The 57,671-nt window shown below is 52.4% G+C and carries 47 protein-coding genes and 1 pseudogene (2 of these 48 cut by a window edge); 31 read left to right on the top strand and 17 right to left on the bottom strand.

Translation table 11 applies throughout. The features are described 5' to 3' along the window. On the top strand, positions 1–222 hold the 3' end of the coding sequence (locus tag PEL01S_RS04405; RefSeq protein WP_163768033.1) for an Mbeg1-like protein. It extends 1,353 nt beyond the left edge of the window; 222 of the gene's 1,575 nt are visible here — the last part of the coding sequence; the start codon falls outside the window, past its left edge; it ends in the stop codon at positions 220–222. 444 nt (positions 223–666) lie between these two features. Here the strand turns inward: PEL01S_RS04405 and PEL01S_RS04395 are convergent, their stop codons facing one another. After that, positions 667–1,530 (bottom strand): TIGR02452 family protein, encoded by an 864-nt coding sequence (locus PEL01S_RS04395; protein ID WP_127459423.1) that lies wholly within the window; start codon positions 1,528–1,530, stop codon positions 667–669. Between the two features lie 24 nt (positions 1,531–1,554). Then, positions 1,555–2,046: a riboflavin biosynthesis intermediates N-glycosidase gene (ybiA, locus tag PEL01S_RS04390; RefSeq protein WP_127459584.1), complete on the bottom strand. Its 492-nt coding sequence runs from the start codon at positions 2,044–2,046 to the stop codon at positions 1,555–1,557. A gap of 461 nt (positions 2,047–2,507) precedes the next feature. Here ybiA and PEL01S_RS04385 point away from each other — a divergent pair, with 461 nt between their 5' ends. From PEL01S_RS04385 to PEL01S_RS04360, 6 genes and pseudogenes are all read left to right on the top strand, one after another. Beyond that, the gene (locus tag PEL01S_RS04385) at positions 2,508–3,773 is read left to right on the top strand and encodes a class I SAM-dependent methyltransferase (RefSeq protein ID WP_127459421.1); all 1,266 of its coding nucleotides are present in this window, start codon (positions 2,508–2,510) and stop codon (positions 3,771–3,773) included. A gap of 3 nt (positions 3,774–3,776) precedes the next feature. Further along, the gene (locus tag PEL01S_RS04380; RefSeq protein WP_127459419.1) at positions 3,777–6,362 is read left to right on the top strand and encodes a metallophosphoesterase; all 2,586 of its coding nucleotides are present in this window, start codon (positions 3,777–3,779) and stop codon (positions 6,360–6,362) included. Between the two features lie 154 nt (positions 6,363–6,516). After that, positions 6,517–7,229, top strand: a pseudogene (locus tag PEL01S_RS04375) (Rpn family recombination-promoting nuclease/putative transposase). Positions 7,230–7,405: 176 nt separating this feature from the next. Then, positions 7,406–7,861, top strand: a complete 456-nt coding sequence (locus tag PEL01S_RS04370; protein WP_063188076.1) for a DIP1984 family protein — start codon at positions 7,406–7,408, stop codon at positions 7,859–7,861. A gap of 479 nt (positions 7,862–8,340) precedes the next feature. Beyond that, complete coding sequence (locus tag PEL01S_RS04365) at positions 8,341–8,574, top strand: hypothetical protein (RefSeq protein ID WP_063188078.1); 234 nt, start codon at positions 8,341–8,343, stop codon at positions 8,572–8,574. A gap of 27 nt (positions 8,575–8,601) precedes the next feature. Further along, positions 8,602–9,717, top strand: a complete 1,116-nt coding sequence (locus PEL01S_RS04360) for a slipin family protein (protein ID WP_063188080.1) — start codon at positions 8,602–8,604, stop codon at positions 9,715–9,717. 112 nt (positions 9,718–9,829) lie between these two features. Here PEL01S_RS04360 and PEL01S_RS04355 read toward each other — a convergent pair whose 3' ends face one another. The 6 genes from PEL01S_RS04355 to PEL01S_RS04330 all read right to left on the bottom strand — a co-directional run bounded on the left by PEL01S_RS04355 (position 9,830) and on the right by PEL01S_RS04330 (position 15,957). Continuing rightward, complete coding sequence (locus tag PEL01S_RS04355) at positions 9,830–10,723, bottom strand: DMT family transporter (protein WP_063188082.1); 894 nt, start codon at positions 10,721–10,723, stop codon at positions 9,830–9,832. A gap of 122 nt (positions 10,724–10,845) precedes the next feature. Beyond that, positions 10,846–11,949, bottom strand: coding sequence for a Gfo/Idh/MocA family protein (locus tag PEL01S_RS04350; RefSeq protein WP_127459417.1), 1,104 nt, complete (start codon positions 11,947–11,949; stop codon positions 10,846–10,848). A 17-nt stretch (positions 11,950–11,966) separates the two neighbouring features. After that, on the bottom strand, positions 11,967–12,797 hold the full coding sequence (locus PEL01S_RS04345) for a sugar phosphate isomerase/epimerase family protein (protein ID WP_127459416.1): 831 nt from the start codon (positions 12,795–12,797) through the stop codon (positions 11,967–11,969). A 34-nt stretch (positions 12,798–12,831) separates the two neighbouring features. Continuing rightward, positions 12,832–14,124 carry an ABC transporter substrate-binding protein gene (locus PEL01S_RS04340; RefSeq protein WP_127459415.1) on the bottom strand — a complete coding sequence of 431 codons (1,293 nt, stop codon included), beginning with the start codon at positions 14,122–14,124 and terminating at the stop codon, positions 12,832–12,834. A gap of 118 nt (positions 14,125–14,242) precedes the next feature. Beyond that, entirely contained in the window at positions 14,243–15,076 is an 834-nt protein-coding gene (locus PEL01S_RS04335) for a carbohydrate ABC transporter permease (RefSeq protein WP_063188089.1), read from the bottom strand. Beyond that, entirely contained in the window at positions 15,076–15,957 is an 882-nt protein-coding gene (locus PEL01S_RS04330; RefSeq protein WP_063188090.1) for a carbohydrate ABC transporter permease, read from the bottom strand. Before PEL01S_RS04330 ends, PEL01S_RS04335 begins: the two co-directional genes overlap by 1 nt. Before the next feature lie 169 nt (positions 15,958–16,126). Here PEL01S_RS04330 and PEL01S_RS04325 point away from each other — a divergent pair, with 169 nt between their 5' ends. The 5 genes from PEL01S_RS04325 to PEL01S_RS04305 all read left to right on the top strand — a co-directional run bounded on the left by PEL01S_RS04325 (position 16,127) and on the right by PEL01S_RS04305 (position 22,139). Continuing rightward, complete coding sequence (locus tag PEL01S_RS04325) at positions 16,127–17,923, top strand: cache domain-containing sensor histidine kinase (protein WP_127459414.1); 1,797 nt, start codon at positions 16,127–16,129, stop codon at positions 17,921–17,923. Beyond that, complete coding sequence (locus PEL01S_RS04320) at positions 17,920–19,554, top strand: response regulator transcription factor (protein ID WP_127459413.1); 1,635 nt, start codon at positions 17,920–17,922, stop codon at positions 19,552–19,554. Before PEL01S_RS04325 ends, PEL01S_RS04320 begins: the two co-directional genes overlap by 4 nt. Before the next feature lie 269 nt (positions 19,555–19,823). Further along, complete coding sequence (locus tag PEL01S_RS04315; RefSeq protein ID WP_010496599.1) at positions 19,824–20,546, top strand: amino acid ABC transporter ATP-binding protein; 723 nt, start codon at positions 19,824–19,826, stop codon at positions 20,544–20,546. A gap of 44 nt (positions 20,547–20,590) precedes the next feature. Beyond that, positions 20,591–21,394, top strand: a complete 804-nt coding sequence (locus PEL01S_RS04310; protein WP_127459412.1) for an ABC transporter substrate-binding protein — start codon at positions 20,591–20,593, stop codon at positions 21,392–21,394. A 28-nt stretch (positions 21,395–21,422) separates the two neighbouring features. Next, positions 21,423–22,139: an amino acid ABC transporter permease gene (locus PEL01S_RS04305; RefSeq protein WP_063188100.1), complete on the top strand. Its 717-nt coding sequence runs from the start codon at positions 21,423–21,425 to the stop codon at positions 22,137–22,139. Here PEL01S_RS04305 and PEL01S_RS04300 read toward each other — a convergent pair. Then, positions 22,106–23,761 carry a PucR family transcriptional regulator gene (locus PEL01S_RS04300; protein WP_127459411.1) on the bottom strand — a complete coding sequence of 552 codons (1,656 nt, stop codon included), beginning with the start codon at positions 23,759–23,761 and terminating at the stop codon, positions 22,106–22,108. The two genes, PEL01S_RS04305 and PEL01S_RS04300, sit on opposite strands and share 34 nt — an antisense overlap. Before the next feature lie 197 nt (positions 23,762–23,958). Here PEL01S_RS04300 and PEL01S_RS04295 point away from each other — a divergent pair, with 197 nt between their 5' ends. The 8 genes from PEL01S_RS04295 to PEL01S_RS04260 all read left to right on the top strand — a co-directional run bounded on the left by PEL01S_RS04295 (position 23,959) and on the right by PEL01S_RS04260 (position 33,510). Beyond that, positions 23,959–25,224 carry a Glu/Leu/Phe/Val family dehydrogenase gene (locus PEL01S_RS04295; protein WP_127459410.1) on the top strand — a complete coding sequence of 422 codons (1,266 nt, stop codon included), beginning with the start codon at positions 23,959–23,961 and terminating at the stop codon, positions 25,222–25,224. A 25-nt stretch (positions 25,225–25,249) separates the two neighbouring features. Further along, a complete protein-coding gene (locus tag PEL01S_RS04290) occupies positions 25,250–26,614 on the top strand; it encodes an aspartate aminotransferase family protein (RefSeq protein WP_127459409.1) in 1,365 nt (454 codons plus the stop codon). 11 nt (positions 26,615–26,625) lie between these two features. Beyond that, positions 26,626–27,321: a CoA transferase subunit A gene (locus tag PEL01S_RS04285; RefSeq protein WP_127459408.1), complete on the top strand. Its 696-nt coding sequence runs from the start codon at positions 26,626–26,628 to the stop codon at positions 27,319–27,321. Continuing rightward, positions 27,306–27,971: a CoA transferase subunit B gene (locus tag PEL01S_RS04280; protein WP_010496592.1), complete on the top strand. Its 666-nt coding sequence runs from the start codon at positions 27,306–27,308 to the stop codon at positions 27,969–27,971. Before PEL01S_RS04285 ends, PEL01S_RS04280 begins: the two co-directional genes overlap by 16 nt. A gap of 15 nt (positions 27,972–27,986) precedes the next feature. After that, positions 27,987–29,171 carry a thiolase family protein gene (locus PEL01S_RS04275; RefSeq protein WP_127459407.1) on the top strand — a complete coding sequence of 395 codons (1,185 nt, stop codon included), beginning with the start codon at positions 27,987–27,989 and terminating at the stop codon, positions 29,169–29,171. A gap of 207 nt (positions 29,172–29,378) precedes the next feature. Further along, complete coding sequence (locus PEL01S_RS04270) at positions 29,379–30,656, top strand: peptidase (RefSeq protein WP_127459406.1); 1,278 nt, start codon at positions 29,379–29,381, stop codon at positions 30,654–30,656. A 28-nt stretch (positions 30,657–30,684) separates the two neighbouring features. After that, entirely contained in the window at positions 30,685–32,055 is a 1,371-nt protein-coding gene (gene gabT / locus PEL01S_RS04265; RefSeq protein WP_127459405.1) for a 4-aminobutyrate--2-oxoglutarate transaminase, read from the top strand. 30 nt (positions 32,056–32,085) lie between these two features. Then, positions 32,086–33,510 carry an aldehyde dehydrogenase family protein gene (locus PEL01S_RS04260; RefSeq protein WP_127459404.1) on the top strand — a complete coding sequence of 475 codons (1,425 nt, stop codon included), beginning with the start codon at positions 32,086–32,088 and terminating at the stop codon, positions 33,508–33,510. A gap of 791 nt (positions 33,511–34,301) precedes the next feature. On the opposite strand, the gene PEL01S_RS04255 is transcribed toward PEL01S_RS04260, so the two are convergent. Beyond that, positions 34,302–34,496 carry a hypothetical protein gene (locus PEL01S_RS04255; RefSeq protein WP_127459403.1) on the bottom strand — a complete coding sequence of 65 codons (195 nt, stop codon included), beginning with the start codon at positions 34,494–34,496 and terminating at the stop codon, positions 34,302–34,304. A 331-nt stretch (positions 34,497–34,827) separates the two neighbouring features. Then, complete coding sequence (locus PEL01S_RS04250) at positions 34,828–35,181, bottom strand: helix-turn-helix domain-containing protein (protein WP_127459402.1); 354 nt, start codon at positions 35,179–35,181, stop codon at positions 34,828–34,830. Positions 35,182–35,759: 578 nt separating this feature from the next. On the opposite strand from PEL01S_RS04250, the gene PEL01S_RS04245 reads away from it, so the two are divergent. Further along, positions 35,760–36,155 (top strand): hypothetical protein, encoded by a 396-nt coding sequence (locus tag PEL01S_RS04245; RefSeq protein ID WP_127459401.1) that lies wholly within the window; start codon positions 35,760–35,762, stop codon positions 36,153–36,155. A gap of 55 nt (positions 36,156–36,210) precedes the next feature. Here the strand turns inward: PEL01S_RS04245 and PEL01S_RS04240 are convergent, their stop codons facing one another. Continuing rightward, complete coding sequence (locus tag PEL01S_RS04240) at positions 36,211–36,786, bottom strand: hypothetical protein (protein WP_127459400.1); 576 nt, start codon at positions 36,784–36,786, stop codon at positions 36,211–36,213. Positions 36,787–36,988: 202 nt separating this feature from the next. Between PEL01S_RS04240 and PEL01S_RS04235 the strand changes: the two genes are divergently transcribed. The 6 genes from PEL01S_RS04235 (at position 36,989) to PEL01S_RS04210 (ending at position 45,588) form a co-directional block, all read left to right on the top strand. Continuing rightward, positions 36,989–39,202, top strand: a complete 2,214-nt coding sequence (locus PEL01S_RS04235; RefSeq protein ID WP_127459399.1) for an MrcB family domain-containing protein — start codon at positions 36,989–36,991, stop codon at positions 39,200–39,202. Continuing rightward, positions 39,174–41,588 carry a restriction endonuclease-like protein gene (locus PEL01S_RS04230; RefSeq protein ID WP_127459398.1) on the top strand — a complete coding sequence of 805 codons (2,415 nt, stop codon included), beginning with the start codon at positions 39,174–39,176 and terminating at the stop codon, positions 41,586–41,588. The genes PEL01S_RS04235 and PEL01S_RS04230 overlap by 29 nt, the downstream gene beginning before the upstream one ends. Positions 41,589–41,822: 234 nt before the next feature. After that, complete coding sequence (locus tag PEL01S_RS04225) at positions 41,823–42,080, top strand: hypothetical protein (protein WP_127459397.1); 258 nt, start codon at positions 41,823–41,825, stop codon at positions 42,078–42,080. A 71-nt stretch (positions 42,081–42,151) separates the two neighbouring features. Continuing rightward, positions 42,152–42,466, top strand: a complete 315-nt coding sequence (locus PEL01S_RS04220; RefSeq protein ID WP_239551311.1) for an aspartyl protease family protein — start codon at positions 42,152–42,154, stop codon at positions 42,464–42,466. 121 nt (positions 42,467–42,587) lie between these two features. Then, a complete protein-coding gene (locus PEL01S_RS04215) occupies positions 42,588–45,044 on the top strand; it encodes a TOTE conflict system archaeo-eukaryotic primase domain-containing protein (protein ID WP_127459396.1) in 2,457 nt (818 codons plus the stop codon). A gap of 136 nt (positions 45,045–45,180) precedes the next feature. Beyond that, positions 45,181–45,588: a PH domain-containing protein gene (locus tag PEL01S_RS04210; RefSeq protein ID WP_127459395.1), complete on the top strand. Its 408-nt coding sequence runs from the start codon at positions 45,181–45,183 to the stop codon at positions 45,586–45,588. An 86-nt stretch (positions 45,589–45,674) separates the two neighbouring features. On the opposite strand, the gene ablB is transcribed toward PEL01S_RS04210, so the two are convergent. Then, positions 45,675–46,652, bottom strand: a complete 978-nt coding sequence (gene ablB / locus PEL01S_RS04205; protein WP_255320072.1) for a putative beta-lysine N-acetyltransferase — start codon at positions 46,650–46,652, stop codon at positions 45,675–45,677. A 247-nt stretch (positions 46,653–46,899) separates the two neighbouring features. Between ablB and PEL01S_RS04200 the strand changes: the two genes are divergently transcribed. Next, entirely contained in the window at positions 46,900–47,166 is a 267-nt protein-coding gene (locus PEL01S_RS04200; RefSeq protein ID WP_127459394.1) for a YokU family protein, read from the top strand. Positions 47,167–47,463: 297 nt separating this feature from the next. On the opposite strand, the gene kamA is transcribed toward PEL01S_RS04200, so the two are convergent. Then, on the bottom strand, positions 47,464–48,885 hold the full coding sequence (kamA, locus tag PEL01S_RS04195) for a lysine 2,3-aminomutase (RefSeq protein WP_127459581.1): 1,422 nt from the start codon (positions 48,883–48,885) through the stop codon (positions 47,464–47,466). Positions 48,886–48,995: 110 nt separating this feature from the next. Continuing rightward, positions 48,996–50,432 (bottom strand): sigma-54 interaction domain-containing protein, encoded by a 1,437-nt coding sequence (locus tag PEL01S_RS04190; protein ID WP_127459393.1) that lies wholly within the window; start codon positions 50,430–50,432, stop codon positions 48,996–48,998. Positions 50,433–50,709: 277 nt separating this feature from the next. On the opposite strand from PEL01S_RS04190, the gene PEL01S_RS04185 reads away from it, so the two are divergent. After that, positions 50,710–50,916, top strand: coding sequence for a hypothetical protein (locus tag PEL01S_RS04185; protein WP_127459392.1), 207 nt, complete (start codon positions 50,710–50,712; stop codon positions 50,914–50,916). 40 nt (positions 50,917–50,956) lie between these two features. Beyond that, positions 50,957–51,121 (top strand): hypothetical protein, encoded by a 165-nt coding sequence (locus PEL01S_RS34345; protein ID WP_163767915.1) that lies wholly within the window; start codon positions 50,957–50,959, stop codon positions 51,119–51,121. A 54-nt stretch (positions 51,122–51,175) separates the two neighbouring features. Here the strand turns inward: PEL01S_RS34345 and PEL01S_RS04180 are convergent, their stop codons facing one another. After that, a complete protein-coding gene (locus PEL01S_RS04180; protein WP_127459391.1) occupies positions 51,176–51,469 on the bottom strand; it encodes a DUF5316 domain-containing protein in 294 nt (97 codons plus the stop codon). A 48-nt stretch (positions 51,470–51,517) separates the two neighbouring features. Then, the gene (locus tag PEL01S_RS04175; protein ID WP_127459390.1) at positions 51,518–52,180 is read right to left on the bottom strand and encodes a DUF2625 family protein; all 663 of its coding nucleotides are present in this window, start codon (positions 52,178–52,180) and stop codon (positions 51,518–51,520) included. Positions 52,181–52,366: 186 nt separating this feature from the next. Between PEL01S_RS04175 and PEL01S_RS04170 the strand changes: the two genes are divergently transcribed. Then, positions 52,367–57,671: the 5' portion of an OmpL47-type beta-barrel domain-containing protein gene (locus PEL01S_RS04170; protein ID WP_255320071.1), read on the top strand. The gene runs 341 nt beyond the window's last position; 5,305 of the gene's 5,646 nt are visible here — the first part of the coding sequence; it begins with the start codon at positions 52,367–52,369; the stop codon falls past the right edge of the window.

The following is a 57,671-nucleotide window of genomic DNA, read 5'->3' as shown; positions in this document are numbered from 1 at the left end:
TCCCGCTTACAAGCGGTTCAGAGCCAGATCGTCCATGTAGACCGCAGACTCGATACGCTGGCAAGTCTTGTAGACTGGCAGCAGCGCATATCGGTAACTTGGATCGACTACAAGGTAGGCTATAACCAGGATTTGAGAAGATGCATCGATTATTTACACCGTGCGGCAGACGAGCTTGAACAATGCGAGCGCACGATCACGCAAAAAGTGTATGCGTTTTAAATCGTATGCAGCAAAGCGCCAACACTTCCCGAGCCGACGCTTTCGCTTACTTCCTTCTATAAGATTTGAACCAATCTAGAATGACTTCATTGTGAGACATTTGTCTGTCCCGGGGCCACGGAGAAGTTTCCCATTCATGGATGGCCTGCTGCCGTGTTTTGAAAAATCTGTAGTCGCAAATGATCCAAGAGCAAAATAGTTTTCGGTACCATTTTCCATTCTGCATGTCATAGGCATAACGGCGCACCGCTTTACTGGCTTGCTGCTTGGCCCAACGTGTACCAGGTGTGTAGTGATCGTTCCATACGGGGGACTTTTTTACACTTCGGCTCAATAACCTCTAACCTCCTTCAGGGAAGTTAGAGGCCGTCCAATGTTTTCATCCATTCACCCCATTTTATGGTATCTCACCTAAATAAACGATCATCATTGAAAAAAAAGTTGCTATGGCTCCAATGCCATTTTGAATTCATTCAACGTCCGCTTGTCTGCCGAGTTATCCAGGATGGCGAAGACGATGTGGTCAAACCAGGCGGCACGACCTTCGTCGATGAGCGCTTGCTTGAAAAGGCGGGCGATATCCTTCGGGTTATTCCGAAAGACGCCGCATCCGTAGGCGCCGAGAATCATGGCGCGCTGTCCGTGGGCAGCCGCAACCGCTAAAATGAAACGAATCCGCTCCAGCATGACTGTATCGATCTTTGCCGTATTTTCCGGTTCGCGCTCCCGTACAACCCCGGCATTTACCGCAGGAGCAGTGATCATGGAAACCAAGTAAGGCTCCGGCAGGAGGCTGCCGCGATCCTCCCGGAATACCGGCACTTTCGGAGAGTAGATCATATAGTCGGAATAAAAGCAGGTTTTGAGGCCCCGGTTATGGTCGTACATTTCGGACATCTGGGAAATGCACGGATACAAGGCGGAAGAGCGGGCCAGACTCTCTTCCTGCGCCTGACTTCCCCCGAGGAAGCCTCCTCCGGGATTTTTGGCGGAAGCGAAATTCAGACAAACGGTCTCCGTGACCCTTTCTAGCGCTACGAGTCGTTGTGCCGCAGCCAAGGTCGATTCGTTCGTCACCTCAATGTGAGGCGTGATCCCTATGCGATCGTTGACGGTACTTGCTTCCTTCAACATATTCGGCAGTTGATCGGGCGCATAAAGGACGGACTTCGCAACGGCTGTCTCCACTTCGTCCCGGATTGTTATTTGTGTCCCGGAGGGGCTGGTGTAGAAGCCTTGCTCCAAAATATCTAAGGTTTCTTTGGCGATCTTGGATCTAATTTCTCTGTTATGGGTAGATGCGTTCATATTTATTCACTCCGTTCCTTCTGTTCAGGTTGCTTCTTGATTTTCCTTCAGCAGGTTCTCGCGCAGCTGCGTCAAAATATGCCCCAGCGCATTTTTGCCCTGCCAGGTTTTTCGGTTTCGAATCCTCGGGTCGTCTTCGGATAGCCCTACTCCCCAGATCTGGTCCGTAGGACTTGCTTCAACCAAGGTTGTTCCTTTCGTCTGAAGCAGTCGCTCCAGCAGGTGCGGATTCTGCGTAAATTTCGCATAGTTGCCGTCGTAAACAAATTTCTTTCCGTAGTTGTCCCATTGATCTTTGTCAAAGTTCCGGACCAAGCGGCCCAGCTTCTTTTGCTCGCTAGGCGTCGTGGCCTTCAATATTTTATCTGCCGTCTCTTGATCCCCGAACAGCATCGCCTTTTGATACATCATGTACTGCTCTGCGCAGTTAAACTCCACTCCATTCACGATAAATCGTGAAGGATGCCATTGAGAAAAGGGGGACTCAGTACGGTAAAAAAACGTAAATTTCTCTATCATTATCAGCTCTCGCTTTCACTTTAAGATTTGACTGTTGCCGGCACTTCGATATTAGCTAATTGATAATATCATAATGACATTATATAACGACAGCGGCATCCTTTGTCAACATCAAGTCGAAAAAATGTTAAAACCTAGAGATTTTCTTGACAAAATATGGACCGCCGCGTATGATTTCACTAACTATTGTCGAAGGAGGTTGGATGAGGGTGCTTAAGAATCAAAAGTTTTATTTCAGTTCCAATAACACGACCAGTGCAACACATTTCATCAACAGCATATGCAGCAGTGTACCCTCATCGGCCTTACCGGTCTGTCTTTAAGTGAAGCTTTATGCCGACTTCAAGCAAGTTGACATCAGGCTCGTTTATCCAATCCGGCCATGGACCTCTGAGTCCGTGGTCTTTTTTGTGTTTAACTACGACCGGACACAATTTCATTCCAAGGGGAAGATGCAGATGGCGATCATTCAAGTGAGATCCACGAACCCGAAGCTTTCGTTTATTATCAAAAAAAATCCGGAGTCCGGCATGATTCTCCGCTCGATCCGCAAGGGGATAGCTTACGGCTGGTACACGGACGACTTTACCTACAACGTGTATTTTAAGGATGCCGACAATGAGATTTCCTATAAGCAGCACGAGCATGAGGATTTTGAATATTTGAACGTATCCCGCTATAATACGCCGTTATTTCCGCTGAATGCGCTGAACGAATTTTTTTCCGCGCCGCTGAAAACGCAGGACGAGCAGGACGTCGAAGGCTACGAGCATTCGTTCCATATCAACATGATTCATATCGAGCTGGTGCGCTACATCGAGTTTTTTGAGAAGCATTTGACCGATTTTACGTTTGAGATCAAGCATCACGCTCACAAAAGCTACTCGCTCACGATTACGACGCGCAAAAGCCTTCATCATCTGCTGCATGTCGTAAGCGTGCTGTGCTTGTTCCTGTCCATGTTCGGCAACGAAAACATCGATATTTCCGATAGCATCCTGGACAAATACATCAAGAGCATTCAAGCAATTGACGCGCCGTTCTACATCCGCAGCTTGTTTGTCCGGAATTTCTTGTCCTCCAGGGACCGGTTCAAAAAATACAAAGGCGAGCTTGAGAAAACAAGCCGGTACGCCATTCGATTCGATTACGGAGGTACTGCCCTTCAACGTCGAAACTATATCGCCGGCGCTCTGCCTTTTAATAAATCGATCTTGGACGTTGGCTGCGGGGAAGGCTTCTATGCGCTTCCTTTTGCCGCGAAGATCGAGGACAGCTACTACGCTATCGATATCGACGAGCAACTGCTGGAGTCGGTCAGCCGCAAGGCTCAGGCACGGGAGCTCGACAATCTGATCACGTTTCGTTCGATCGATCATTTCTTGGAGGAGTACAACGGCGAACAGGTCGATGTCATCCTGACGGAAGTGATCGAGCATATGAGTCAAGACGAGGCGAAGGCACTGATTCAACGGATCTGCAAGCAGGTGGATTTCGAGCATTTTATTATTACGACGCCGAACTCGGACTTCAATCCGTTCTACGAATTGAGCGGGTTCCGGCACGACGACCACAAGTGGGAGATGGGGCAGCAGGAATTCCAAGCGTGGTTTCTGGAGATCATCCGGGAAACGGGCCTGCACCATGAATTCGTCTCCGTCGGAGACGGGGTCAACAGCATCCAGACGACGCAAGGCGTCATTCTCAAGAAAAAGGGGGCCTAGCCAATGGAGATCCAAACGAAGGTTCATACCATTTTTATGATGATCGGATCGACGGAATGCGGGAAAACGACGTTCGCCAACGAAGTGCTGATTCCCGGGCTGCGGTTCGAGGACGAGTCGAAACCTTTTAAAGCCAACATCCAATATCTTTCTTCCGACAGCATCCGCCAAGAGGTGCTTGGCTTTGCCTACGATAAATACGACCAATTGATGCTGGAGGCGAGCGGGCAGGCGTTTCATCTGTTGTTCGAGAAGCTGAAGATGGTGACCTCGTATCCCGTCAATGCGGAATTCGTGATCGTGGATACGACCGGTTTGTCGGAGGACTTCCGGGCGAAGGTTCGCGAGATTGCCCATGAGAATAACTATAACCTGGAGGTCATCCTGTTCGATTACCGCAAGCGGGAGGATTACTACGCTTCCGAGCGGTCGAAGAAACTGATCACCAGTCACATTAACCGGCTGCGCAAAGACGTGCTCGGTTCGCTGGCCAAGGAAAAGTACGCCAGAATTCATAAGGTGCGCGCCAAAGATTTTTACTCCGTAACGGAGCAGCGGGCCAATCCGGATTACAGAGTCGTCATTGAAGATCAAGAGGAATACTTGTCGACCATTCTTCCGCAGGACCAGAAGGTTATTATCGTCGGCGACGTTCATGAGTGTGTCGATGCGCTGCAAGGTTTGCTGCTGAGCTACGGCTACCAGATCGAAGCGGGGAAGCTGACCGTAACGGATAAGGTGCGGAATACGAAGGTGCTGCTAGCCGGCGACTGGATCGACAAAGGGAAGCGTACCAAAGAGATCGTGGAGTTTTTGTACGATAATCAGGAGCATTTCTTATTCGTTCTCGGGAATCATGAGAATTTCGTCTATAAATATTTGCGAGGCGAAATTCAGGGGGCCGATTCGGAGCTGCTTCGCACGTATTTCGACTCGACGGAAGTGCTGCGCAGCGATGCGGAGCTGCTGGAGAAGTTCAATCATCTCGTTTCTATCTCGAAGCCGTTTTACCGGTCGGTTGGTACGAAGGGAGCGTCCTTCTACGTGACTCATGCGCCATGCCGGAACAAATATATCGGGAAGCTGGATGCGAATTCGATGCGTCATCAGCGCAGTTTCCGTATCAACCGGGAGGCACAGCTGGAGGAGCAACTGGCTTTTCTTAACGAAGAAGCGGCGAAAAATCATCCGTACCACGTGTTCGGGCACATTGCGGCGAAGCAGGCATTCCGGATCAAAAGCAAGCTTCACCTCGATACGGGATGCGTGCACGGGAACGTGCTGACCTCGGTCAGCATTTCGTTCAAGCCTTTCTTTAAAGCCTACAAGTCCGGGCAAGCGGTCATGACGGATGAGCTTCCGACCTTGTTCCGGGAAGAGAGAAAGGTTTCCGTACAGGAGCTGGGCGACGAGGAAATTCGTAGACTGCGTTATGTGTCGCGGAATAAGATCAACTTTATCTCGGGAACGATGTCCCCGGCCGATAAGGACGTGGCTGCAGGCGAGCTGGAATCTTTGCAGCGCGGATTGGATTATTTTGCCGATCGCGGAGTCCGTCAGGTGGTGCTGCAACCGAAATATATGGGCTCCCGGTGCAACATTTATTTGCATAAGGACCGGGAGCAGTGCTTTGCCGTCAGCCGTAACGGGTACAAGATCAATCAGGTGGATCTGACTGGCATTTACGATAGGCTGCTGCAAAAATTCGGCGGATACATAGAGCAGAACGGCGTCTCTATGCTGCTGTTGGACGGGGAGCTGATGCCGTGGAAGGCGCTCGGGGACGGACTCATCGAGCGGCAGTTTAAGCCGATCGAGAAGGCATTGGAGAGCGAGTTGGATTTTCTGAAGCGCAACGGTTTTGAACAAGCTTTCGGCAAGCTGACGGAGGAGTACCGCGCCAGCGGGTTTGAAAAAGACCAGTTCCATCTCTCCAAAGCCGCCCTAAGCGACAAATACGGGGCAAGCGTGTATCAAAACTATAAGTATGTTCACGACATTTTGGAGACGTACGTGCCGCTGGAGGAGCATGAGGCCGCCTATGGAACGTATAGGAAGCAGTTGGAGTTGTATGCGGAGGATGGGGAACTGGAGTACAAGCCTTTTGCGTTGTTGAAAGTGGTATACGATAGCGGCGAGGAGTGGCTGCCGGATTGGAGCACTTCCGAGATGTACCGTTTCCTGTCGGATGACGAGTTTATTATGCTGGACCTGTCCGAGCCGGAAAGCCGCAAGAAGGCGGAGCAGTACTTTGCGACGTTAACTATCGGGAAGCATATGGAAGGCGTCGTGATCAAGCCGGAGGTCGTGGAAGGCCGCTCGGTCCCATATATGAAGGTCCGCAATCCGGAGTATTTATCGATCATCTACGGATACGATTACCGCTTCCCGCACAAGTACGGCAAGCTGATGAGGCAGAAAAACATTCACTCGAAGCTTCGCACTTCGATAAACGAATATCGACTCGGTAGCCAAATGCTTTCCGTGCGGTTCGATGAAATCGCGCCGGACCATGAGGCGTATAACGAAATCGTCGCGAATCTGCTGTTTGAAGTGGCCCGGGAGAAAGAAATCGATCCCAGGCTGTAAGGGAGGGATTTCGGCTTCGGCAAGCTTGTGTGACGGCGGGTTATAAGGCATTCCTCGCGGTCCGTAGGCTGCTTATCTGTCTATATTGTGCCCCTTTTGTGGTATAATGGGAGTAGAAAACCGGGGCGTAGAGCAAGCCATTGGAGCTGAGAAAATGACTGAACTGTTGGAACCGTCCGTTGATTTCGTGTTCAAACAAATCTTCGGCAGCGAAGAAAACAAAGACGAAGTGCTGTTGAATTTTTTGAACGAAGCGCTGCGGGAAACCGAGCCGAAGCCGTTCGTCAGCCTGACCTTGCTCAATCCGCAGCTGGATAAAAATGCGCTGACCAGCAGTTGGGGGAAGGCCAGTTTTACAAAAGCTTGAAGAAGGTCATCTCGATCAATATCTTGACCTTCAATCAAATCCCGAACGATCGGTTTCACAACGTCTATCACCTGCGTGAAGATCACACGAGCGAGCTGCTGCTTGACGATATCGAAATTCATTTTATGGAGCTGCCGAAGCTTAGTTTGAAGCCGCATAAGATGGACGATCGGCTGGTGAATTGGCTGATGTTCATAGACGGCGCACCCAAAGAGCGATGGGAGGATCTTGCAATGGATACACCTGGGCTGAAAAAGGCGATGACGACGCTGGAATTTTTAAGTCAGAATAAAGAAGCGCGGGCATTGTATGAGATGCGGAAAAAGGCACTGCTCGACGAGCAATCCGCGCTGGACTATGCGGAATCGCGGGGAAGGGCGGAAAGAGACAAGGAGATTGCGACAAATATGCTGCAGAAAGGCTTGCCTTCCTCTCTGATTGCCGAAGTAACGGGCTTATCGGAGCCGGAGATCGAAGCGTTGAATAAAAAACTGCATTAGAATCGAGTATTTATTTTGCATAATGACAAGATCGGAGTAGCTGCTCCGGTCTTTTTTCTTTTTCATGCAAAACTTTCCACCCATCGTAATACTTTCGCCATGTTCGTTTCGCCGCAAATCAGCGAAGATAGGATACACAAAGGCGCTGCCATCCTAAAGATTAAAAAGGTGATAACATGAAATTAGCCGAAGCTTTAATGAATAGAGCCGATTGCCAAAAGCGCATCGAACAATTGAAAGTCCGCTTGAACCGCAGTGCGAAGGTGCAGGAAGGAGAGCATCCGCCGGAGGACCCGAAGGACTTGTTCCAAGAAATGAACGACACGCTGCAAGAGCTGGAATCCTTGATGACCGCGATCAACCGGACGAACGCCCAGACGGTGTTGCACGACGGGGTTACCCTTGCCGATGCTTTGACGAAGCGGGATATTCTGGGGATTCGCCGAACGATGATCCAAGAGGTCATTAATGCCGCTGCCATTAAGCAGGACCGGTACAGCAGATCGGAAGTGAAATTCATTCCGATGGTTCAGATTGCCGAGCTGCAGAAGCAGGTCGACCAGTACTCGAAAGCTTACCGGGAGCTGGATACCGGCATTCAGGAAATGAACTGGAAAACCGAGCTGCTGTAAGCAACGATCATCCGTGTTAGTTGGTAGCCTTTTGTCTGAAGGCGAGCACCACCCACCAACTGGGCAAGTTGGACTCCTTGGTGGATGTGAGGGGCCATGTCCGCAGGTTCGATTCCTGCACTGACGATTTAAGCCCAGAACTTCTTACAAGCGTACCAGTTCTTGTAACTGTAACGACCGGGTGCTGATTCAGACAAAGCGGCGAGGGCGGGAATGGGGAACTAACGATGATACGCGTCTGAGACGCTCTATCATACATTTAGGTTGATGTACGGAAGGCGTACCGAGGCAGGGATTTCCTACAATCCCGCAGTGCCCGCGCATCCTATGCGCCGGTATCCTGTACGGCCGATCCGGCATGAATCTGCCATTATTTTGGGTTCGAATCCCAAATCGTGTGGGACGATTAAGCTCCGTGGGGAGCACTCGACTTTCAATCGAGCGAAAATGACATGCTGTGACTTTCAGAGGAATTCTCAGTGGCTTCCACAGCACACTGCGTCCGGGCTTTGCAATCCGCGGATACCGGACGGAGCAACCGGAAAGGCAACCGCCAAGGGGACATCGAACGGGAGAACGGCTGCAATGGAGCCGATCCGAAGTTCGTCAGCTCCAAGGCCGGAAGCCCCGGCTCCTCCGTTCTTAAGCGGGATTCCGTCAGGGGCGCAGGAGGGTTCCTTTCGCAGGTCACCAACCAAGGAAAGGCAGCTTAGTGATGAGCTGATGAAGGAGGATTTACTATGTTTAAAAAAGTAACCATTCAAACCGACGAGCGTGGCTTGCTGTTCCGCAAAGGCAGCTACGATAAATATTTGCAGCCCGGCACGTATCGCCTTTCGTCTTTTTCAGATGAGACGGTCGTCGTTCTCAATATAACGAAGCCTTTTGCGGTGGAGGGGAAGGACTTGCAGTTGTTCCTCCACGATGACCAGCTCTTGCGGGAGCTGGATGTCATTGAGGTGCAGGACCACGAATATGTGCTGCATTACGAGGATGGCAAATTCGCCGGACTGCTGACGGCCGGAAGATATGTGTTCTGGAACATTTTGAAGAAGCACGCTTATGTCCGGGTGGACATTCGTCAGCCCGAGCTGCCTGCGGAGGTCGATCTGGCGGTCCGGCCCAGACTGATGGCGTATTGCCAGACGTTCGAGGTGGCGAGCTACGAATCGGGCGTGCTGTTCTATAACCACGTGATGCAAAAAGAACTCAAGCCCGGCAAATATTATTTTTGGAAAGGACCTACCGCCGTCACCGTGAAGACTGTTGACCTGCGCCAGCAGCAAATGGACATGACCGGCCAAGAGATGATGACCGAGGACAAAGTGACCTTGCGGCTCAATTTTGTCTGCCAGTACAAAATCGTGAACCCTCTGCGCGCGCTCGAGATCAAATCGTTCGAGGATCAGATGTATATCCAGTTGCAGCTCATTTTGCGGGAATATATCGGCACCTTGAAGCTGGACGATCTGCTGAAAATGAAGCAGGAAATCGCGGCGTTCGTGCTGTCCCGGTTGAACGAGAAGAGCGAGGATTACGGCGTCGCCTTCGTATCGGCCGGTGTGAAGGATATTATCCTGCCCGGCGATATCAAGGACATCTTGAACACAGTGCTCCTGGCCGAGAAAAAGGCTCAGGCCAACCTGATCACCCGCCGCGAGGAAACGGCATCGACGCGCAGCCTGCTCAATACCGCCAAGCTGATGGACGAGAACCAGACGCTGTACCGGTTGAAGGAGCTAGAGTTCCTCGAAAAAATTTGCGAGAAGATCGGCACGATCTCGCTCACTGGCGGCGGCAATCTGCTGGAGCAGTTGAACTCGCTGCTGGGGGACAAGAGCGCAGGGAAAGCATAATCGATAGGTTTATAAATCGGGTCGCTTCGGCGGCCTTCTTTTTAAATTGGATATATGAATCAATCCGGCAGGAAGTTAGCAGCCAATTTCTGCCGGATTTGTTTTGCTGCCGCTAAAAGTGTTCATGCACACCGCTTTCACGTTTCCATTGTGCAACGGCAATGCCCGCGAGGATGAACCCGACACCTATCGATTGCAATAGCGAGATCGGTTCGGCAAAGGCGAGCCAGGCCAGCAAAACCGACACCGGAAGCTGCACCGAACCAAGCAGCGTCGCAAGTCCGGTGCTGATCCTCGGCGCTCCGAACATAAAGCACAGCGTCGGGACGAACATACCCAACAGCCCGATGGCAAGAGCCAGCGGCCAAAATCCGTTCCACGTTACCTCGGTCACTACGAACACAGGAGGAAATAGGAGCAGCACGAGTAATAACGCGCCCGTTGCCATAAGTGGCCCCCGCAGCCATGGGTTTACTTCCGTGGCGACTTTGCCGCTGGCATACAGCGTACCGGCATGAGAGAAGGCCGAACCGATGCCGAGTACGATCCCCAGCGGCGATAATTGCGCCAATTGGCCGTCAAGCACGCCAGCGGCGCATATCGCGCCGATCATCGAGACAGAGACGGAGAGCAGCGACCTGCGATCCGGTATGACCCGTTGAAACAGCCACTCGTATAAGACTCCGATCCAAACGAATTGAAACAGCAAGACGACGGCGACCGAAACCGGAACGATTTGCATGCAAGCCGTGTATAACGACCCGGTCACGCCCATAAGCGTGCCGAGGGCCATTAATTTGAACATCGCCGCCAGCGACGGCTTTCGAATTTGCCGGCGTTTCCATATGGCGACGCCCCACAGCAAAATCGTGCCGACGACGAATTGCGCGCCGCTGATCGTCCTCGGATCAAGCCCGTAAGAGTACCCGATTTTGATAAAGGCCGCAAGTATCCCGTAACATACCGCTCCGGTCAGAACCAGAGCTACCGACCGCCGCTGCGACATTAAAATCATCCTCTCTATAAGATAGCAAGCAAAAAGGCAGACCTTCCGCCGGAGCAACCGGGGGAAAGCCTGCCCTACCGCACTCTTACCCGTGCAAACCGTATCCAGCCGGCTGCCGAAGCTTAGCCGTTCAACGCATTTTTCGGCAGATCGGTCGGTAATGCAGCCGGTTGTTTGCAACTGCTTGCGACATGGTAATGCTCGCCTCGTTCGGAGGACAGATGGAAGCCGTGCATCAATTCCAGCACATGATAAGCCAAATCTCCGTTGGCGCGGTGCTCTCTTCCGTTGATCAACGCATACGCCATATCCATGACGCCCAGCCCCCGGCTGTTTTCCGTGAACCCGTGCGTCAACGGGATTTCCATAAATTCGGTTTGATTATGCCGTTTGATATAGACCGGGCCGTCGAACGTATTGGGGTCCGGGACAATCAGCGTGCCGGTCGAGCCGTAAATCTCGATGTGCGGGAGCTTCGTCCCCCAGATGTCTACGCTCGTAATGATCGTGCCTACCGCGCCGTTCTCGAAATCGATCGTTCCTGCGATATGCGTCGGAACCTCGACCGGAATTTTTTTGCCGTAATCGATGTCGTTCGTGATCGTTCTTTCCGGATAGGTCATTTGCGCCGAACCGGATACGCGGCGGACCGGACCGATGAGATGAATGAGTGCCGTTAAATAATACGGTCCCATGTCGAACATTGGCCCTGCGCCGACTTGGTATAGAAATCCCGGATTCGGATGCCAGCTTTCGGGTCCGGAGCCCATCATAAAGGCCGTGGCCGCGATCGGCTTCCCGATCCAGCCGTCATCGATCAGCTTGCGGCAGGTTTGAATGCCCCCACCGAGGAACGTATCGGGCGCCGAACCGACCAGCAGGTTTTTCCGTTTAGCCACAGCCAGTATGGTTTGACCGTCTTCCAAGCGGATTGCGAGCGGCTTTTCCCCGTACGTATGTTTACCGGCTTCGAGCGCCCGAAGATGAATCTCCGCATGCGCGGCTGGAATCGTCAGGTTGATAACGATTTCAATCTCCGGGTCGGCCAGCAGCTCGTCGACCGTGCAGGCTTTCGGAACGCCGAATTCTTCCGCTCTTGCTCTCGCCCTGTCTAGGTCAAGGTCAGAGCATGCAACGATATCCAGGATGTCGAACTTTTTCCCCGCTTCAAAATAAATCGGGCTAATGTTGCCGCAGCCGATAATGCCCACTTTGACTTTTCTCACTCTGGATTCCTCCCGTTTTACGCCTTGAACAGCTTGGAGATGTTCCGGTAGCTGATGGCGACGCTCTCCAGCTGGTTGCGGGTCGTCAAATCCTGCTCGACGAAGACGTATTTCGCAGCGCCGATCTGTTTCACGGCGTTCAGGATTCCTTCGATGTTCAGTGTGCCTTCGCCGACTTCCGCGAATTGATCGGCTTGGTGCAGCGTAAGGAACCGTTCGAAGGTGATGTCCGAATCTTCGCCGAGGACTTTCAGCAAATTGACCGGGTTGGTACTGGCCGGCAAATCTTTCTGATGAACCAGATCGCAGCGGTCGCCAAGCTTTTGCAGGTAGGCAATCGGATCGACGCCGCCCCGGACGGCCCAGTACGTATCGAATTCGATTTTGACGAGATCCTTGTCCGTGTTTTCAACAATAATGTCGAGCACGTATTGTCCGTCGAATTGTTGAAATTCCTGAAAATGGTTATGATAATAGAAATCCAATCCGCCTTTTTTGTAGGCTTCGCCGTGCCGGTTCAGCAGTTGGCAGCATTCGAGAACTTCCTGTTTGTTTTTGAAGAAGGCGATGCCCAAGGCGATGGCGGTACTGCCGAGCTCTTGATTGTAGGCAATAATCTCTTCGTACCGGTCGAGCGGGCTGATGTGGCTGGAAACGACCTTCATACCCAGTGCGTCCAACCGTTTGCGCAGCTCCGTGGCGTTCGGCTCCAGACCGTCTTCCGCGTTGTGATTGGCGATTTCCAGGTTGCGATAGCCGATTTCCGCCAGCTTCTCCAGCGTTCCCCAATAATCCTTTTGCAGTTCGTCTCTGACGGAATAAAGCTGAAGTCCGAATTGTAAGCTCATGATTTTACACCCTCCTGAATGATGGTTAAAATAATTATTTCTTTTTCATCTTGTCCCAGGCAGCCTGGAACTCGCCTAGCATTTGATCGCCGTTGATTTTGCCAGCGATATATCTCTGCATCGAAGCTCCGAATTCTTGCGCGGCTCCGTCTGGATATTTCGCCCAGTGCCAGCCGAGAATTTTACCTTGCTCGATATATTGCAGCACTTCGGCGCCAATGCTTCCAAGATCGGCCGGGTTCGCCTTGATGTTGGAGAACGCCGGGATGAATTTGAACTCTTTTGTCAAATATTTCTGTCCGGTTTCGGAGGAGACGAGCCAGTTCAAAAACTCCTTTGCTTCCTTCTTGACCGGCGACTTGTTGTAGATGACCCAGTTGTTGGCCGGACCGACGAACAATTTATCGTTCATCGCTGCGTCATCGTTGATTGGCATCGGGATGATACCTACGTTCATGCCCGGATTGAGCTTGTCGAGGACGGGCTGGAGCCAGTTGCCGCCCTGATTGATCGCCGCTTTGCCGGTCGCGAATTGCGTGGAAGCGCTGTTATAATCGGTCGTCAGACTGTTTTTGTTGCCGTATTTGATCATGACATCGAGCAGATGCGTCCAATCTTTAAAGATGGCGTTCCCGGCAATTTTGGCCGAGCCGTCGTTTAAGCCCTTAATAAACGCATTCGGGTCCGGCTGCTTGGCAAACGCGTTATTCGCGCTGTGGAAGCCGAGCGGAAACCAGTTGTCGAATTGGTTGACGAACGGCTGATTGCCGGCCGCCTGCAGCTTTTTGGCCGCTTCTTCCAGTTGAGTCAATGTCTTCGGAGTCTCGGTAATGCCCGCTTTGGCGAACATGTCTTTGTTGATCAGCAACCCGAGCCCTTCCAGTCCGACGGGCATGCCGTACACTTTGCCGTCCCGGGTCGTCGGCTCTTTGGCAAGCGGGATTTCGTCTTTCACCCAAGGCTGGTCGGAGAGGTCTTCCAAATATTCGACCCACGCGTCCATCTGCTGGTAGCCCTCGTTGTTGAAAATATCCGGCATCTCGCCGGAAGCGAACCGCGCTTTCAACTGTGTCGCATAATCGTCGCCGCCCAGCAGCGTATCGATTTGCAGCTTGACGCCGGGGTGCGTTTTTTCGTATTCGTCTTTCAGCTTGTTGAATTGCTCGGCAATCTCCACCTTGAAATTCAAAATTTTCACCGTTACGACGCCTGCCGGTCTGTCTTGCCCTTTCGCCGCCTCGTTCCCCGCCTCATCTTTGCCGCCGCAGCCGCTCAATACAGAGCCCATCAAAGCCGCAGCACCTACAACCGATAGCCACTTTTTCATCCTGTCTGCCTCCCCCTTCATCGATGTTGTAGCGCTACATGAGCCCATTCTAGGGCAGATTCCACAGCTTCGACACTCATCGCATTGACTGTTTAGGTGGACAAATTTGCGTTCTTTGCTAGCCCTTGACCGCGCCCGCGGTAATGCCTTGAATAATATGCCGCTGCAAAATGAGGAAGAAGACGAGAATCGGGACGATGCCCATCACGAGCGCCGCCAGCGCCAAATCCCACTGCTTCATGAATTGGCCGAACAGCGAGTTGGTCGCCAATTGAATCGTCTGGAGCTCCGGCTTCTGCAAAATAAGCAGCGGCAGCAGGAAATCGTTCCACATCCATAAGCTCTGCAGGACGACGACGGTGATGGTCATCGGCTTCAGCAGCGGAAAGACGATCCGCCAAAAGATGCCATAAGGCGTGCAGCCGTCCATCACGGCCGCTTCTTCGATTTCGAGCGGGATCGATTTCATAAATCCGTGGTACAGGAAAATCGCGAACGAAACGCCGAGTCCTGTGTAGCATAAAACAATCCCAGGCAAACTATTCAAAAAATGCAGCCAGTTGCCGACCTTCACGAGCGGAATCATCACTGCTTGAAACGGCACGACCATCGCAGCGATGAACAGGAAGAATAAAATCCGGTTTGCCTTGGTCGGACGGCGCAGCAAACGGTAAGCGGCCATGGAAGAGACGACGATCATGCACAGGTCGCTGAACACCGTGATCAGCAGCGAATTGCGCAAGGCGCGGGGGAATTTCAGCACCTCCCAGGCGCGCTCGTAGTTGTGCCAGTTGAGGCTTTTCGGCAGCCCGGAGGTGTCCGTCAGCAGCTCGGCGAAGCTTTTGAACGAATTGGCAAGTACAAAATAAAACGGCGAGAGAAAGAGCAGCGCGGCGAGCAGGATGATCAATTCGGTCGTGAACCATTTCGGGCCGTACGATTCGGCTTTCATTACATTTCGACCTCCTTTTTCTTCGTAATCGTGACCTGAATCAGCGTAATGACGGTGACGACGACAAAGAAAACAAAGGCTTTAGCCGTCCCCAATCCGTAGCGGTTGTTTTTGAACGCTTCGAAATAAATGTTCATGGCGATCGATTCGGTGGATTTGTACGGTCCGCCCTGGGTCAACGAGAAGTTGAGGTCGAACGATTTGAACGCCCATGAGATGCTGAGGAACAAGCAGACGGTGACGGCCGGCATGATGAGCGGCAGCACGATATGGCGCAAGGCTTGCAGGCTAGTCGCCCCGTCGATCGCGGCAGCTTCCAGCATGTCCTTCGGAACGTTCGTCAGTCCCGCGATATAGATGACCATCAGATACCCGGCCCCCTGCCAGACGCTGACAATCACAAGCGCCCAGAACGCCGTCGCTTCCGTGCCCAGCCAGGATAAATTGAAAAATCCAAGACCGGTTATCCGTCCGATTGAAGCGAAGCTTTGCGTGAAGATGAACTGCCAAATAAAGCCTAACAGCAAGCCGCCGAGCACGTTCGGCATGAAGAAAATCGTCCGCAGCAGATTGCGGGTTTTCAGCGGCTTCGACAGCAAATACGCGATGAGGAAGCCGAGCACATTGCTGATCAGAACGACAGCCACGGTGAAACGGGCGGTAAACCAAAACGAACGGCCGAAATCCGGATCGCCGGTTAGGATCGTTTGGTAATTTTGCAAGCCGACCCAGCCAATCCGGCTGGACACGCCGTTCCAGTCGGAGAACGAATAATAAAGGCCGAGCAGGAATGGCAGCACCATGACTATGGCATACACGAGCAGCGCGGGCCCGATGAAGACCGTCTGCTGCACCGCTTGCGAGGTCAGCCATCTTTTCATAACAGGTTCCTCCCTAGTCTAGGATGTGTGAAAGTAACTTTATTGTAGCGACAGGGCCTAATCATTCCCACTCAGGAATTTGAGAAGATAGGTGGACGATTTTGACTCGGTGGTGTTAGAATGAAAGCGCTGACAACACGAAAAGCAGGATGAGAAAGGCGGAACGACAATGCGTCTGCTGCTTACAAGCGTACGGTACAAGCTGATCGCTCTGATGCTGATTTCGATTGTGATTCCTACGTCCGCGTCGATCGTCGTCACCTACTTTTATACCAAGGAATCCGTGAAGGAACGGTCCATCATGGAAAATACGCGGCTGCTGTCCGAGGGGAAATCGAACATCTCCAATTTCCTCGGCGCCATCAACAACGCTTCGCTTATTCTGTACTCCAACAAAAAGCTGGACGGCATTTTATCCAACGGCGTAGCCGACCCTGCGGATCAATCTTACGTGTACACCGCGCTGCAGCTCGTTTCCAAAGCAACGAATAATATTTATCAAGTATATTTGTATTTGAATAACGGACAAGACTCGTTCTTAATGAACAAGGACAATTTCCTGCGCGGACAAGCGAAAGCTCCGCCGGCAGAGCTGAACATCGCCCCTTATGCCGCCAAAACGATTCCGACGCATTGGAGCAACGACTACGGCCTGCAGCAATTTCCGCAGACGAACCCGGAGCTTGTTTTTTCCATCTACCGCCCATTATTTCGGGTGCCGACCTCGGAGCAGATTGGCTTGCTGGGGATTGACGTTCAGGTGGACGCCCTGCGCAAATTATGCGCTCAATTGTACGATGCGGCTCACGAGGACATGTACATTTTGGATGGGGACGGAACGGTGATCTATGCTTCGGACGAATCGGAAATCGGCAAGAAGCAAGAGCAAGCCTGGGTCCGGCACATGCTCGGCGATAGCGCAACTTCGGGCAGTATGGAAAAAGACGTATCCGGGTACGACGGCATCATTTTATTCGATAAAATCAAGCTGTCTTACTTGGATTGGACGGTCGTGAAGCGAATACCCGGAGATTATTTGTTCGGACATGCCCGTACACTGACCATGATCAATACCGTCATCGCCGTCTTGTCCTTATCCGTTGCGACCGCAGCTGTCTTATATGTGTCGATCCGGTTCACGCATCCGATCAAGCAGTTGATTCGCAGCATGAGCAAGATTCAATCGGGCCAGTTAGAGGAACCGATCGAGATCGTGCGCAATGACGAATTCGGTATTCTCGCCAAAAAGTTCCGCACGATGATGGAGACGATCAACGATCTGATTTTCCGCGAATACAAGCTTAAGCTCGCCAACAAGACGACGCAGCTCAAAATGCTGCAGGCACAGGTCAATCCGCATTTCATCAATAATGCGCTGCAGTCCATCGGCGCTTCCGCGCTGGATAACGATGCGCCCAACGTGTACGAGTTGGTCTCATCCTTGGGTCGGATGATGCACTACAGCATGAATACGAAAGATACGATCGTGCCTTTATCGCAGGAGCTTGCTTATGTCGACCATTACCTGCTGCTGCAGCGGCAGCGGTTCGAGGAGAAATTGAAGATCGAGTACGCTTTGGACGAAGCGGCCGGCTCGGTTCGGATTCCGAAAATGATCATTCAGCCGCTCGTGGAAAATTATTTTAAGCACGGATTTCATAAGTCGCATCAGACTGGCGTATTGAAGATCGGCACGGCATTGCTTGACGGGAAGCTGCAAGTTGTCGTAGAAGACAACGGAACGGGTATTTCCGAGGACCGGCTTGCCGCCTTGAACGGCAATTTGTCCGACACGCAATCCGAGCCGTCCGACAGCGGAGACCGGATCGGGCTGATGAACGTCATGTTCCGGCTTCGCCTTTACTACGGGGAAAAAGCTGGCCTACAGCTCGAATCGAACGAGCCGCACGGTCTGAAAATCACGATGACAGTACCCACGACACATCAAGAGGTGACTGCGCTATGAAAGTGTTACTCGTCGATGATGAAAAGCACGTCCGCAAAACGGTCCGCAAGCTGATCGATTGGGAAGCTTTCGGTTTTCATACGGTGCTGGAAGCGGAGGACGGCACGGAGGCGGTGGAACTGATCCGGGAGCAGCGGCCCCAGTTGGTCATTACGGACATCATGATGCCCGTGAAATCGGGCCTTGAGCTGATGGAATGGATGGAACTTCATGCGGCGGACTGCAAAAAGATCGTCATCAGCGGCTTCAACGACTTCGAGTTTGTGCGTCACACCGTCAAGTACGGAGGCACCGACTATTTGCTGAAGCCGATCGACCGCGGTCATCTGCAGGAAGCGGTGGGCAAAGCCGTTGCCAGCTGGAACGAAGCCAATCGGGCCAAGCTTCAGTTTCACGAGAAGAATAAGGAAGTCAACGAGTTAAAGCCGATGTACCGCGACAAGCTGCTGTCCCGGTTATTGACTGACGCCGCTTCGGGCAGCGCACCGCTGCCCGGGGAATCGTATCTTCGCGAATTTCCCGAGTTGGCGGCCGTTCGTTCCTGTCAGGTCGTCATTCTTGATCTAAATACGATGCAGCGGCCGATCCGGGATAAGTACAAGGCCAGCGTGGACTTGCTTTTCTTTTCCGTGCTGAATATTTGCAACGACTTTGTACAAACGGGGGGCCAAGGAACGGCTTTCCGCAATTGGAACAAGCCTTACGAAATCGTCCTGCTGCTCTGGGACGAGCCCGACATGGCTGCAAGATGGCTGCGGAAAATTACGGATGGTCTTAATCGGACGTTGAAAGGGGCGGTCGATTTCGGCGTCAGCGCAGCATGCTCCTTCCCGGATGGCCTTGACCAAGCGTATACGCAGGCGCTGGAAGCATTAAACGGGCGGAACCTGCTCGATCTCGCTGCACGCATCCATGAATATCGTCCGTCACCGGCGATGCCGCGTATTGGAACGGTGCGGTTCGGCAAATACGAAGAGAAGACCCGGCTGGCGGTCAGAAGCGGTAATCACGAGCAAATCCGGCATGCGGTCAGCGAATGGTTTCAAGACATTCGCGCCATGCCTGCGATTACGATGGAGCAGCTGAAAATGTGGTGGGACGAGTTCAACGTAGCGCGGGCCGGATGGGTGGAGGAATTTTTTAGGCAATGCCACGAATCGCCGCAATGGCCTTCGGAGAGCGGCCAATTTGTTGTCCCGCTTGACGAAGACGGGAGGCTTTCTTTAACGCTGCTTCAGCAGACCATGACGAACCGCTTGATCGAGCTGTCGCAAGCTTTGATTTCCATGCAGGCGGTAAACAGCAACCCGATGCGCGAAATCGCCCGGTACATCGAAACGCACTATACCCAGGACATTACGCTGCAGGACATCTCCGCACGGTTTCACTTAAATCGCGAATACATTTCCCGCAAATTCAAACTGGAATTTCAGGAAACGATGATCGATTTCGTGAACCGGATTCGGGTGGAGAAAGCGAAGCTGCTGCTCATCAGCCCCTACCTCAAAGTCGCTCAGATCGCGCAAATGGTCGGGTACCATGATGAAAAATATTTCAGCCGCGTCTTCAAGAAGCAGGAGCAGATGACGCCGAACGAGTTCCGGAAGCAGGCGTTGAAGGAGCTTGGCTGACGCGTTGAATACTCTAAAGCCCGCCCCTAGGGGATGGGCTTATTTTTGCCCCTTCCCAACGGTTTCCACAGCTTTTGGCCCGCGAAATCGGGTATGATTTATATACATGACGTATAAAAAGCGGGAAGCTTTTTTCGTTCTATCGGCGAATAGATTGTAAGCGGTTTCTATATTATTATTTAACCAGGTAAACTTTTTGAGGACAAGCTGCAAGACAAAAAGAATGCGCTTTCTTCGCAACATAGACTATCCCGCAAGGAGGTTAATCCATGATTCAAGTTAACACCTTGGTCAAGTCATTCGGCTCCGTTAACGTCCTGAAAGGCATCAATTTAAACGTCCAGGAAAAAGAAGTCGTCGTCATGCTCGGCGCAAGCGGCTCGGGCAAAAGCACGCTGCTGCGCTGTCTGAACTTCCTCGAAATTTATGACGACGGGGAAATTTATATTTTCGGAGAGAAGCGCGATCCTCACAAGTCGAACCTGAATCAGATCCGGCAAGAGGTCGGCATGGTGTTCCAGCATTTTAATCTGTTTCCCCATAAAACGGTGCTGGAGAACGTGATCGAAGCTCCGATCCATGTGAAGAAGCTCAAAAAGAAAACGGCCATCGACACCGCCTACGACTTGCTGGACAAGGTGGGACTGAAGGATAAGGCGCACGATTATCCCGGCATGCTGTCCGGCGGGCAAAAGCAGCGCGTCGCCATCGCCCGGGCGCTCGCCATGGCGCCGAGAGTGATGCTGTTTGACGAGCCGACCTCGGCGCTGGACCCCGAGCTTGTCGGCGAGGTGCTCCAAGTGATGAAGCAGCTTGCCAAGGAAGGCATGACGATGATCGTCGTCACCCATGAGATGGGCTTCGCCCGCGAGGTAGCCGACCGCGTCGTCTTCATGAGCGACGGAAAAATATTGGAGGAAGCCCATCCCGAACAATTTTTTGTCAATCCGCAGACAGAGCGGGCCCAGCAGTTTTTGCGCAGCATCCTTTAAAAAAGCAACGCAGCCTAAGACCAACTTACAGGAGGGACTTGTTTATGAAAAAAGGGTTGATCGTTTCCGTGTTGACGATGCTGGTAGGGGCTATACTGCTCGCGGGCTGTGCTTCGACAGGCAGCACCCCGTCTGCGTCTTCGGCCGACGGTAAAGATTCCGGACAATTGAAAGCGTTTCATTATGCGATGAGCGGGCTGTACAAGCCTTTCAACTACAAGGAAAACGGTAATCTGGTCGGCTTTGACGTCGAATTCGGGAGCGAGCTGGCCAAGAAAATGGGTGTGAAGGCCGAGCCGGTCACGAACCCGTGGGAAACGATCATTCCCGGTCTTCTTTCGAAGAAATACGATGCGATTCTGGGCAGTATGGCGATTACGCCGGAGCGCCAGAAGACGGTCAGCTTTACGACGCCTTACTACCGGTCGGGCGCACAAATCTTCGTTGCCAAGACGAACGAGACGATTAAATCCGCGAACGATCTGAAAGGCAAGAAGATCGGCGTGCTCAAGGCCAGCTTGTTCAAAGGTTTGGCTGCCGAACGGACGGATGCAGGCAACATTACGGAATACGATAGCGATCTGACGGCGCTGCTGGATCTGCCGACAGGGCGGGTGGATGCGGTCATTACGGACGATTTGGTCGGCTTCCGCATGATCAAGGAAAGCGCCACGGCGATCAAGGCCGTAGGGGAGCCGCTGACGATGCAGGAAATGGGAATCGCGGTCCGCAAGGAGGACCAAGCCCTGCTGGATCAATTGAACAAGGCCATCGACGAAATGGTGAAGGACGGGACATACGATAAGTTGAGCGAGAAATGGTTCGGCAAAAATATTTTGCAAAAGTAACGAAACGATATTCAGATGAGGTGACCCGATGATCGAAATCTTGCTGTCCAGTTACGACGTGTTTCTGAAAGCGACTTGGCTGACCGTTCGCATAACGTTTGTTTCTCTTCTGCTCGGAAGCGTCATCGGTCTCGTATTTGCCTTTTTCCGGCTGTCGAAGAGCCGCGTCTTGAACGCCGTAGCGAAATTCTACATTACGTTGATCCGCGGCACGCCGCTCATTATCCAGATCGCCGTGCTGTACTTCGGCATATCCAACATTATTTTGCTGTCGCAGTTTTGGGCGGGGGTGTTCGCGCTGGCGATTCACGGCGGCGCTTACATCGCGGAAATTTTCCGCGGCGCGATTCAATCGATCGACCGCGGTCAGATGGAGGCGGCCCGCTCGCTCGGGATGACGTATCCGCAGGCGATGCGAAGAATTATTTTGCCGCAGGCGTTTAAAATTGCCATTCCGCCGCTCGGAAACCAGTTCATTCTGGGACTGAAGGAATCGTCGCTCGTCGCTTACGTCGGCATGTCGGATTTGTGGGGAGCGGCGTTAAGCGAAGCGGCCTCGAATTTCAAGCAGCTCGAAACGTACGTGGTGGCAGGGTTGTATTATTTAGCCCTGGTTATGCTCTTTACATTTGTGGTAGGCAAGCTGGAAGCGAGACTCGACGTCAACGCGAAAGCGAAAAGCAGGGAAGCGAGCGCCAAGCCGCGCGCCCGCTATAGCTCCTCGGAAGAGACGGTCAGCTTGTAGGCCATAATCGCGATTTCCAGCTTCAAACGGTCCTCTGATGATTGAAGATTGCGCCGGGTTTTCTTCTCGATCTGGTTCAGCCGGTATTTCAGCGTATGGCGGTGAATGAACAACTCGGCCGCCGTCACATGCAGGCTCTGGTTATGGTACAGGTACGTTTCCAGCGTTTGAAGCAGGTCGGCTCCTTGGCGCTTATTTTGCATCAAGGCCCCGAGCTGCTCCTCGGCAAACTGCCGCAAGTCCATGCCGAGCTCCTGCATCTGGATCAGGAAGTGGTACAGCCCCAGATCGTCATAGTGGACGACGGACTTCGGCTTGTGCAGCAGCTTGGCGAAGACGAGAGCCCGGTGCGCTTCCTGTGCGCTTTTGGCTAGGTCAGCAAGGTCAGTGTAGCTTTTGCCGATGCCGATCCGCAGCGGATGTTCTGGGTAGAACACGCTCCATTTGTCGGCGATATCCCGTACGGCCAGAAGCGAAGCTTCCTCTGCGGCTTCGGGAGCCGCGCCTTTGCTTCCGGTTCCCATGAGGACGACGCAGCCGTCCAGCCGGTTGCGCAGCAGAAACTGGCGGTTATGCTTGTTCATTGTCTGGTTCACAACTTGGTACAGCCGGTCCAGCATATCGTCCAGCGTACGGCGTTCGAGGTCGGGCGGAAGGTTCTCCACCTTGATTTGCAGCACGGCCTGACTGCCGCTTGGATCGAAGCCCAGCTTTTTCCCGCGCTCGATCACTTCGGCTTTATTGGTAAAATTTTTGCTTAGCACTTGATCGAGAAATTCGCCTTGAAAACGGATTTCCGTATCCAAAATCGCTTTATGTCGCAGGAATTCAATCGCATACACGGTGGCCGCATGCTCGACCGCGATCTGGTCGATGTCTTTCCATCGTTCTTTATCTTTGATGGCCGCAATCCAGCCGTAGTTCGTCTGATTCGCCATGACTGGATAGAGCGAAATTGTGTATTCGCTTTCATGATCGTTTGAGTGAAGAAGCTGCTGTTCAAAAGGCGGCTGCAACGGCTCGGAGAAGAGCAGGAGCCGATCCTGGCCGATTCGGCGGACCGCGTCATGAACGATCCGATCCGAGACGATGGAGGCATCCGCATCGAACAGCACGATGCTGCCGTCCGTCAGCCGCGACAGTGTCTCGGTGATCGCCTGAATGCCTTGGTTGTCCAGGACCAGACGGGTAAATTCCTTGTGGATGTTGATCGAATGCTCGAACATCCGGAACTGGTTGTTGACGATCTGCTCCAGAATCGCCTTGGTAATCACCGAAAAGTTGATATCCGTCGGGATTTCCAGCAGCGGAAGGGCGGAGCGATTCGCAATGTCGATGAACGATTGGGGAATTTCGCGCAAGTAAAAGCCGGTGTACATCGCAACGCCGGACAGCTTCTTGTTGGACAGCAGCTTGTGAAACTGGCTGCGTTTCTCTTCGCTTTCCATCAGGCCGAAGCCGGTCGTAATCAGGAACTCGCCTTCCTGCAGCCGGTCGATGTCTTCGATGACTTCGACGATCGTGACCCATTTGATGATATTGTTCATGCCGTCGAATCCGGCGACCAATTTCGTCTTCGACATCACGGGCAGCTGGATCGCTTCTTGAATGCTAATTCCCATAGGAATGATCCTCTTTTCTGTGCGGATTGGCTTGAGTAAGTTATATCACGGCCCGTCATTTCGGGCAAGCTGGAATTTATACCTAATGTATAAAAAAACGCGCTCATTTTGGATTCGTCGGTCGAATAGATCGAGCGCTTTAGCTGGTTTAAACTACAAGTAATCGCAGCCATAACGCAGAGGCCGGAGGTGGAACGATGGCAGTCGATACGGTTCGGCAAACGAAACAAACAAGCGTCTTGGAACGAACGCAGCAGCTCATCAAAAAGGCGCTGGAGCATATGGGCTTCGCGGAATCGTTCTACGAGCTGTTGAAGCGGCCCCGTCGCTTGATGACGGTTTGCATTCCTATACGTATGGACGACGGCTCCGTCCGGGTATTCACGGGCTACCGGGCTCAGCATAACGATGCGGTGGGACCGACCAAGGGCGGCATTCGGTTTCATCCCTCGGTAACACCGGAGGAAATAACCGCTTTGTCGATGGAGATGAGCATCCAATGCGGTCTGACCGACCTCCAGTACGGCGGGGGCATGGGAGGCATCGAGTGCGATCCGCGCACGATGTCCGCCGCAGAGCTGGAGCGGCTGAGCCGCGGGTATGTTCGGGCGATCAGCCAGATCGTCGGCCCGACGAAGGATATCCTGGCCCCGGATATGTACACGAATGCGCAAATGATGGCTTGGATGATGGACGAGTACAGCCGTCTCCGCGAATTCGACTCGCCCGGTTTTATTACCGGCAAGCCGCTCATGTTGGGCGGTTCGGCGGGTAGGGAGTCCTCGACAGTCAAAGGCGTGACGATCGTGCTGCGCGAAGCGGCGAAGGCGGCCGGCGTGGAGCTTACAGGCGCCAAGGTGATCGTTCAAGGGTTCGGCCATGCCGGAGGCTATCTGGCCAAATTTCTGCACGACGCCGGAGCGAAGATCGTAGGGATTGCGGATACCGGTGGTGCTCTGTACCACCCGGACGGTCTGGACGTCGATTATTTGCTGGAAAAACGGGATGCGTCCGGCGCGGTCACCCACTTGTTCGCAAACGCTATCTCCAACCGGGAGCTGCTTGTGCAAGCTTGTGACATTCTCATCCTGGCCGCCGCTGAAAACCAAATTACGGAAGAGAACGCGGCCGACATTCAAGCGAAAATCGTCATCGAGGCGGTAAGTGGGCCGACCACTGCGAAGGCTACGGAAATTCTCACCTCCCGAGGCGTGCTGCTCGTCCCCGACGTGCTGGCAAGCGCAGGCGGCGTTATCGCTTCATACTTCGAGCGGGTTCAAAACAACCAGGGCTGCTATTGGTCCGAAGCGGAAGTTTATCGGAAACTGGATCACCTTTTGGTGAACGCTTTTCGCACGGTCCATCGGATTGCGCTGGAAAGCAAGGTGGACATGAGGCTGGCCGTCTATATGGCAGGCCTCCGCAAAATGGCGGAAGCCATGCGCTCGAGAGGCTGGGTTTAACACAAGCGTAAAGAGGGGAACCGACATGACGGATACACATTTGATCAAGCCGATTCTGGACTACAACTACCCTACAGTGGCCAGCGGACAAGGAATTTATCTCTATGACACGGACGGCAAAACGTATATCGACGGCTGCTCCGGCGCGGTGACGGCGAGCATCGGCCACGGGGTGCCGGAAATCGTCGAAGCAATGAAGGCGCAGGCGGAAAAAGTGTCGTTCGCGTACCGCGCGCAGTTTACGAGCGAGCCTGCCGAAGAGCTTGCGCGCCGGTTAAGCGAATGGTCGGAGGGGCGCTGGAACTGGTCCTTTTTCGTCAACAGCGGCTCGGAAGCGACGGAGACGGCGATGAAGATTGCGATCCAGCATTGGCAGGAGAAAGGCCGCGACCGCAAAAACCGCTTCATCTCCCGCTGGATGAGCTATCACGGCATTACGATGGGCGCTTTGTCCATGTCCGGCAATATTTTGCGGCGCAAGCGGTTCATTCCGCTGCTCGAAGATTATCCGTCCGTCTCCGCGCCGTACTGCTACCGCTGTCCGCTGAAGGAAGCGCATCCCGGCTGCGGCATGAAATGCGCGCAGGAGCTGGAAACGTCGATTCTGCGTATCGGGCCGGAGCATATTGCTGGATTTATCGCAGAGCCGATCATCGGCGCTTCGGGAGGAGCGGTAACGCCGCCGGAGGGCTACTATCAAGAGATCAAGCGCATCTGCGACAAATACGATATTCTCTTCATCGCGGACGAGGTGATGACGGGGCTCGGAAGAACCGGCAAGAAGTTCGGGATCGAGCATTGGGAGGTCACTCCGGACATCGTTGCTTTGGGCAAAGGGATGAGCGCAGGCTACACGCCGATGGCGGCGACGCTGGTCAGCGACAAGGTGATGGAGCCGATTCTGAAAGGGTCCAAATCGATCATGGCGGGCCATACGTACAGCGCCAATCCGCAATCCGCCGCCGTTTGTCTGGCCGTGCTGGACTATATGGAAAAGCACGATCTGGTTCGCGCGGCCGAAGTGAACGGCGAGTATCTGCTCGGCAAGCTGCAGGAGATGGCCAAGCGGCTGGATATCGTAGGCGACGTGCGGGGCAAAGGGATGCTGCTCGGACTGGAGTTCGTGCCGGATGTACGGACGAAGGGAATTTTCCCGCTATCGCTCGGCGTGACGGCACGGGTCATCAAGCGAGCTTTTGACAAAGGGCTGCTCGTGTACCCGGCATCGGGCGGCATCGACGGAGCGGCCGGAGATGCGATTATCGTCTCTCCGCCATTAATCATCACCCGAGAACAAATTAATAGCCTAGTAAGCGTATTGGAAAATAGTATTATGGAGGTTCAAGAGGAACTTCGGACGGAAGGCCATTTGAATAAAGCGGCGGTATAGGGGGAAGACGCATGGAGCTTGTAAAAAAGCGAAGCAAGGTCGCCGGGCTGGAGGATGCGCTTCAGCATATTCGCGACGGGATGACCCTGATGTACGGGGGCTTCGGAGGCGTAGGCAATCCTCCGTCCTTGTGCAAGGGCATATTGGATAAAGGCGTGCGCGATCTCGTCCTGATCGGCAACGACTGCGCGTTCCCGGATATCGGGATCGGACGGCTGATCACGGCGGGCCGAGCCAGAAAAGTCATCGTCTCGCATATCGGCTCCAATCCGAACGCCGGCCGATTCATGAACGAGGGCGTGCTTGAGGTGGAATTCAGCCCGCAAGGGACGCTGGCCGAACGCGTCCGCGCCGGAGGCGTCGGCTTGGGCGGCATCTTCGTCGATGTCGGCATCGGCACGATTGCCGAAGAGGGCAAGCAGCAGATCGTGCTGGACGGCAAGCCGTATTTGATCGAAACGGCACTAACCGCCGAGGTCAGCATCGTGCACGCGCAGAAGGCCGATCCGTACGGCAACTTGATCTATGACAAAAGCGCCCGTAATTTCAATCCGCTCGTCGCGATGGCCGGAGATTACACCATTGCCGAGGTCGACGAAATCGTGCCGCTCGGCGAACTGGACCCGGAATGCATCGTCACCCCGGGGATTTATGTCGATATGGTCATACCGAGTCAAGGAGTGAACTGGACATGGGCGTGGGAGTAGAAGATAGCCGTTACCGGATCGCCCGGCGGGCGGCGCAAGAGATTCAAGACGGGATGCTCGTGAACCTCGGCATCGGGATTCCGACCTTGGTGGCCAATTATGTGCCGCCGGAGATCCAAGTGTTTTTTCACGCGGAGAATGGCATTCTGGGCACCGGACCGAGCCCGGCGAAGGGGAGCGAAGATCCCGCGCTATGCAATGCCGGAGGCTTTCCGGTGACGATCGTGCCGGGCGCATCGTATTTCGACAGCGCGACGGCGTTCGGGATCATTCGCCGCGGCTATGTGGACATCACGATTCTGGGCGCGCTCGAAGTGAGCCAGCACGGGGATTTGGCGAACTGGATCGTTCCCGGCAAACGGGTGCCCGGCATGGGCGGAGCGATGGAGCTGGCGCAAAAATCGCGCAAGGTCATCGTTCTGATGAACCACACGAACAAGCAGGGCGAGTCGAAAATATTGAAGCAGTGCTCGCTGCCTTTAACCGCGCCGCGCTGTGTGGATATGATCATTACCGAAATGGCCGTGATGGAAGTGACGGACGAGGGACTTGTTTTGCGGGAAGTGATGGCCCCCTTCACAGCAGAAGATGTCATCCGGCAGACGGAAGCGGAATTGATCGTTCCGTCCGTCGTGTCCACGATTCAATAAGGGAGGCAATCCGTGATGAATGAAGTCGTTATCGCAGCGGGGGTCCGCACGGCGGTCGGAGCCTTCGGCAAGTCGCTGCGGGATGTGCCCGCCACCGAGCTGGGGCGTCAAGTGCTGACGGGCTTGATGGCGAAAACGGCGCTGCCGAAGGAAGAGGTGGGCGAAATCATTTTCGGCCACGGCTATGTGCACGGCGGAGGGCTTAATTCGGCGCGAATCAGCTCGCAGCGGGCGGGCTTTCCACTAACGGTGCCGGGCCACGTTGTCATCAAAGCGTGCGGCTCGGGCCTCAAGGCGATCACAAGCGCGGCGCTCACGATTGCGGCTGGCCAGGAGGAAGCCGTCATTGCGGGCGGCGTGGAGAGCATGAGCAATGTGCCTTATTTGGTCCAAAACCGCTGGGGCACGAAATTCGGAAATGTCACTATGGAGGACGCACTGCTCGCCGACGGGCTGACCTGCTCGTTGGGGAATGAGCATATGGGCATGACTGCGGAGCGGCTAGCTGAACAGTATGGCATTTCACGGGAAGAGCAGGACCGGTTTGCCTTCGAAAGCCACCGGAAAGCGGCTGACGCGGTTCGCAGCGGGCGGTTCAAGGACGAAATCGTGCCGCTGGAGCTTCAGGAACGGCAGGGAGTCCGGCTCTTCGACAGCGACGAGTCACTGCGGGAAGATATCGAGCTGGCGAAGCTCGCCAAGCTGCCCGCCGTCTTCAAGCAAGACGGCACGATCACCGCGGGCAACGCCTGCCCGATGAACGACGGCGCAGCCGCCTTGCTGCTGCTATCCCGCAGCAAAGCGGAGCGGGCGGGCATCCAGCCGCTGCTCAAGGTCAAAGCGTTCGCCAGCGCCGGAGTCGATCCGGGCGTGATGGGCATCGGACCGGTGCCCGCCGTCCATAAGGCGCTGCACAAGGCGGGGCTGACGCTCGACGACATCGGGCTGATCGAGCTGAACGAGGCGTTCGCCGCACAGGCGCTGGCCGTCATCCGCGAGCTGAAGCTGAACCCGGAGCGGGTCAACGTCAACGGCGGCGCGATTGCGCTGGGGCATCCGGTAGGCGCTACCGGAGCGAAGCTGACCGTGACGCTGATGCACGAAATGCTGCGGTCCGGCGTGAAGTACGGCATGGTGACGCTGTGCATGGCCGGCGGCATGGGCATTGCCGTGATCTACGAGAACGTGAGCGAGGCGTAATGGGTTTCGAATTTTTAGATGTTCGGTGAAAAAAGGAGCGGAGCGGCCGAAAGCGTTCTGGAGAAACGGAGTGTTCGCCTTTGTTCCCGGATTTCAACCCATAAAGGGGTTAGAAAATCAAGAAATCCGGGAACAAGAGCGATCGGAGGAACGCTTCGGCAGCGCAGCACCGGCTTATTCACCGTTCTACAGGTAAGGAGGAGAAACATGTCAGAGCTCCAAGCACGGATTAAGCAGTGGATGCGCACGCACAGCGAAGAAGGCATCGCCTTCCTGCAACGGCTGGTGCAGGTGCCAAGCACGCAGGGCCATGAAGCGGCGGCACAGGCTTTGGTCGCCGAGAAGCTGCAGCAGATGGGCTTAGAGGTCGACGTATGGGAGCTGGACGGGGAAGCTTTGAAGAAGCATCCGTACTTTTGCTCGTCGCGGCCGGATTTCGATAACTGCCCGAATGTGGTCGGCGTTCTGCGCGGTTCCGGCGGCGGGAAGTCGATCATCCTGAACGGCCATATCGACGTCGTCCCGGAGGGGGAGCGCGAGCAGTGGTCGGACGATCCATACAGCGGCGCGATCCGGGACGGCAAGATGTATGGCCGCGGCGTCACGGATATGAAAGGCGGCAACGTCTCCCTGCTGCTGGCGATCCAAGCGGTTCAAGGGCTGGGCCTCCGGCTGAAAGGCGACGTCATCTTTCAGAGCGTCGTCGAGGAGGAAAGCGGCGGAGCCGGTACGCTCGCGACCGTGATGCGGGGCTACCAGGCCGACGCGGCAATCATCCCGGAGCCGACGAATATGCGTATTTTTCCGAAGCAGCAGGGCTCGATGTGGTTCCGCATTCAAGTGAAGGGCCGGGCGGCGCACGGCGGCACCCGGTATGAGGGAGTCAGCGCCATCGAGAAAAGCATGCTCGTCATTCGCCACATTCAAGCGCTGGAGGAGCGGCGCAACGCCCGGATCACCGATCCGCTGTATCAAAATACGCCGATTCCGATCCCGATCAACATCGGGGTCATCCAAGGCGGCAATTGGCCTTCCTCGGTTCCCGATCTCGTTCGCTTGGAAGGTCGGATGGGCGTCTCGCCCGAAGAAACGATTGAGGAAGCGAAGCTGGAGATGGAGCGGTGGCTGGAGCGGCTAGCCGAGCAGGACCCGTGGTTCAAGGAGCACGCTCCCGTGTTGGAATGGTTCGGTGCCCGCTGGATTCCCGGTTCCATGGACATGGAGCATGAGCTCATGCACACCTTGGCGGAGCAGTACCGCAACGTCGCCGGGGCGGAGCCGGTCATCGAAGCGTCCCCGTGGGGAACCGACGGCGGCCTGCTGACCCAAGCGGGCAAGACGCCCGCTATCGTGTTCGGGCCGGGAGTTACCGAGGTCGCTCATTACCCGAACGAATATATCGAGCTGGATAAAGTGACGGAAGCGGCGGAAATCATTGCTTTGACGCTTATCCAGTGGTGCGGACTGGATGAAACGAACGGTTAATTTTTCAAGCCGAAAGGGGAACAAACCAATGACAGCCCAACGTAAATTCGTATCGGTTGCAGCCGAATTGCCGGGAGCGAAGACAAAAGCGCTTCTGGAGCGCAGACAGCAAACGGTATCCAAGGGAGTAGGCAACAACCATCCTTTGTTTGTCGAGAGAGCGCAGGGGGCGCTGCTGTACGATGTGGACGGCAACGTGTTCCTGGACTTCGTCGGCGCGATCGGCACCATCAACGTGGGCCACAGCCCGGCCGAAGTCGTAGACGCCATTAAGGCGCAGGCGGAAAAATACATTCATACGTGCTTCCATGTCGGAATGTATGAGCCTTATGTGGCGTTGTCGGAAAAGCTCGCAGAGATTACCCCGGGCGATTTTGCGAAAAAAGCTGTGCTCTTGAACAGCGGCGCGGAGGCGGTCGAGAACGCCGTGAAGATTGCCCGGAAATATACGGGCAAAACGGGCATCGTCTCCTTCACCCGCGGCTTCCACGGCCGGACTCTGCTCGGCATGTCTCTGACCAGCAAAGTGAAGCCGTACAAATACCAGATGGGGCCGTATGCCCCGGCGATTTATAAAGCGCCGTTCCCTTATCCGTATCAACGTCCCGCGTCGATGACCGAAGAAGAGTACGGGGACTTTTGCCTGAGGCAGTTCGAAGATTTCCTGCTGACCGAGGTCGCCCCGGAAGAGCTAGCGGCGGTCATTATGGAACCGGTGCAGGGAGAGGGCGGCTTCATCGTTCCGCCAAAATCGTTCGTGCAGGGCGTCTTTCAGATTTGCAAGAAGCATGGTATCTTGTTTATTGCCGATGAAATTCAGACCGGCTTTGGCCGGACCGGAGAAATGTTCGCCTCGACGCTGTTCGAGATCGAACCGGATCTTATCACGCTTTCCAAATCGATCGCTGCAGGTCTTCCAATCAGCGCCGTCGTGGGCAAAGCGGAGATTATGGACGCCCCGAACCCGGGCGAAATCGGCGGAACCTATGGCGGAAGTCCGCTCGGCTGCGCGGCGGCTTTGGCCGTGATCGAGATGATGCAGCGTGAAGATCTGCCGGGAAAATCGCGCGTTATCGGCGATACGATCCGCAGTCATTTCCACAAGCTGCAGGATGAGTTTAAAATTATCGGAGACATTCGCGGACTGGGCGCGATGTGTGCTGTGGAGTTTGTTGATCCGGACACCGGCAAGCCGGCGAAAGAGTTCGTTGCAGCTTTGCTGCAAGCTTGTTATCGAAAAGGAGTGGTCCTGCTCGGCGCAGGAGTTCACAGTAATATTGTCCGTTTCTTGACCCCGCTGGTCATCACGGAGGAGCAGCTGCAAGAAGGACTCGACATTATTAGCGAAGCTATGGCGGAGCTGAGTGCCGTATCGGCCGGCGCGGGCAAGGCGGATTGATCGTATCGCATAAGGAGGCGGATTCACTTCATGAAAAAGCATGCATTCATCGACGGAACCTGGGTTGAGACGAAAAATTACACCCCGCTGTACTCGCCGTACTCCAAGGAAAAGCTGGCCGACATCGCTTCGGCCGACCTCGCGGAGACCGAGCTGGCGATCGAAGCGGCGGTCCGCTGCAAGCCGGTCATGCGAAGCATGCCGGCCCACCAACGGGCCCGCATTCTGGAAACCGTGTCCCGCCTGCTGGAACAGCGCCGCGAAGAAGCAGCCCGCCTCATCGCGCTGGAAGCCGCCAAGCCGATCAAAGCCGCTCTGATCGAGGTGGACCGCACGATCCAGACGTATAAGCTGGCCGGTGAGGAAGCGAAGCGAATTCACGGCGAGACGTTGGCGATGGACGCCGTTCCCGGAGGGGAAGGTCGCTTCGCTTATACCGTAAGAGAGCCGCTAGGTGTGGTCGGGGCGGTCACCCCGTTCAATTTCCCGATGAATCTGGTCGCCCACAAGCTGGGCCCGGCCATTGCCGCGGGCAATACGGTCGTCCTTAAGCCTGCGGGCCAGACGCCTTTATCCGCGTTCTTCATCGCGGAGCTGTTCATGGATGCCGGACTTCCGGCCGGAGCTCTGAACGTCGTCACCGGCGCCGGCAGAGTCATCGGCGATAAAATCGTCGAGGACCCCCGTGTCGATGTCATCACGTTTACGGGAAGCCCATCCGTCGGTAAAAGCATTCGCGCGAAAGCCGGATTGAAGCGCGTCACGCTGGAGCTAGGCTCCAACTCCGCAGTTATCGTGGACAGCGACGCCCGGATCGATTCCATTATTGCACGCTGTGTCACAGGTGCGTTCTCGTTCCAAGGCCAAGTCTGCATCTCCTTGCAGCGGGTGTACGTGCTGGAGGACAGGTATGAAGAGTTTGTCGAAAAATTCGTCGCGGCGGCCAAGCAGCTCAAGCTTGGAGACCCGCTGGATGCCGATACGGATGTGTCCGCGATGATCTCCGAACGGGAAACGGAGCGGGCCGTGGAATGGATTCAGGAAGCCGCACAGCAGGGGGCAACCGTGGCGCTGGGCGGAACGGCCGAAGGCGGGATTCTTGCGCCTACGGTGCTGCTTAACGTTCCTCCCGACGCGCAAGTGTCGTGCAAGGAAGTGTTCGCCCCGATTGTGCTGATCAACAAGGTTAGCTCGGTGGAGGAAGCGGTAGATTGGGTCAACCATTCCGTCTACGGCCTCCAGGCCGGGATTTATACCGACAACCTGCACACGGCCATGAACGCGATCGATAAGCTGCATGTCGGCGGCGTCATGATCAACGACATTCCGACCTTCCGGCTGGATCACATGCCCTACGGCGGCGTGAAAGAAAGCGGCGTCGGGCGCGAAGGCATCAAGTATGCGGTGGAAGAATTGACGGAGCTGAAGCTCGTGGTGTTTAACCGGAGTCGGTAAGGTTTGAGAGGGTTAAGTTTTAAAGTTTATAGTTTTTTTTGAGGGGCTGCTACGGCGGCTCTATTTTTTATTTTTAGCACTTCCTCCGCTTATATGGACTGCTAACAATTATTTAACAAAGGACGAAGCCTGGTGGGATAAGTTTGAATTTTGTTCTTTTCTCCATTCTGAGGCTTTCGTTCTCGAATTTGAAATTTTAACTTTCTTTAATCCATTTGTTAAGTGGATTATGCCTAACTTTACTATTTGAATTACTTAATTATGTAAATTTCACTTTACAAATATAAACAATCGTGGTACATTTTTTTTGTATAGGATCTTTGGTAATTGGTGATCGTTTTGGTTTTTTTGGGAAATAAGCTTTGGGGAAAAGTAAGATCTGAGGTGATAGCCTGAGAAGTCTCCATTATCATCAGTTTAAGTTGAAAAAGAACTTTCAACAAAAACAGGATCCAACGTAGTTTAGCGCTTAAAAGTTAATGGCGTAATTGCGATGCAATCAACGCACCATTTTTTTAATATTTTATTTTGCTAAAACGATCCCATTACCTCTTCATCATTGGCCCGGTGATATTTTGAGAAAGGAAAAAGCTCGTTTCGGTGTGGCAGCCGAATATAACGGGCTTTTTCTTTTTTTTCTGTGTATATTTTGGTTATATGGGGGAATAATAATAAAAAGGACCTTGCATCTATCGACCGAATGCCCGGTTGCATGGGATAATGCCACCGGTTGGCAGCCGGTGTTCCCAATGCGGTCGATTTCCGCAAAGGCCTATTACCTTAAACGAACACTATTGTCCGCCGCCATCATCCTTAAATAGGTTAATGACTTGGATTGCTAGAGTAATACTCCTCCAACCCCACTCCATCGAACGTTCGAGAATAGTTTTGCCGCTGCTGCACGTTTTGCACGTGCCTTCCGGTGCAGCGGTTTCTTTCTTATGACTGACCTTGTTGTTTGTATAGGTCTTCTTCTTTTTCTTCATCCTGGTTTTCCTCCTGTAAAGTAGGTGACTTTGAGAAAAAACCAGGCATGCCCTGCCTTATTAGGACAGTGGAACTATTATATACCAAAACTATTAAAAGTTTCTATATATATTTAGTGATTTTTTTGAATATATAAGTATATATTGAGCATTTTTGTCGAAATAGATTGAATTAATTAAATCGACAAGGTTTGACTTGTAAAAAACACATGTTTCTTAATACATAAGACTTTAATAGATTAAAGTCAGGAGATTGTTCCCTCTATTTCTTTATGTTAAGAGAAATCTATAACCTATTCAAAAAAGAGTACTAAACTTCTTCCTTATTTACTTACTTAGATTCAATAGACTTAAAAATTTCCTTCGTTATCCGATGTATCATCTTTACATCGTCAATACGCTTGCTTTTTAAGAAATTATAATGAACCTCTAAGGCATCTGTTAACTCAAGACTGGCTTGGTCCACATTAAGTTCGCTGAAATCAAACAAATCGCTTGGTAGAATATCAAGAGCTTGGATTATTTTTTCAAGGGAGTCTAATGACGCGTTTCGATCACCACGTTCAACGTCACTTAGATATGTGTGTTGAATCTGGGCTTTTTCACTTAACTCTTCTTGTGTGAGCCCTTTTAATTTGCGAATGAATCTTATTCTTTCACCAATTAATTTTCTAAGGTTTGACACGATACCACCTCAATATAAGCGTAAGAGAGTTTTACTTAAATTGGAATATAACTATAAGTGTATTAATTTGATAAATTAACTTATAAGTGTTATATTCAATTTGAGTTGTTATCTTATGATTTATTGAAAAGGTGGTATTTATGTATTCAAATTAAAAATTTTGTAGAGGTGTATGTTGATTGGCGTCTTAAGCCGCAAAATATGAGGTTAGGTTGTCTAATCAAGGAATTGCTGTTCTACTTTGAATAGGAGTGGGGATATCATCATGAGTGTCTCAAAAATCCGAGTATTACTTCCGGACGATAAGTGCATTGAAAAACAAGTCAGCAATTTAGCGGAGTTCTTGCCTTTAATTAGAATGGTGAATGTCGTTTCATACGAAGCTGCGCTATAAAATCGCTCGTATTGAATTAATTATTGACGAGGATATATGGCTTCTGGTTATTCTTGAGTAATCGAAATTATTAACCACTCAGAATAAACGAAAAACACTCAAAGTTAGAGGCATAGTGATAGGAAGAATTTGTTTTATTTTTCGAGAAGCTAAGTATTTAAAAATAATCAGGAAGGAAAGATAAATGTCTATCTCTGAATATAATTTGTTATCGGATATTCAATATTGGCATGAAAGTTCTCAGGGGCATATGGAGATGGCTATGCTATTCCTGCATCATGGAATGCACGAGGAGTGTTTCTCTTTTGCTGGTATGGCAGTGGAAGCTATGCTCAGAGCGTTCTATATTAAGATTAACGGCCAACTTGTACATGTTCAGCCTTCATACGAAATCTTAATAAAAACGCTCCGATCATACGGCGAGGTGGAATTGGATACGGAGCTATTTTTAATTGCCGTTCTCTTTCTTTCCAGAAACTATGATAGTTTAATCTTTAATCCACCGATTGGGGAACATATCCGAAAGATTTTAATTAAAACCGATAGAATTCTACATCATTTATCGACAAAGGTAGTATAGGACGCTGAGTCCTTATATCAATATGTTCTTGTTAGGATTTAAGCTCCCGCATCTGCTAATCTTCCCTATCCTCTAAGATCTGACCAATAATTAATAAGTGCAGAGAGACTCGTTTCTTCCGATGAAGTCTAAACGAATGTTGTATAAGAGAGATAATAAACAAGGATATTACAAATGTAGAGATGAAATTAGAAATTTCAAAGATCATAGAAAATAAATCGTTGATTTTGCTCCCATCAGATGAAGGAGCATTCTTGCTTAGAATCGAAAGTAGATTATTTGAGGTAGAAAAGATAATTCCTAGAAAAAAAGTACCAACAGGTAGAATGAATCTGATGAAAAGATCAATAGCAATTTGAAAATAAGTCGCATCATTATCGTGGGATTTAAGCAGTATACGAATTTCTTTTAGTGCATGACTTTCAATACGACTGTATGCATAGTAGGTTTGATGAAAATTTTGATTTCTTACTCTCTTTTTAGCTCTGCCGCGAGCTTGATTCCATTCTCCAAAATAAGCTCTAAGTGGACGCTCAAGGTCGGCAAGAAGTTTTGCTAATATGATAGTTTCCACAAGTAAGAACAAGCTGCAAATTATCAGTGAAATCGTAATGATTGAAGTTTGATCCATAGTTGACCTCCAGAAACGGAAGAAGATGCGTACACCATACTAAAGGACTTTGGTGCTAATAATTTTACATAGATACAGGAAAATGTAAATATCTGTCGAATGTATCTGAAGAGCGGAAAAACCGCTCTTTTTCTATATCGTTTTATAATGCGTTAACGTTTAATCAGAAATGAATTAAAGCTAGTAATTATGGAGGAACATAATGCCGCTACCGAATGAACTCTCAACCATATTTCGTAGTAAGCAAAAGTCATATAAGATGGTTTTGATTCTTGCAATGTTAGAGGAGTATAACAATACCCGAATCAAAAGCTTTTCTTTACAACGAATTTCAGAGGCGTTTTTAACCCATTTGCAACAAAGAGAAGCAGAGGGAAAGCGAGTAGATGCACCTCCAAAAAAATTAGCTTTAAGGTGGTCTGATGTAACAACGAACCAATTAAAATCATTGATTAATACCCCGATTCAAGCTCTATCCTCAGTAATTGATGCGCATGATCAAAAACAGAGTATTTCATTTAAGCCTTCAATCTGGGAAAAGCTTGACGAAAACGGGATAGAAGACTTGCGTAATTATGCTTTAACAGAAATTGAAAATTACTATAACCATTTTAATAACCATGTCGCAATTAGAGAGCACCTCGAACAAGTCATGCGGGACTATATTTCTGCTAAAACGCAGCCTTTCTCAGGGCATCAATTAGGAACGTTATTTAGAAAAACGATCCCGGAACAATTAAAGTGCCTCCCATTTATCGATGAGCACTATAAAATTCAGGGCTCTATTGGACAGGGAAACTGGGCTAACATCCCATGGATAGCAATCCTAGATAAGCGGATTACGGAAACTACCCAACGTGGAGAATATGTTGTTTATTTGTTCGCAGAGGATATGAGCTGTGTTTACTTAACTCTAGCACAAGGTGTTACAGGTCCAGGGGAAAAAGGAAAAAAAGAAAGCCACGAGTACTTGCGTCAAAAAGTAAAGCAAATGCGGGAACTATTATCCCTCGACCATTTTCAAAAAGACGAGAATATTCATCTCACGACTAGCGGCATTGGACGGGATTATCAGGTATCTACGGTTGCATATGTGCGTTATGATCGAGATCAAGTGCCAGATGATGAACAATTGATATCTGACCTTGAGAATTTGATTGAGAATTATAAATATTACGTCGACACCATCAAGAAATCAGGTACAGAAGTAGAAGCCGACATGATCGAGATAGGAGCAGAATCTTTGGATCCGTTGTCTGTGAAAGAGCGTGTACAAACCATCCAAACCTACATCCGGCGCAAAGGCTTCCAATTCCCTGACCATCTCATCGAGAACTTCTACCTATCTCTCAAAACGAAGCCGTTCGTCATTCTCGCGGGCGTCTCGGGAACGGGCAAAACGAAGCTGGTCAAGCTATTCGCCGAGGCGCTTGGAGCAACGAGCACTAATCGACAGTTCACTTTAATCCCGGTGCGGCCAGATTGGAGTGATCCTTCTGATCTGCTTGGCTATAAGGACTTGTCCGGCACTTTTCGCCCCGGTAGGTTGACGGAGGTGCTGCTAGAAGCGACCAAGCCGAGCAATCGGCACAAGCCTTATTTTATTTGCCTGGACGAAATGAATCTAGCGCGGGTGGAGCATTACTTTAGCGACTTGTTGAGTGTGTTAGAGACCCAGGAATGGCGCGATGACCGTATCGTGACGGCTTCGTTAATCGGGAAAGACTCGCTTACGACGGACCAAGATCAGCAGACCTTCGGAAATATGTATTTGCCGGATAACGTGTACCTCGTCGGGACGGTCAATATGGACGAGACCACGCATCCGTTCAGCAAGAAGGTATTGGACCGAGCCAATACGATTGAATTCAACTACATTAACCTGGCTCAGTACCCGGACGAAGCGTTGGCCGACGATGACGAACTTGCGACGCAGATTCCCAACAGCTTTTTGCGGAGCGATTATTTGCAACTGGTCGATGTATATAGAGAGTACCGAGACCTCGTACACCGAACAACGGATAAGTTGGTGAAGATCAATACCATTCTCGAAGAGATTCATTCTCATGTCGGATTCCGTATTCGCGATGCGATTTGCTTTTATCTCATATACAACGAGTGCTTCCAACTACTGAGCGAGGATGCTGCGCTGGATATGCAGCTTTTGCAAAAGATTTTGCCTCGGGTTCAAGGGAGCGGAAGCTCGGTGAAGCGAGCACTGCTGCAATTGATGGAGGTAGCGTTGGATAAGAGCCTGCCGATTCAGAAGATGATGGATGACCCGACGGAGTCCAATTTCAAGTGGAATGCCGGATCATCGTCCGAGTCCGTGAAATACCCGCAAAGCGCGCGAAAAATAGCCTTTATGCTGCGGAGGTTGGAGGAAGATGGATTCACCTCATACTGGCTCTCTTAATCAGAGCGTAGAGCTTCTGCGCGTGGAGACGAATCTGTTCGATCTCTATATCAAAGGTAAGCCGTTTCACCCGACCGTGGAGACGCTACAGCTTCATCGTAGCGAGGGGGAGGAATGGGTGAGCGCTCATTTTCACGTAGCTGCTCCGTCCGCGTCGGTAGCTATCGAGTCGATAGCCGTCTTTTCCCCGGTAACGAAGGAGCTAGTGCTAAGGGGCCAAGGAAACCAAGGCTATCCGATCTTTTTCGAGACTCAGTCTTATGTGCTGGTCATCGAGAAGAAGCAGGAGGTCGAGCTGACCTTCCACCATGAGAACGTTCATTTACGTGAAGCGGTGAAGCCTCTGGGCAAGAGCCAAAAGATTCTATCCGGCATTCTCAATTTCCAGAACGAAGTCGGGCATACTGAGCTGGAGCTGCGCGTGCATGGGCAGACGGTGATGCAGCTTCAGCTGGAGATTTTTCCGGCCAAGATGGATTACAAGCGCGACTACGAGATGATCCTCAAGGACGTGAACGAGCAGATATATAATCTGTCATTTGATTTCTTGCGGAAGACGTATCACCTGACGGGGCTCAGGGAGACGAAGAATCAGAGTTTGACGGAGTTTTTCACGATCCTCCAGCACGTTTTCGCGCAGCTCGTGCAAGCCGTGGAGCGGATCAAGCAGGCGCCTCATACTCAGCTTCAAGTGGATAAACGAGTTGTCGACGCGGCGCGAGTGAAGAAAGCGGGCAAAGAAAACGTCGCCTTTCTGGCGAAGCGACCTCATTTACTCCGCCCGGACGAGCGGCTTGGGTTTATTCCAGTTCAAGGGCAGCGGATGGTCCCGAGCCATGTACTGGAGACGAAGCGGCAGGTGCATTACGATACGCCCGAAAATCGGTTCGTGCGTTGGGTGCTATTGCGCATCCAGCAGAAGCTGAAAGGGCTGAAAAAGCGACTGTCCGAAAAAGGTCGCGACCGCGACCCGCAGTTACTAAAGCGTCTAGAGCTCATGCAGACACAGCTTCAGCGGGTGCTAGCGCTTGATTTTCTGAACGTGGGCGACATGACACATATGTCCGTTTCGCTAGTGCTTCAGATGGCACCGGGTTACCGGGAGGTGTACCGTTATTACCTGATGCTGATGAAGGGCTTGTCGATTCAGAGCGATTTGTTTCGTCTGTCTATGAAGGACTTGGCGAAGCTGTACGAATACTGGTGCTTCCTCAAAATCCACCAACTGCTGAGCAAGAAATACGAATTGTTGAACCAGGACATCATTCGCGTGGACCGGACAGGCTTGTTTGTAACATTGGATAAAACGCAGCAAGCAAAGATGGAATATCGTAACCCGAGCAACGGGGAAGAGTTTACGTTGTTCTACAATGCTTTGCCGAGCGGAGATACGAGCCCGACCTTGGCTCAGCGGCCGGACAATGTATTAACGCTCAAGAAGAACGATACTGCTGCGGAGTATAAATATATTTTTGATGCGAAATACCGCTTGAACCCGGCTTACGAAGGTACGTCGTATTACAAAAAGTACCGGATGCCCGGACCAGAAGAGGATGACATCAATACGATGCACCGTTACCGGGACGCCATTGTGTATATGGACAAGCAGGAGCACGAATACGAGCGCAGCATGTTCGGGGCTTATGTGCTGTTTCCGTACCCCGACGAAGAACGGTTTCAGGAGCATAAGCTGTATAAAAGTATCGAGCTGATTAACGTAGGAGCGTTTCCATTTTTGCCGAATGCGACTTCGTTGATGGAGCGGTTTCTGGATGAAATTATTATGGATAGCCCAGAAAAAGCCTACGAACGCTCAACGCGGCCGCGAGGGACAAAGCAGTATTACCAGGATCATCTGGCTGGGAAGAATGTGCTGGTGGGCTCGTTAAGGGAGGTTTCGCAGCTAGAGGTAGCTCGGAAGCATCGCTTTTATCACGTGCCGCTAGAGAATATTTCGGATCATAAAATTTTAAGTCAGATCGAGTATGTTGCCGTCTGTCAGTCTCAGGAGAAGTTTGGGTCACAAGGGGAGACTGGGATTCAATGGTACGGTAAGGTTGCGGATTGGAAGGTTCTGCGGCGTAAGGAGATCACGGAGAGGCCGGCGAGTCAAGGAACGGAAGAGCAGTTGTACGTGAAGTTCACCGTGGAGGAATGGCTGCGTCGGGAGAAACCGATTGAACTGGGCGAATACGGGATATATACGGTGCTCTATACGTCAAAGTACCTGTTCGATCGGGCGCTAGATATTGCGGAGCTGAAGCTGGATAGCGCGGCACATTTGAAGGAGTGGCGCGAGATGCGCAGGCACGGGCAGGTTCACGTAGAGCTGGATAACGAGCATGTGGACTTGGCGCAATCGATTTTGGGGATGGAGCTTAGGTGAGAGGGGAGAGCGGATGGAACCGATATCCATCACTAAGGAAATCCGATCAAATCAGGTCTTAAACGAATGATGGATCGAAGCATGGAAGCATATAAGCATGGAAAAGCCATAACTACATCCGAATTTGTAAAGCTATTGTCTCCCGCTGATTTAACAAAATGATTTCAACGATGAAGGTAACTGAAGTTCTATGTTATAATGATTTTAACTTTTTATTGTAAGGGGCTGATTGAAATGAAATGGTCGGAGGTTTGCAACCATTACCCCTGTCGTTTTGTCCTGGTGGAAGCCCTCAAAGCTGTGTCAAACAATCGCGTACGGACGATTGAAGAAATGACGGTTGTGGAAGAATACGATAACCCTATCCAGGCTTGGGAAGGGTATAAACACTACCATAAGGAAAATCCCGAACGTGAATTTTATGTATTCCATACCAGCAAGCAGGAAATTGAAGTTATCGAGGAATACTTTACAGGGATTCGTAGATCATGATGAGGCTCAGACTGGAACACGGTCTTCCGTTGGTTTCATTTTCATGCACATACCAAGAGAAGACCATTGAAATGAGCAATGTTTTGTTTGATACAGGATGTGCTTCCACCATATTTGATACGGATTTATTGGCAAAGATCGGACTTTATCTTGATATGATCAATGGAACTGCCAAACGGATGTATGGTGTTGGCGGTGCGAGTGAGTTATGCTATGAACAAATCGTGGATAGCCTGCAAATTGGAAACATCATGTTACCATCTTTTAAACTCCAGTTGGGTATGACAAGAGAACCTTATGGCTTTGATGGAATCCTTGGTATAGATTTCATGACAGCAGTTGGGCTTAAGATTGACTTCAAAACTATGAATATCGCGCACTCATAAACAAACCCTATCTTAACGGATGGGGTTTTCTCTGTTTTGGAAATGGGTATTTATGGATTTTGCATGTTACAATGTTTAAGAGACTCCTCGTCGTTTTTAGACTGGATTATATGGAGGAAACATGAAAGAACTTGAAGACAAGCTTGCGCTTGCACTACAAGAAATTGAACGACTCAGGCTTGAAAACCAGAAGCTCAAGCAAAGATTACTGTTGCTTGAAACAGAAGATCAATTACAAAGTTTAAGTACTACAAATACCTTCCCTCAGTTCTCTCCATCCGAGGTAGTGCAAGAACCTGAGCTTGTTCGTTCCCGTAAAAATGTAAAAGGGAGCGTTCATAATTACTCTACGCCCGACGAGAAAATTGCTTTGTTCCGCAGTCTATTCCATGGGCGGGAGGATGTGTATCCGGTCCGATGGGAAAGCAAGAACGGAAAGTCAGGTTATTCTCCAGCTTGCCATCGCGAGTGGACCGCGGTTTGCAAAAAGCCGCAAATCAAATGCTCAGAATGCCTTCATCGGGAATTCCTGCCGGTAACGGATGAGGTGATCGCAGGACACCTAGATGCCAAAATAAATCGAATCATCGGGGTGTACCCGATGCTTATGGATGAAACCTGCTGGTTTCTGGCAATCGATTTTGACAAACAAAATTGGCAGCAGGATGCCAGCGCAGTGATGAAAACATGCAAAGAAATGAACGTCCCGGCCGCTTTGGAAAGGTCTCGCTCTGGGAATGGAGGCCATGTATGGATTTTTTTCGAGCAACCGACAGACGCAAGCCTTGCTAGAAAGCTTGGCTGCGCTCTCTTGACCAAAACCATGGAGAGAAGATATCAGCTCAGCTTGGAATCGTATGATCGCTTGTTTCCGAATCAGGATACATTGCCCAAAGGCGGCTTTGGCAATTTGATTGCTTTGCCGTTGCAAGGAGCTCCTCGTAAGGAAGGCAACAGTATCTTTGTAGATGAATACTTCCTGCCATATGAGGATCAGTGGAGCTTTTTATCTACACTGCCCAAAATGACCTTGGCCGAAGTTGAAAAAGTGGTTCGGGAAGCTGCGCACAATGATGCCTTGCTGAATGTCGGTCATTGGGGTGAAGATAATGATGAAGCCAAGCCCTGGGATCAAGCTGCGTTTTCATCTGATGATCAAGAACAATTCAAGCTGCCCCCAACCGTCAATATTGTGCTAGCCAATATGATATATATCGAGAAACATGGTTTGCCTGTCAAGATGTTAAACCACCTTCAGCGATTAGCCGCTTTTCAAAATCCCGATTTTTATAAAACACAGGCCATGCGCTTACCAACTTACGGGAAGCCGCGAGTCATCGGTTGCTCGGATGATTTTCCTAACCATGTTGCGCTTCCGAGAGGCTTGTATCATGAGGTTATTCACCTGTTTAATCGGCATCAAGTCGAACTATCGATCACCGACGAACGTAATGCAGGCAAGCATATTGATGTGGTGTTTCTTGGAAAACTTTCCATGCTGCAAGATACCGCGGCAAGATCGATTTTGGCGCATGATACAGGAATTCTTTCGGCTACGACAGCTTTTGGAAAAGCGGTAGTAGCCGCTTCCATTATTGCTTCAAGACAGGTGAATACGTTGATCCTTGTCCATCGGCGGGAATTGATGGATCAATGGAAGGAGAGACTCAGCACATTTTTGAATCTGAGCCCTAAGGATATTGGAATCATCGGCGGTGGGAAGGAAAAACGTACTGGCTGTGTCGATATTGCTATTATCCAAAGTTTGAATCACAAGGGACAAATCAAAGACTATCTGGCTGAGTATGGTCAGATTATCGTCGATGAGTGTCACCATGTTTCAGCTTTCAGTTTTGAGCAAGTTCTAAAAAAGGCAAAGGCGAAATATGTCGTCGGACTGACGGCTACACCAGCCCGTCAGGATGGTCACCAGCCAATTGTGTTGATGCAGTGCGGCCCGATTCGGATCAAAATTGATCCGAAGTCACAAGCGCTAGCTCGTGGAATAGATCACAAAGTAATCCCGAGGTATACGACCTTTAAAATTCCCGGTGAATCAGGGCATTTGAAAATACAAGATATATATCAAATGCTCATCAATGACGAAAGCAGAAATGAATTAATTTTTGATGATTTGCTCAAATGCTTGGACCAAGGAAGGTCTCCTATTTTGCTTACAGAGCGAACAGCTCATGTCGAATATTTTGAAAAAAGATTAGAAAAGTTTGCCAAAAACGTGATTGTGTTGCGCGGTGGTATGGGCAAAAAGCAGCGGGAAGCACTTCGTGTGAAGATCGCCAGTATTGCGGATTCGGAGGAAAGGGTATTTATAGCAACGGGAAAATTGATCGGTGAAGGCTTTGATGATGCGAGGCTGGATACTTTATTTCTGGTCCACCCGATTTCTTGGAAAGGAACACTCCAGCAATATGCGGGACGATTACATCGTTCACATAGTAATAAAAAGGATGTGCAAATCTACGATTATGTTGACCTTCAGGTGCCACTACTGATGAGTATGTATAAGAAAAGGATCAAAGGTTATCGAAGCATGGGATATAGTGGTATGGAACTGTAGAGTAGATCACTGGCTCCAAACCCTCGCAGTAAACCAAAACCGTCACGGAGCGTGTATACAGTTGCCCGCTCGAGAAGAACAAATGTGCTCAATTCCTTGGGTACTTTAATAAAATAGGGATGCGTGGAGGTGGAATATGGAGAAATTCGGAAGTAAGAAGGATGGTGTTTTTGCGGCTATCCATTGGGGGCTAATTATTGCCCTGATTTTTTTGACGGCGCTTAGCATTTGGTTAAGGTTTTGGATCATTATCCCGGTGCTGCTGCTTACTTTCGCTTTTTTCATGTGGACGTGGTTCACAACGAATTATGAAGTGCAACATGATACGCTCATTGTCAAATCAGGCCCTTTTCGCTGGCGAATCCCCATTTCGTCCATACGGCGGATACGGAGAACCAATAACGGAACTTCCAGTCCGGCTCTGTCGCTCGATCGTTTGGAAATTACCCACACCCAAGGAACCATCCTGATTTCACCCGATCAGGAACAGCAGTTTTTGACGAGGCTCAAAACGATAAACCACAAAATTGAAATCGAATCCTAAAATCAAGCAACCACGACGGCCCTGCAATCCTCACTGGAATGGCAGGGCAGTATTCCTGTTGGTTGCATTGTAAGGAGCTGTGGGGGCTAGTTGTCGTTCCGACCTTCTTCCTGCTGCGCAAGGTCTTTCACCCACAGATTCATATCCTCGAATTTGTCGTAAATTTCGACGCTTTTCGTCAGTCGGCCGTAGTAACGGTATCCCATCTGCCCGAGGGCGGCATTCATGCCGAACGAAAGGGCTCTCGCCAGTGAATAGGCGCAATAGATGTTCCTGCTGCGCAGTTCTTCCTCTAAAGCATAAATGAGCACTCTCATCAGCCCAAGCTTACGGTAAGCGGGGAGCGTAGCACAATCCGTAATTTCCGCATTGCGGTACGCTTCGTTGATTTCTGCCGAGGCGGCGCTGATCAGCAGGCCCGCTTGTTCCACGATATAAAAGACGGTGCCCTCCCGGATGACCTTCTCGACGTACCAAGACTGGCTCATGGGGGTTGGGTACGTCTGAAACACTTGACCGTACAAAGCGGCAAGCGCCTCGGCATCTTCCGGCTGGGCAATACGCAGCGTACAGTCTGCGGGGATCTGCGGGCGTTCCGGCTTCAAGGGGAGCTGAAGCACTTGCCCCAAAATCTGATCCTCCTCGATCCAAAATTCGCTGGTCCGGCGCTCCAGATCGAAGTAGACGGCCATACAGTAGGCGTCCCCGCCCCGAAAATAGCCCTTGTAAATCCCTTCGAGCATACAGCCCTTGGATAAAAAGGCAGGCCAATCTTCTTCGCGCGACTTGACGAAGGCTTTGGTTAACGCGTGCTGGCCGGCAAGCTCGCACATACGCCCGTAAATAGCATCGATATTTCCCCGGTAATCGTCAACCCGTATCCTTTTGTTAAAGAAATCGAGGCAAACATGCATCTCGTAATCGCTTCCCTGCTCGATTTGATTCGTATAGTAAGCTTGTTCTTCCAGCATTTTTTCCTCCTCAAAGTTTTCCAAAGGAAAACTATCTTCGTAAGCATAGGCTAAGCTTTCCGCAGGAAAGCTGTCTTCGCAAATCCGTTTCACCCGAGCGGTTCCTCCCTAAAGTTTAAAGCAAAAACAGGGTCAATGCGAGAGAGGATCAAGTCCGTTCCCTTGGTGGACAAAAAGTTTTGTTGCAAAATGATTGCGAGATGCAAAAGATTTTGCGGCACTGTATGGCTTCCACCCGGTCTATAAGGTTATTTCGTCCCCAATCCTAAGTTGGCATCAACTTTGCTTATATACCATATGGTAAAAATAATGACAACCTGGAGAGGGGAGAGAATAAACAATGAAATGTATGTGGTGCGATGCGGAACCGATCCGCGAGAGCGTAAAAGATTGCTATTGGGTGGCGCCGGACGGGAAAACGGCGGTGCAGATTCTGGAAGCTCCGGCGTTGGACTGTCCTAATTGCGGACAATACGTGACCGAAAGCATGTCGCAGCGAATCGAAGAGGCGCTTTATTTGAATGATTTCTCCACGCTAGGAAGCAAGTTCCGTTACGAAGAGCTGATGAACGCGCCGCGGATCAACAAATTTTCGAGCAAGGGTTGACCTGGGGCGCATCTGCTGGCCGCCACAGCCTGAACAAAGCCCTCGACGCTCCCTAAGTGGATGCGCGAGGGCTGGTTTGCTTGCCCGGACGTTTTGTGCCGGAGGCTGCCACCCGCCGCACTACAACAAAACACGCTCCAGAGAGCGGTGCGTGGAAGAACTCCGGAGGCCTTGATGAAAAACAAGGACCGATGCAATGTCCTGCACAGCCCTTCCGCACGCCGAAAACCTTGCACGGCCTTCACCTACCAAGCCAGCCAAGGGGGAGCCACCAAAACTCCCCCTGTCGCCAACGCCTCACGCCTCCGCGCTCGAAGCATCCTCCTTCTGCTTCACCGCTTTGATCAGCTTCTCCTTCATTTCATCCCGTTTTTGCCGGCGGTCTTTCAGCGAGGTGTGCTCGGAAGCTTCCTCGTATGATTTTCTGCGGCCGATGCGGTGCAAGTTTTCCGGCACCAGGTTGAATTTTTCGTCCTTCATGAGGGCGATAATTCCCGTGCTTGCCGGTGCTTGCTGGATGCCGTAAATTTCGTTGAAGTATTCGTCGGCGCGGCCCGGGACATAATTTTTCGGCTCCGGGTACCCGACGATAACGCCTTCATAGTTGCGCAGGATGACTTTGTCCTGGCTTTGCGAGATGAGATAGTTCGGCTGCAGCGCGATTTTTCCGCCGCCTCCGGGGGCGTCGACGACGAAGGTCGGGACGGCATAGCCGGAAGTATGGCCGCGCAGCGCCTCGATAATTTCCAGCCCCTTGGACACGGGCGCGCGGAAATGGCCGATGCCTTCGGACAAATCGCATTGGTAAATATAGTAGGGGCGGACGCGGATTTTGACCAGCTCGTGCATGAGCTTCTTCATAATATGCGTGCTGTCGTTAATGCCCGCCAGAATGACCGCCTGATTCCCCAGCGGAACGCCCGCGTTAGCCAGCATTTCGCAAGCCTGCTTCGCCTCGGCTGTAATTTCCAAGGGATGATTGAAATGCGTGTTCAGCCATACCGGATGGTACTTTTTCAGGATGTTGCACAGGTTCTCCGTAATGCGCTGCGGGAAGACGACCGGAGCCCGCGTGCCGATCCGGATAATCTCGACGTGGGGGATTGCCCGCAAATTTTTCAATATATATTCCACAATGTTGTCGTTGATGAGTAAGCCGTCGCCCCCGGACAGGAGCACGTCGCGGACTTCCGGCGTACGGCGGATGTAGTCGATAGCATCGTCTAGCTGCTTTTTGGGTACCCCCATGCCCACTTGGCCCGAGAAGCGGCGGCGCGTACAGTAACGGCAGTACATGGAGCATTGGTTCGTGACCAGGAACAGCACACGGTCCGGATAACGGTGGGTTAAGCCCGGCGTCGGGGAATCTTCGTCCTCGTGGAGCGGGTCCTCCAGGTCGTATTTCGTTTTCAGCAGCTCCGCGGAGATCGGCACCGACTGCAGGCGGATCGGGCAGCGGGGATCGTCCGGGTGCATCAGCGAAGCGTAATACGGCGTTATATTCAATGGAATCGTTTGCGTTGAAATGCGTACGCCTTCCTCTTCCTCGGGCGTCAAATTCACGACCTGCTTCAACTCGTCCAAGGTGCGGATCGTGTGCGTCAACTGCCACAGCCAATCGTTCCACTGTTCCTCCGTCACATCTTTCCACAGTTCGACGTCTTTCCAATGCCTTTTGCTGCTGAGAGGGGGAACGTTTGCTTTGCTTTGCGGGTCCATCATCGGTACGCTCATCCAGAGCACCTCCATCAATCGTTTTCACTTAATGTATAAGCAAAAACTATGCCAATACTGGGAGATGTTGGGCCCACGTCGATAAGATTCCGCCGCTACGGCTTCCTCGCGATCCCGTACCGGTTCAGCTTATACTGCAAAGCCTGCCGCTTGATCCCCAACGCTTGCGCGGCAAGGCTGATATTGTACCCGTGACGCTTGAGCGCGTCGACGATCGCCTCCCGCTCCATCTGCTTCATCCGGTCGGTTAATTTCCCTGCCGGGAACGCGGTAAGGTCTGGCTTCCGCAGAGCGGGAACCGGCACGGGACAGGGAACTTCCCGCAGATTCGCGGGCAGGTGACGATTCTCAATGATCTCCTCTTCCGGCTCGATCATATTGAAGGCGGATTCGATCGCATGCCCCAATTCGCGAACGTTGCCGGGCCAGGCGTAAGCCATGAACCGCTGCATGGCGGACGGAGCCAGTCCCGTAATTTTCATGCCGAACATCGGATTGAACTTCTCGATAAAATGCTGCGCAAGCAGCGGAATGTCCTCCTGCCTGCGCAGCAGCGGCGGGAGCTGCAGGTTGACGACATTGAGCCGGAAAAAGAGATCGTGCCGCAAAATGCCTTTGTCCAGCGCTTCCTGCGGTTCCATGTTCATCGCCGCCACGATTCTGACGTTCACCTGCTGCTCCGTCGTCCCCCCGATTCGCCGCACGATGCCGTCTTGCAGCACCCGCAGTAGCTTGGCCTGAAGCAGCAGGTCCAAGCTGTTGATCTCGTCCAGAAACAGCGTGCCGCCGCTGGCCTGCTCGAACAAGCCCGCGCGGTCCACCGCTCCGGTGAACGCGCCTCGGGTCGTGCCGAACATGATGCCCTCCATCAGGTCGCCGGGTACGGCGGCGCAGTTCTGCGCGATGAACGGATGATTGCGGCGAACGCTCGCGTTGTGCATGCTCTGGGCAAACAATTCCTTACCCGTGCCCGTAGCCCCGCAGATAAAGACGGGGGAGCTGGTGCGTGAAGCTTTTTTGGCCGTAGAAACCGCTTCCAGAAATGCCGGACTTTCTCCGATTAAGTCGCTGAAATGATAGCGGGCCGCGCCCGTCTTTTTGCCGTCCTTCTGCTTGGCTTGGTACAACTGGTGGCGCAGGTCCAGAATCTGGTCATGAAGCTGGACGATGCTGGTAATGTCTTTGGCGACCTCCAGGGCGCCCGTAAGCTGATCGTTATCGAAGAGCGGATACGTGCGGTTGATGGTTGTAATGCGTTTGCCCGTGACGTTGACGTAGGTTTGTATTTTTTCGGGCACCTCTTGTCCGGTCTGCAGTACTTTGGCCAGCGTGCTCGTTTCGTGGGTTAAGGAAGGGTAGACGTGAAAAATATTTTTATGCAGCACTTGTTTCCGCGCAAGGCCGTCGATCTCCGCCATTTTGTCGTTATAAAAGACGGTCGTCCCCTCCCGGTTCACCAGATGGACGCCCACGTCGACCATATTTAATATTTTCTCGAAATATTGGGACCCGAATTCGTTCGGATCGGACATCAGGATCACCGCCTCCAGAAAAATCTCTCAACTAAAAAAATATGACATATCGAATAAGAAAAGAACACCGGCCTCCTCGCGCGAATAAGGTACGGAACTATTCTACTTGATAAACACAATTTAGGCAAAAATTTGAAAGTTTAAAAGAGTTGTCGGAGCATGGAATTTTGCACCCTGCGAAAGCCTGGCGAAAAAAATTTTGCGCCGCCGAGAACCAAACGGAGACCGCCAACACTCTAATGGGGTGTATTGAATATGCGGGAGAGGAAGATGTACAATGAAACCTTATAAAATCCTAATTGCAACAACGGTTGCGGCGGCTGGCTTGTTTATGGCTTCGATTCCGGCGGCGCAGATGCCGCAGAAGGCTTTTGCAGCAGAACAGTTGATCGGAAAGCCGCTGACGGAGCTTGATCCGAAGACGGTGGAATGGGCACGTCAGGCGATGCAGGAGCTGTGGCATTACCGGGCCGCTTCTTGGTAATCAGGCGGGGTTAATAAGTCTTGTCCAGAACGGAAAGGCGTTGAATCGCAAAAGCTTGAAGTTCGTCGGCAAGAACGGAGAGGCCTATTCGTACGTACAAGAGTTCTCGCCGCTGGATAAAGAGCTGCCCGTTCGTCTGACGACCTATACGATGCCGCAAATCGAATTTTATAAGGAGCTGGAAATGCGGATCCCGATCCGCTGATGGGTTTTAAGCCGTGCGGTCCTTGGTTGAAGGACTTGCACGGCTTTTTTTGATTTACAGCGAACTGAAATATACGATGGCGGCCAGAAGCAGGTTGGGGAATCCGATCAAAACACAATACGTTGCCCACTTCTCTCTGGCTGCTCTATCCTTGGCGGTACTGAGCCGAAAGTTGGCCCTCACCCGATCACCGCTTACGCTGGAACCGGTAAGGATGGCCGCCACTCCTGTAAAAATCAGCCCGAATATCCCGGCATACGTATAAAATATGGCAGGGTCTTGCAAAAAGATAGCGGTCAGTGCAACAACGAGCAAGCAGCCCAGCCCAAGGATGAGGGAGTTTCTCACAAGCGATCACGCTCCATTTTCGATGGAATTTTATCCGATAGCACCTTCTTATTTAAGTTTACTATCGTTTACAAAAATTTTCCATAGTTCCTCGATCGGAACGACGGATCTGGCGCGATGGGTAACGGGGCCGCCGTCCGCCCACAAGAACGGATAAATCGACACTCCCTGATTTCCATCGATAGGCCGAATCTCTTCCGCCCAGCCTTCCCAACGAAAAGTCTCATAAAATTTTTGCACATCGCCAAAGCAAGCCCAATATAAAAAATCCGAAAACCCCATATCTAGGCTTTCCCATTCCAAGGTATCCGGCGCGAAATAAAACACATCTCCCGGTTTGCCCTCGAAAGCTCCGCCGTTCAGCGCAAAAAAGCCGCCTACTATGTCGTCGGCGATCAAGAACGATGAAGGGAATCTCGTGCTTTTTCCATCGGCGCCGATTTCATTCCACGTGATCAAATTCCTCGGCAGCCGTCGACTGCCGGAACCCAAGATGCGCAGCCAACCGTTCTCGATGAGGATGCCGCCCGTATAATACGCAACTGTACCCAATACGGATCTGGTCGTCACTTGCAGTTGATGCAGCACCTCTGCGGCTTCGTGCGGATTCGCGGGTAAAATCTCGACGGTGTTGGCCGCTTTGGCAACCCAGTCCTGCACTTCCAGCCATGTGGACTCCGTTTCGTCAATCAGTTCGTCCAACGATTTCATTTACAGCACCTCATTTCATAAGGACCTCTCTTCATCCAAAAATTATACAACAACACGGTCTGGATAAAAAATTTAACGATTCGGAGTTAACCAAAGTTAATATCCTTCGGTTATTCCATTTGGTACTCTAGATGTAACTATTTGGACCAAAAGGAACAAGGAACTTCCGAAGGAGTGAATTCGAGTTTGATCCATATCACATTACGGAGACTGTTCTGGTGCGCGGTCTTTTTGGTGAGCGTGCTTGCAGGAGGGAGTCAGCTTGCGCATGCGGCAGTCATGATGGAGCAATTGCCGGATTCGGCGAACTTGCCGGAAAATATTTCGGGCGTTACATCCAGCGCGGTGCAGTCCGGCAACCGTATCTTGGTAACCGGGGGACAAAAGGCAAATTCGTCTACTTTTGCGCGGTATTCCTATACATTCAACCCGACGGATCGGTCTTGGACTTCGCTTGCGCCGTCCTTGCAGCTTTCTTATCACAAGCAAAGCATGCTGAAGGACGGAAGAGTGCTCGTCACAGGCGGGTCGAAGTTCGTCCCGGGGACAGGATACGTTTACAATAACGTGGCCCAAATTTACAGCCCCTACTCCAATACCTGGTCTGATGGTGCGTCATTGCCGGTGGGGAGTATATTCGGAAACGCCCAAAGCACCTTGCTGGACGGTCGAGTGCTTATCGTAGGCGGTGCGAACGAGATTTGGTCGGGAGCGGACCGCAGCACGATGTATAATCAGGCCTATTTGTACGATCCGGGTACGAATCGTTGGGAGGAAGCGGCTCCGTATCCTTTTCCCATTTACGATGCTGCACAGAGCACGCTAAAGGATGGACGCGTTCTCGTTACCGGCGGGCAGAGCCATTACGTCTACCGCTTCGATGCTTATTTGTACGATCCATCGAATAATACGTGGACCAAGGCGGGGAATCTGCCGTTTGAAGGCGACACGTTTTTCCGCCATGCCCAGGTGACGCTGCCGAACGGCAAAGTGCTGGTGATGGGAAAAAAGTATTTCTATATATACGATCCGGCGACGAACCAATGGACAAAGGATACGGCTACGATTCGACAGCTTACCAATGCCCAACTGTCGGTATTTGGGAATGATGTGTATGCTATGGGCGGATATGACGAGAATTGGGAAACCAATGTGAACGTATATAAGCTCACGTTTGATTTTACGCCGCCTACAGTCCCGACGATTAGCGGCCCGGGTCCCGAGTGGAGCACACAAGACGTAACGGCGGTGATCACGCCGGGCACGGATGCGGACTCCGGGGTCGCCCGTACGGAGTACAGCTTGTCCGGGGCGACGACGCTCGGCTGGACGCCTTACAACGATGGGGACAAGATAAGCGTTACGAATGATGGACAAACCACGATTAGCGCAAGAACGATAGACCTCGCAGGCAATGTAAGTCCAATCGCGACGGCCGTCGTCAAAATCGATCGTACGGCCCCGACGCAGCCGGTAGTCAAGCTTTCGGCAGCGTCATGGACGGCCTCCGATGTCACGGTAACGATTACGTCCGGAACCGATAACGGCGGGTCCGGCGTGAATCGTACGGAGTTCAGCTTATCCGGCGCGACGACGCTGGCTTGGACGACGTATACCGGTCTGGTGACGATCACGGCCGAGGGCCAAACGACGGTAAGTGCGCGAACGATCGACAACGCAGGGAACATCAGCAGCGTCGGGACTGCCGTGGTGTCCATTGATAAGACGGCGCCGACTGCTCCGGCGGTTACTCCGGCGACCTCGCAATGGACCTCTGCGGCAAACGTCGCTGTGACGATCACAGAGGGAACGGACAGCGGAGGCTCAGGCGTGAACCGTACGGAGTACAGCTTGACGGGAGCGACGACGCTTGCGTGGACGACATACACCGGGCCATTGTCGATCACGGCCGAGGGTCAGACGACGGTAAGTGCGAGAACGGTAGACCATGCGGGGAATAAGAGCGTTATCGCTTCAACAGTCGTAAAAATCGACCGGACAGCCCCGACGGCGCCAGCCCTTAGCGCATCCGCAGGTTCATGGACGAATTCAGACGGCACGGTAACGATCACGGGAGGAACGGATAGCGGCGGCTCGGGCGTGAAACGAACGGAATACAGCTTGTCAGGAGCGACGACGCTCGCATGGACGGCCTATACGGGTCCAGTGACGATTACCGCCGAGGGTCAAACGACGGTGAGTGCGAGAACGGTGGATAATGTCGGAAACGTGAGCGTTGCTGTCTCGACAGTCGTAAAAATCGACTGGACAGCCCCGACGGCGCCGACCCTTAGCGCATCCGCAGGTTCTTGGACCAGCTCGAATGTCACGGTGACGATCACAGGAGGAACAGATAGCGGCGGCTCGGGCGTGAACCGAACGGAATACAGCATGACGGGAGCGACGACGCTTGCGTGGACGGCCTATGCGGGCCCGGTGACAATTACGGCCGAGGGTCAAACGACGGCGAGCGCAAGAACGGTCGATAACGCGGGCAATTTCAGTTCGGTCAGCTCGACCGTCGTTCGCATCGACCGGACGCCTCCGGCGGCTCCTATCATCACGGCGCCATTGGCAGGGGCGGTCCTTTCGAACAACAAGCCGACGGTGACCGGCACGACTGAAGCGAATGCGACCGTGAATGTCACGTTGGACGGTGGGGCGAGCTCGACCGTGACCGCGGATGGAAGCGGCCGATGGACGTATACTCCGGCTTCCGCGTTGGCGGATGGCGTCCACAAAGTCAAGGCGGTTGCGAAGGACGCCGCAGGCAACGAAAGTCCGGCTTCCGCGGAAATATCGTTTACCATCGATACGCAGCCTCCGGCACCGCCGGTGATCGATACGCCAGCCAACGGCGCTTGGATTAACAGCCCGAGGCCGGTCATTACCGGTCAGGCGGAGGCGCGCGCAACCGTAACGCTGTATTTGGACGCGGCTCCGGCCGGCAGGGCTACCGCAGACGGCAGCGGCATATGGACGTACCCGTGGCCTACGGATTTGGCTGACGGTGCGCACAGCCTGCAAGCTACCGCAACGGATGCGGTGGGGAATGTCAGCCAGGCGTCCGTCGTAGTCTCCTTCACCGTAGATACGCAAGCTCCGGCAGCCCCGGTCATCCTTACACCAGCCGATGGGACCGTCACAGGTAACAACCGGCCGGTGATCTCCGGGACCGCCGAAGCGGGGGCAGCTCTTCTCATTGATTTGGATGGAACCGAGATGGTAACAGGGACGGCAAATGTCGGAGGCAATTGGTCTTATTCGCTACCGGACGCACTGACGGATGGCAGGCATGCGGTCAAAGTATGGGCAAAGGATGCGGCGGGAAATATTAGTCCCGCGTCCGCCACAGTGCATTTTACGGTAGATACGCAAGCTCCGGCGGCTCCGGTCATCCTTGCTCCTGCCGATGGTACGGCTACGAAACAAAGCAAGCCGGCTATTCGAGGGACTGCTGAAGCCAATGCTACCGTCCATGTGGTGGTGAACGGAAGCCCGGCAGGCACCGCGATGGCGAATGCAGGAGGCCATTGGACCTTTATTCCGCCTATCGCACTCGTCGACGGCGTCTATACGGCTAGGGCGACGGCAGCGGATGCCGCCGGCAATATGAGCCCGCCATCCGTAGAGATCAGGTTCACGGTAGATACGGTGGCTCCTCCGGCGCCTGTCGTGACAAGTCCGGCTAACGGCGCCGTGACAAACCGGTTGAAGCCGGCTATAGCGGGCACGGCGGAAGCAAGTGTCACGGTGAGCGTGTACGTGGACGAAGTGCCGCTGGCCGAAACGGCCGCTAACGCGAGCGGTGGGTGGAGCTATACGCTGACGGATAGCCTGGCTGTAGGTACGCATGCCGTGAAAGCGCAGGCGACGGATGCGGCTGGCAATACGGGACCGTTTTCCACGAGCCACACGTTCACGGTTGTATCGGACAATGCATTGCTGCACACCTTGCAGCTCAGCGACGTCACGTTGAATGAAACGGTTACCGGGACGACTTACCGATACACGGCCCAAGTTCCGTATTCGGTGACGGCGACTACGGTGACTGCCGTTCCTGCTGACGGGAACGCTTCGGTTCTAGTGCTGCAAGATGGGGAAGCCGTCTCGGGGCCGCTTCGCCTCCGTGTCGGAGCTCAGACGATCACGATTCAGGTAACGGCACAGGACGGAACGACGGTTCAGCTCTACAACGTGCTGGTGACGAGATTACCCTCCAGCGAAGTGCAATTGAGCGAGCTGACGTTGAGTCACGCGGCTCTGGCTCCGGAATTCCAAGGAGGGACGACGCGCTATACGGCGACCGTGACGAACGACGTCTATGCGCTGACAGTGCGGGCAAAGGCGGCGAGCAGCGAAGCCTCGATTCGCATCAACGGGCAGCCTTTTGCACGTGGAGAGGCGGTCCTGCCTGTGGAGCTTCAGGTGGGGGCCAACCCGATAACGGTCGCTGTGACCGCGCAAGACGGAGTCACGACGCAGTCGTATACGGTGATGGTACACCGGAAGCCAAGCTCCAATGTCCTCTTGAATGGGCTCCTGTTATCTGAGGGAACTTTGAGCCCGGCGTTCGATAGCGGCATTGTTCATTATGAAGCGGCTGTCGAGCATGGGGTGACAAGCATGACGGTGACGGCATCGGTCTACGACCGGAATGCGCTGCTTACCGTTAACGGCAGAGAAGTGGCAAGCCATCAGCCGTCTCAGCCGGTCGAGCTTCAGGTTGGCATTAACCGCCTCACGATTATGGTAACTGCGCAGGACCGCGTCAGCACGCAGGCCTATACGCTGGAGGTCACCCGCAAGCCAAGTTCGACCGCCGGCTTAACCGGCCTAGGGCTGACCGGAGCGGCGCTGTCTCCGGCATTTGACAGTGAAATCACCGCGTACGAAGCGAACGTCGGCCATTCGATCGACAGCACGACGGTGACGGCGTCGGTCTATGACCCGAACGCCCGGATCTCGATCAACGGCAAGGCGGCGCTTAGTGGAGAAGCATCTGCGCCGATTGCTTTACAAGTTGGGGCAACGACGATTCGGATTACGGTAACGGCGCCGGACGGGCAAACCGTCCGGACCTATACGGTGCGAGTTCATCGGGAGACTGCCCCGGAGCAGCCGTCGGGTTCTTCTTCCGGGGGGAATGCGGGAGGAGGGGGCCCGGCTCCTGCCGAGGAGCCTAAAGTGCCGCAGAAGCCGGCAGTTCCCGACCGCCAGCCCGCTGTACCCGATAAGCCTGCCGGTTCTTCGGCAGCTTGCGTCCCGGTAGCGAAGATGGGGTTTACCGATATGTCCGGACATTGGGCGGAGTCATCGGTTTCGGAAGCCTCCGGCTGCGGCATCGTCGATGGGTTCGACGACGGAACGTTCCGGCCGAACGATCCGGTCACCCGGGTTCAGTTCATCGCGATGCTGGTCCGGGCTAAGGGATTCTGCAAGTCGGGGTCGACAGCTCTTGCGTCGGTAGTCTTCGCGGATCAGGAAGCCA

The sequence above is a fragment of the Paenibacillus elgii NBRC 100335 genome (assembly GCF_004000865.1).
Classification (GTDB): Bacteria; Bacillota; Bacilli; order Paenibacillales; family NBRC-103111; genus Paenibacillus_G; species Paenibacillus_G elgii.
Note: the sequence above shows the minus strand (reverse complement) of the source record. Positions and strands in the feature narration are given on the sequence as shown.

Excerpts from the sequence above, each read along its gene's own strand:
- PEL01S_RS04395 (WP_127459423.1), bottom strand. The coding sequence starts at position 1,530 with ATGAACGCATCTACCCATAACAGAGAAATTAGATCCAAGATCGCCAAA.
- PEL01S_RS04385 (WP_127459421.1), top strand. The coding sequence starts at position 2,508 with ATGGCGATCATTCAAGTGAGATCCACGAACCCGAAGCTTTCGTTTATT.
- PEL01S_RS04380 (WP_127459419.1), top strand. The coding sequence starts at position 3,777 with ATGGAGATCCAAACGAAGGTTCATACCATTTTTATGATGATCGGATCG.
- PEL01S_RS04370 (WP_063188076.1), top strand. The coding sequence starts at position 7,406 with ATGAAATTAGCCGAAGCTTTAATGAATAGAGCCGATTGCCAAAAGCGC.
- PEL01S_RS04360 (WP_063188080.1), top strand. The coding sequence starts at position 8,602 with ATGTTTAAAAAAGTAACCATTCAAACCGACGAGCGTGGCTTGCTGTTC.
- PEL01S_RS04355 (WP_063188082.1), bottom strand. The coding sequence starts at position 10,723 with ATGTCGCAGCGGCGGTCGGTAGCTCTGGTTCTGACCGGAGCGGTATGT.
- PEL01S_RS04345 (WP_127459416.1), bottom strand. The coding sequence starts at position 12,797 with ATGAGCTTACAATTCGGACTTCAGCTTTATTCCGTCAGAGACGAACTG.
- PEL01S_RS04340 (WP_127459415.1), bottom strand. The coding sequence starts at position 14,124 with ATGAAAAAGTGGCTATCGGTTGTAGGTGCTGCGGCTTTGATGGGCTCT.
- PEL01S_RS04335 (WP_063188089.1), bottom strand. The coding sequence starts at position 15,076 with ATGAAAGCCGAATCGTACGGCCCGAAATGGTTCACGACCGAATTGATC.
- PEL01S_RS04330 (WP_063188090.1), bottom strand. The coding sequence starts at position 15,957 with ATGAAAAGATGGCTGACCTCGCAAGCGGTGCAGCAGACGGTCTTCATC.
- PEL01S_RS04325 (WP_127459414.1), top strand. The coding sequence starts at position 16,127 with ATGCGTCTGCTGCTTACAAGCGTACGGTACAAGCTGATCGCTCTGATG.
- PEL01S_RS04320 (WP_127459413.1), top strand. The coding sequence starts at position 17,920 with ATGAAAGTGTTACTCGTCGATGATGAAAAGCACGTCCGCAAAACGGTC.
- PEL01S_RS04315 (WP_010496599.1), top strand. The coding sequence starts at position 19,824 with ATGATTCAAGTTAACACCTTGGTCAAGTCATTCGGCTCCGTTAACGTC.
- PEL01S_RS04310 (WP_127459412.1), top strand. The coding sequence starts at position 20,591 with ATGAAAAAAGGGTTGATCGTTTCCGTGTTGACGATGCTGGTAGGGGCT.
- PEL01S_RS04305 (WP_063188100.1), top strand. The coding sequence starts at position 21,423 with ATGATCGAAATCTTGCTGTCCAGTTACGACGTGTTTCTGAAAGCGACT.
- PEL01S_RS04300 (WP_127459411.1), bottom strand. The coding sequence starts at position 23,761 with ATGGGAATTAGCATTCAAGAAGCGATCCAGCTGCCCGTGATGTCGAAG.
- PEL01S_RS04295 (WP_127459410.1), top strand. The coding sequence starts at position 23,959 with ATGGCAGTCGATACGGTTCGGCAAACGAAACAAACAAGCGTCTTGGAA.
- PEL01S_RS04290 (WP_127459409.1), top strand. The coding sequence starts at position 25,250 with ATGACGGATACACATTTGATCAAGCCGATTCTGGACTACAACTACCCT.
- PEL01S_RS04285 (WP_127459408.1), top strand. The coding sequence starts at position 26,626 with ATGGAGCTTGTAAAAAAGCGAAGCAAGGTCGCCGGGCTGGAGGATGCG.
- PEL01S_RS04280 (WP_010496592.1), top strand. The coding sequence starts at position 27,306 with ATGGGCGTGGGAGTAGAAGATAGCCGTTACCGGATCGCCCGGCGGGCG.
- PEL01S_RS04275 (WP_127459407.1), top strand. The coding sequence starts at position 27,987 with ATGAATGAAGTCGTTATCGCAGCGGGGGTCCGCACGGCGGTCGGAGCC.
- PEL01S_RS04270 (WP_127459406.1), top strand. The coding sequence starts at position 29,379 with ATGTCAGAGCTCCAAGCACGGATTAAGCAGTGGATGCGCACGCACAGC.
- gabT (WP_127459405.1), top strand. The coding sequence starts at position 30,685 with ATGACAGCCCAACGTAAATTCGTATCGGTTGCAGCCGAATTGCCGGGA.
- PEL01S_RS04260 (WP_127459404.1), top strand. The coding sequence starts at position 32,086 with ATGAAAAAGCATGCATTCATCGACGGAACCTGGGTTGAGACGAAAAAT.
- PEL01S_RS04255 (WP_127459403.1), bottom strand. The coding sequence starts at position 34,496 with ATGAAGAAAAAGAAGAAGACCTATACAAACAACAAGGTCAGTCATAAG.
- PEL01S_RS04245 (WP_127459401.1), top strand. The coding sequence starts at position 35,760 with ATGTCTATCTCTGAATATAATTTGTTATCGGATATTCAATATTGGCAT.
- PEL01S_RS04240 (WP_127459400.1), bottom strand. The coding sequence starts at position 36,786 with ATGGATCAAACTTCAATCATTACGATTTCACTGATAATTTGCAGCTTG.
- PEL01S_RS04235 (WP_127459399.1), top strand. The coding sequence starts at position 36,989 with ATGCCGCTACCGAATGAACTCTCAACCATATTTCGTAGTAAGCAAAAG.
- PEL01S_RS04230 (WP_127459398.1), top strand. The coding sequence starts at position 39,174 with ATGGATTCACCTCATACTGGCTCTCTTAATCAGAGCGTAGAGCTTCTG.
- PEL01S_RS04225 (WP_127459397.1), top strand. The coding sequence starts at position 41,823 with ATGAAATGGTCGGAGGTTTGCAACCATTACCCCTGTCGTTTTGTCCTG.
- PEL01S_RS04220 (WP_239551311.1), top strand. The coding sequence starts at position 42,152 with ATGAGCAATGTTTTGTTTGATACAGGATGTGCTTCCACCATATTTGAT.
- PEL01S_RS04215 (WP_127459396.1), top strand. The coding sequence starts at position 42,588 with ATGAAAGAACTTGAAGACAAGCTTGCGCTTGCACTACAAGAAATTGAA.
- PEL01S_RS04210 (WP_127459395.1), top strand. The coding sequence starts at position 45,181 with ATGGAGAAATTCGGAAGTAAGAAGGATGGTGTTTTTGCGGCTATCCAT.
- PEL01S_RS04200 (WP_127459394.1), top strand. The coding sequence starts at position 46,900 with ATGAAATGTATGTGGTGCGATGCGGAACCGATCCGCGAGAGCGTAAAA.
- kamA (WP_127459581.1), bottom strand. The coding sequence starts at position 48,885 with ATGGACCCGCAAAGCAAAGCAAACGTTCCCCCTCTCAGCAGCAAAAGG.
- PEL01S_RS04190 (WP_127459393.1), bottom strand. The coding sequence starts at position 50,432 with ATGTCCGATCCGAACGAATTCGGGTCCCAATATTTCGAGAAAATATTA.
- PEL01S_RS04185 (WP_127459392.1), top strand. The coding sequence starts at position 50,710 with ATGAAACCTTATAAAATCCTAATTGCAACAACGGTTGCGGCGGCTGGC.
- PEL01S_RS04175 (WP_127459390.1), bottom strand. The coding sequence starts at position 52,180 with ATGAAATCGTTGGACGAACTGATTGACGAAACGGAGTCCACATGGCTG.